The 57,454-nt window shown below is 58.7% G+C and carries 51 protein-coding genes, 1 tRNA gene and 1 pseudogene (2 of these 53 running past the window's edge); 28 read left to right on the top strand and 25 right to left on the bottom strand.

Translation table 11 applies throughout. The annotated features are described in order from the left end of the window. Positions 1 to 64 carry the final stretch of an anhydro-N-acetylmuramic acid kinase gene (locus N1037_13820; GenBank protein ID UWS78349.1) on the top strand. It extends 1,049 nt beyond the left edge of the window, so the window shows 64 of its 1,113 coding nt (coding positions 1,050–1,113); its start codon lies off the left edge, out of view; its stop codon occupies positions 62 to 64. A gap of 462 nt (positions 65 to 526) precedes the next feature. On the opposite strand, the gene N1037_13815 is transcribed toward N1037_13820, so the two are convergent. Continuing rightward, positions 527 to 946, bottom strand: coding sequence for a cupin domain-containing protein (locus N1037_13815; GenBank protein UWS81365.1), 420 nt, complete (start codon positions 944 to 946; stop codon positions 527 to 529). A gap of 53 nt (positions 947 to 999) precedes the next feature. Here N1037_13815 and N1037_13810 point away from each other — a divergent pair, with 53 nt between their 5' ends. Beyond that, a complete protein-coding gene (locus N1037_13810; protein ID UWS78348.1) occupies positions 1,000 to 2,418 on the top strand; it encodes a YdiU family protein in 1,419 nt (472 codons plus the stop codon). A 338-nt stretch (positions 2,419 to 2,756) separates the two neighbouring features. Here N1037_13810 and N1037_13805 read toward each other — a convergent pair whose 3' ends face one another. After that, a complete protein-coding gene (locus N1037_13805) occupies positions 2,757 to 4,082 on the bottom strand; it encodes a DEAD/DEAH box helicase (protein ID UWS78347.1) in 1,326 nt (441 codons plus the stop codon). Positions 4,083 to 4,442: 360 nt separating this feature from the next. Here N1037_13805 and N1037_13800 point away from each other — a divergent pair, with 360 nt between their 5' ends. The 3 genes from N1037_13800 (at position 4,443) to eno (ending at position 7,497) form a co-directional block, all read left to right on the top strand. Next, the gene (locus N1037_13800; GenBank protein UWS78346.1) at positions 4,443 to 4,862 is read left to right on the top strand and encodes a transcriptional repressor; all 420 of its coding nucleotides are present in this window, start codon (positions 4,443 to 4,445) and stop codon (positions 4,860 to 4,862) included. 237 nt (positions 4,863 to 5,099) lie between these two features. Next, entirely contained in the window at positions 5,100 to 6,038 is a 939-nt protein-coding gene (locus N1037_13795; protein ID UWS78345.1) for a DMT family transporter, read from the top strand. Positions 6,039 to 6,219: 181 nt separating this feature from the next. After that, positions 6,220 to 7,497: a phosphopyruvate hydratase gene (eno, locus tag N1037_13790; protein UWS78344.1), complete on the top strand. Its 1,278-nt coding sequence runs from the start codon at positions 6,220 to 6,222 to the stop codon at positions 7,495 to 7,497. A gap of 104 nt (positions 7,498 to 7,601) precedes the next feature. On the opposite strand, the gene N1037_13785 is transcribed toward eno, so the two are convergent. The 4 genes from N1037_13785 to mazG form a co-directional block, all read right to left on the bottom strand. Next, positions 7,602 to 7,865 carry a DUF2798 domain-containing protein gene (locus N1037_13785; protein ID UWS78343.1) on the bottom strand — a complete coding sequence of 88 codons (264 nt, stop codon included), beginning with the start codon at positions 7,863 to 7,865 and terminating at the stop codon, positions 7,602 to 7,604. Between the two features lie 291 nt (positions 7,866 to 8,156). Then, positions 8,157 to 8,606 carry a GNAT family N-acetyltransferase gene (locus tag N1037_13780; GenBank protein ID UWS78342.1) on the bottom strand — a complete coding sequence of 150 codons (450 nt, stop codon included), beginning with the start codon at positions 8,604 to 8,606 and terminating at the stop codon, positions 8,157 to 8,159. Further along, a complete protein-coding gene (locus N1037_13775; GenBank protein UWS78341.1) occupies positions 8,603 to 9,544 on the bottom strand; it encodes a nucleoside hydrolase in 942 nt (313 codons plus the stop codon). The genes N1037_13780 and N1037_13775 overlap by 4 nt, the downstream gene beginning before the upstream one ends. Positions 9,545 to 9,655: 111 nt before the next feature. Beyond that, positions 9,656 to 10,501: a nucleoside triphosphate pyrophosphohydrolase gene (gene mazG / locus N1037_13770; protein UWS78340.1), complete on the bottom strand. Its 846-nt coding sequence runs from the start codon at positions 10,499 to 10,501 to the stop codon at positions 9,656 to 9,658. Between the two features lie 63 nt (positions 10,502 to 10,564). Here mazG and N1037_13765 point away from each other — a divergent pair, with 63 nt between their 5' ends. From N1037_13765 to N1037_13750, 4 genes are all read left to right on the top strand, one after another. Further along, a complete protein-coding gene (locus N1037_13765) occupies positions 10,565 to 11,740 on the top strand; it encodes a M20 family metallopeptidase (protein ID UWS78339.1) in 1,176 nt (391 codons plus the stop codon). A 188-nt stretch (positions 11,741 to 11,928) separates the two neighbouring features. Beyond that, positions 11,929 to 12,897, top strand: a complete 969-nt coding sequence (speB, locus tag N1037_13760; protein UWS78338.1) for an agmatinase — start codon at positions 11,929 to 11,931, stop codon at positions 12,895 to 12,897. Next, positions 12,890 to 13,837 (top strand): agmatinase, encoded by a 948-nt coding sequence (gene speB, locus N1037_13755; GenBank protein UWS78337.1) that lies wholly within the window; start codon positions 12,890 to 12,892, stop codon positions 13,835 to 13,837. Before speB (N1037_13760) ends, speB (N1037_13755) begins: the two co-directional genes overlap by 8 nt. Before the next feature lie 59 nt (positions 13,838 to 13,896). After that, positions 13,897 to 14,319: a DUF1499 domain-containing protein gene (locus N1037_13750; protein ID UWS78336.1), complete on the top strand. Its 423-nt coding sequence runs from the start codon at positions 13,897 to 13,899 to the stop codon at positions 14,317 to 14,319. A gap of 66 nt (positions 14,320 to 14,385) precedes the next feature. On the opposite strand, the gene N1037_13745 is transcribed toward N1037_13750, so the two are convergent. Then, positions 14,386 to 14,706 carry a hypothetical protein gene (locus N1037_13745; GenBank protein UWS78335.1) on the bottom strand — a complete coding sequence of 107 codons (321 nt, stop codon included), beginning with the start codon at positions 14,704 to 14,706 and terminating at the stop codon, positions 14,386 to 14,388. Positions 14,707 to 14,779: 73 nt separating this feature from the next. On the opposite strand from N1037_13745, the gene prfA reads away from it, so the two are divergent. From prfA to N1037_13730, 3 genes are all read left to right on the top strand, one after another. Further along, entirely contained in the window at positions 14,780 to 15,835 is a 1,056-nt protein-coding gene (gene prfA, locus N1037_13740) for a peptide chain release factor 1 (GenBank protein ID UWS78334.1), read from the top strand. A gap of 53 nt (positions 15,836 to 15,888) precedes the next feature. Further along, positions 15,889 to 16,704 carry a peptide chain release factor N(5)-glutamine methyltransferase gene (gene prmC / locus N1037_13735; protein ID UWS81364.1) on the top strand — a complete coding sequence of 272 codons (816 nt, stop codon included), beginning with the start codon at positions 15,889 to 15,891 and terminating at the stop codon, positions 16,702 to 16,704. A 226-nt stretch (positions 16,705 to 16,930) separates the two neighbouring features. After that, the gene (locus N1037_13730; GenBank protein UWS78333.1) at positions 16,931 to 17,731 is read left to right on the top strand and encodes a DUF4167 domain-containing protein; all 801 of its coding nucleotides are present in this window, start codon (positions 16,931 to 16,933) and stop codon (positions 17,729 to 17,731) included. 108 nt (positions 17,732 to 17,839) lie between these two features. On the opposite strand, the gene rsmA is transcribed toward N1037_13730, so the two are convergent. From rsmA to lptF, 6 genes are all read right to left on the bottom strand, one after another. Further along, positions 17,840 to 18,685 (bottom strand): 16S rRNA (adenine(1518)-N(6)/adenine(1519)-N(6))-dimethyltransferase RsmA, encoded by an 846-nt coding sequence (gene rsmA / locus N1037_13725; GenBank protein UWS78332.1) that lies wholly within the window; start codon positions 18,683 to 18,685, stop codon positions 17,840 to 17,842. An 83-nt stretch (positions 18,686 to 18,768) separates the two neighbouring features. Then, positions 18,769 to 19,785 (bottom strand): 4-hydroxythreonine-4-phosphate dehydrogenase PdxA, encoded by a 1,017-nt coding sequence (gene pdxA, locus N1037_13720; GenBank protein UWS78331.1) that lies wholly within the window; start codon positions 19,783 to 19,785, stop codon positions 18,769 to 18,771. Beyond that, complete coding sequence (locus tag N1037_13715) at positions 19,782 to 21,041, bottom strand: peptidylprolyl isomerase (protein UWS78330.1); 1,260 nt, start codon at positions 21,039 to 21,041, stop codon at positions 19,782 to 19,784. The genes pdxA and N1037_13715 overlap by 4 nt, the downstream gene beginning before the upstream one ends. Continuing rightward, a complete protein-coding gene (lptD, locus tag N1037_13710; protein UWS78329.1) occupies positions 21,026 to 23,188 on the bottom strand; it encodes an LPS assembly protein LptD in 2,163 nt (720 codons plus the stop codon). The genes N1037_13715 and lptD overlap by 16 nt, the downstream gene beginning before the upstream one ends. Position 23,189: 1 nt before the next feature. Then, positions 23,190 to 24,293, bottom strand: a complete 1,104-nt coding sequence (gene lptG, locus N1037_13705; protein UWS78328.1) for an LPS export ABC transporter permease LptG — start codon at positions 24,291 to 24,293, stop codon at positions 23,190 to 23,192. After that, positions 24,290 to 25,450, bottom strand: a complete 1,161-nt coding sequence (gene lptF / locus N1037_13700; protein UWS78327.1) for an LPS export ABC transporter permease LptF — start codon at positions 25,448 to 25,450, stop codon at positions 24,290 to 24,292. Before lptF ends, lptG begins: the two co-directional genes overlap by 4 nt. A gap of 246 nt (positions 25,451 to 25,696) precedes the next feature. On the opposite strand from lptF, the gene N1037_13695 reads away from it, so the two are divergent. Beyond that, positions 25,697 to 27,172, top strand: coding sequence for a leucyl aminopeptidase (locus tag N1037_13695; protein UWS78326.1), 1,476 nt, complete (start codon positions 25,697 to 25,699; stop codon positions 27,170 to 27,172). A gap of 7 nt (positions 27,173 to 27,179) precedes the next feature. Then, on the top strand, positions 27,180 to 27,638 hold the full coding sequence (locus N1037_13690) for a DNA polymerase III subunit chi (protein UWS78325.1): 459 nt from the start codon (positions 27,180 to 27,182) through the stop codon (positions 27,636 to 27,638). 30 nt (positions 27,639 to 27,668) lie between these two features. Here the strand turns inward: N1037_13690 and N1037_13685 are convergent, their stop codons facing one another. From N1037_13685 to N1037_13675, 3 genes are read right to left on the bottom strand one after another with little or no spacing between them, the layout of a single operon-like run. After that, positions 27,669 to 28,250 (bottom strand): TIGR02281 family clan AA aspartic protease, encoded by a 582-nt coding sequence (locus N1037_13685; GenBank protein UWS78324.1) that lies wholly within the window; start codon positions 28,248 to 28,250, stop codon positions 27,669 to 27,671. A 39-nt stretch (positions 28,251 to 28,289) separates the two neighbouring features. Further along, on the bottom strand, positions 28,290 to 28,913 hold the full coding sequence (locus N1037_13680) for a MarC family protein (protein UWS78323.1): 624 nt from the start codon (positions 28,911 to 28,913) through the stop codon (positions 28,290 to 28,292). Beyond that, positions 28,910 to 30,772 (bottom strand): ATP-binding cassette domain-containing protein, encoded by a 1,863-nt coding sequence (locus N1037_13675; GenBank protein UWS78322.1) that lies wholly within the window; start codon positions 30,770 to 30,772, stop codon positions 28,910 to 28,912. The genes N1037_13680 and N1037_13675 overlap by 4 nt, the downstream gene beginning before the upstream one ends. A gap of 270 nt (positions 30,773 to 31,042) precedes the next feature. Between N1037_13675 and N1037_13670 the strand changes: the two genes are divergently transcribed. Together N1037_13670 and ndk are read left to right on the top strand one after the other, a co-directional pair. Further along, a complete protein-coding gene (locus N1037_13670; GenBank protein ID UWS78321.1) occupies positions 31,043 to 32,245 on the top strand; it encodes a multidrug effflux MFS transporter in 1,203 nt (400 codons plus the stop codon). 124 nt (positions 32,246 to 32,369) lie between these two features. Continuing rightward, positions 32,370 to 32,792, top strand: coding sequence for a nucleoside-diphosphate kinase (gene ndk, locus N1037_13665; protein UWS78320.1), 423 nt, complete (start codon positions 32,370 to 32,372; stop codon positions 32,790 to 32,792). A 119-nt stretch (positions 32,793 to 32,911) separates the two neighbouring features. On the opposite strand, the gene N1037_13660 is transcribed toward ndk, so the two are convergent. Next, a complete protein-coding gene (locus N1037_13660) occupies positions 32,912 to 33,250 on the bottom strand; it encodes a TfoX/Sxy family protein (GenBank protein ID UWS78319.1) in 339 nt (112 codons plus the stop codon). 161 nt (positions 33,251 to 33,411) lie between these two features. On the opposite strand from N1037_13660, the gene N1037_13655 reads away from it, so the two are divergent. Further along, entirely contained in the window at positions 33,412 to 34,629 is a 1,218-nt protein-coding gene (locus N1037_13655) for a cytochrome P450 (GenBank protein ID UWS78318.1), read from the top strand. Positions 34,630 to 34,705: 76 nt separating this feature from the next. Here the strand turns inward: N1037_13655 and N1037_13650 are convergent, their stop codons facing one another. Then, a complete protein-coding gene (locus N1037_13650) occupies positions 34,706 to 35,320 on the bottom strand; it encodes a response regulator transcription factor (protein ID UWS78317.1) in 615 nt (204 codons plus the stop codon). 434 nt (positions 35,321 to 35,754) lie between these two features. On the opposite strand from N1037_13650, the gene N1037_13645 reads away from it, so the two are divergent. Next, complete coding sequence (locus tag N1037_13645; protein ID UWS78316.1) at positions 35,755 to 36,318, top strand: molybdopterin-dependent oxidoreductase; 564 nt, start codon at positions 35,755 to 35,757, stop codon at positions 36,316 to 36,318. Then, positions 36,315 to 38,915 carry a response regulator gene (locus N1037_13640; protein ID UWS78315.1) on the top strand — a complete coding sequence of 867 codons (2,601 nt, stop codon included), beginning with the start codon at positions 36,315 to 36,317 and terminating at the stop codon, positions 38,913 to 38,915. Before N1037_13645 ends, N1037_13640 begins: the two co-directional genes overlap by 4 nt. A gap of 118 nt (positions 38,916 to 39,033) precedes the next feature. Here the strand turns inward: N1037_13640 and N1037_13635 are convergent, their stop codons facing one another. Further along, the gene (locus N1037_13635) at positions 39,034 to 39,690 is read right to left on the bottom strand and encodes a GntR family transcriptional regulator (protein ID UWS78314.1); all 657 of its coding nucleotides are present in this window, start codon (positions 39,688 to 39,690) and stop codon (positions 39,034 to 39,036) included. A 139-nt stretch (positions 39,691 to 39,829) separates the two neighbouring features. Between N1037_13635 and dctP the strand changes: the two genes are divergently transcribed. The 5 genes from dctP (at position 39,830) to N1037_13610 (ending at position 45,530) form a co-directional block, all read left to right on the top strand. Beyond that, positions 39,830 to 40,816: a TRAP transporter substrate-binding protein DctP gene (gene dctP / locus N1037_13630; protein UWS78313.1), complete on the top strand. Its 987-nt coding sequence runs from the start codon at positions 39,830 to 39,832 to the stop codon at positions 40,814 to 40,816. Between the two features lie 74 nt (positions 40,817 to 40,890). Then, the gene (locus tag N1037_13625; protein UWS78312.1) at positions 40,891 to 41,439 is read left to right on the top strand and encodes a TRAP transporter small permease; all 549 of its coding nucleotides are present in this window, start codon (positions 40,891 to 40,893) and stop codon (positions 41,437 to 41,439) included. Further along, a complete protein-coding gene (locus N1037_13620) occupies positions 41,439 to 42,755 on the top strand; it encodes a TRAP transporter large permease (GenBank protein UWS78311.1) in 1,317 nt (438 codons plus the stop codon). The genes N1037_13625 and N1037_13620 overlap by 1 nt, the downstream gene beginning before the upstream one ends. After that, positions 42,752 to 44,011 (top strand): malonyl-CoA decarboxylase, encoded by a 1,260-nt coding sequence (locus N1037_13615; protein ID UWS78310.1) that lies wholly within the window; start codon positions 42,752 to 42,754, stop codon positions 44,009 to 44,011. The genes N1037_13620 and N1037_13615 overlap by 4 nt, the downstream gene beginning before the upstream one ends. 4 nt (positions 44,012 to 44,015) lie before the next feature. Continuing rightward, positions 44,016 to 45,530, top strand: coding sequence for a malonyl-CoA synthase (locus tag N1037_13610; GenBank protein UWS78309.1), 1,515 nt, complete (start codon positions 44,016 to 44,018; stop codon positions 45,528 to 45,530). Positions 45,531 to 45,734: 204 nt separating this feature from the next. Here N1037_13610 and N1037_13605 read toward each other — a convergent pair whose 3' ends face one another. From N1037_13605 to N1037_13595, 3 genes are all read right to left on the bottom strand, one after another. After that, entirely contained in the window at positions 45,735 to 46,394 is a 660-nt protein-coding gene (locus N1037_13605) for a hypothetical protein (GenBank protein UWS78308.1), read from the bottom strand. A gap of 197 nt (positions 46,395 to 46,591) precedes the next feature. Next, positions 46,592 to 46,666, bottom strand: a tRNA-Asn gene (locus N1037_13600). A gap of 69 nt (positions 46,667 to 46,735) precedes the next feature. Continuing rightward, positions 46,736 to 47,650: an MBL fold metallo-hydrolase gene (locus N1037_13595; GenBank protein UWS78307.1), complete on the bottom strand. Its 915-nt coding sequence runs from the start codon at positions 47,648 to 47,650 to the stop codon at positions 46,736 to 46,738. Positions 47,651 to 47,777: 127 nt separating this feature from the next. On the opposite strand from N1037_13595, the gene N1037_13590 reads away from it, so the two are divergent. Continuing rightward, positions 47,778 to 49,097 carry an ATP-binding protein gene (locus N1037_13590; protein UWS78306.1) on the top strand — a complete coding sequence of 440 codons (1,320 nt, stop codon included), beginning with the start codon at positions 47,778 to 47,780 and terminating at the stop codon, positions 49,095 to 49,097. 38 nt (positions 49,098 to 49,135) lie between these two features. Here the strand turns inward: N1037_13590 and speB (N1037_13585) are convergent, their stop codons facing one another. Next, positions 49,136 to 50,119: an agmatinase gene (gene speB, locus N1037_13585; GenBank protein ID UWS78305.1), complete on the bottom strand. Its 984-nt coding sequence runs from the start codon at positions 50,117 to 50,119 to the stop codon at positions 49,136 to 49,138. A gap of 308 nt (positions 50,120 to 50,427) precedes the next feature. On the opposite strand from speB (N1037_13585), the gene N1037_13580 reads away from it, so the two are divergent. Continuing rightward, positions 50,428 to 50,865, top strand: a complete 438-nt coding sequence (locus N1037_13580) for an ester cyclase (GenBank protein ID UWS78304.1) — start codon at positions 50,428 to 50,430, stop codon at positions 50,863 to 50,865. 220 nt (positions 50,866 to 51,085) lie between these two features. On the opposite strand, the gene N1037_13575 is transcribed toward N1037_13580, so the two are convergent. Further along, positions 51,086 to 51,547: a hypothetical protein gene (locus tag N1037_13575; protein UWS78303.1), complete on the bottom strand. Its 462-nt coding sequence runs from the start codon at positions 51,545 to 51,547 to the stop codon at positions 51,086 to 51,088. Positions 51,548 to 51,999: 452 nt separating this feature from the next. On the opposite strand from N1037_13575, the gene N1037_13570 reads away from it, so the two are divergent. Together N1037_13570 and N1037_13565 are read left to right on the top strand one after the other, a co-directional pair. Then, positions 52,000 to 52,722, top strand: coding sequence for a DNA adenine methylase (locus N1037_13570; GenBank protein UWS78302.1), 723 nt, complete (start codon positions 52,000 to 52,002; stop codon positions 52,720 to 52,722). A 226-nt stretch (positions 52,723 to 52,948) separates the two neighbouring features. Then, positions 52,949 to 54,351, top strand: a pseudogene (locus N1037_13565) (IS1182 family transposase). Between the two features lie 332 nt (positions 54,352 to 54,683). Here N1037_13565 and N1037_13560 read toward each other — a convergent pair. After that, positions 54,684 to 57,454: the 3' portion of an HYR domain-containing protein gene (locus tag N1037_13560; protein UWS78301.1), read on the bottom strand. 1,105 nt of this gene lie beyond the right edge of the window; the window shows 2,771 of its 3,876 coding nt (coding positions 1,106–3,876); its start codon lies off the right edge, out of view; its stop codon occupies positions 54,684 to 54,686.

The following is a 57,454-nucleotide window of genomic DNA, read 5'->3' as shown; positions in this document are numbered from 1 at the left end:
GGGCACCACAGGCGTGCGGGCCTGCGTCGGCGGCGGGGTGATCAGTGTGCCGGGAACTGACTAGGGGTACGGGCTATGACGCCCATTTCAGTGGTTGCGGCTAATGGTTCTGGCTAATGGTTCCGGAAGGTCAAAATCCGCGTGGTCTGCGCGTAACACCCGCCTGCCTTGAGTGCAGGTCGTGGGGACAAAGCGGTGCAGAGTCTGCATGACGGGGATCAAAACATCTGCGGGCTCGGCCAGAGTGAGGTCGTGCTGAAAACAGTTTGCCTGTCGTTTGCCATCCTGTGCCGGGATGGCCTCCAATTGATGGTTGCCGAGGGCAATTACCCGGTCCCGATGCCAGGGGAGACCCCGATCTGATGCCATGGGACACCCCAATTTGACCCTGACGTGTTAAAGGAGAGGAAGCGAACGGGCCGCATCTTTGGCCAATAGGGATCACCCTTTTGTTGCAGGATGAACGCGCGACTGCCTGACACAGGGTTGCGCGCTTGCTCCGGCGGTCCCTTGGGCGCAACTGGCGTTATTTTTTGGGGATGTCAAAGCCAGGTGCGGCCAGCTCAAAACCCTCAAACCGGAAACCCGGCGACACGGTGCAGCTGACCAGAGTGTAGTCGCCAGTGCTGCGGGCGGCCTGCCAGTGGCCTTCGGGGACGATGAGTTGGGGCTGCCCTACAGTGAGATCCGGGGTGAGCAGATGCTCTGTGGCGGGGCCCGCGTCGGTAGCGGAGAGCGACAGGATTAGCGGCGCTCCGGAATGGTAAAGCCAGATTTCACTGGCATCGACCCGGTGCCAGTGGCTTGCTTCATCGCCACGCAGCAGGAAATAGATGCAGGTACCGCTGGGGCGGCCCTCATTTTCGGCCACCCAGGTTTGACGATACCACCCGCCTTCGGGGTGGCGGGAAAGTTGCAGTTTTGTAATGATTTCATCCGCAGTCATCGTGGCAGCACCTTCACACTGGTATTCTTGTATCTGAGACATATCTTGAGGTCATGGTTTTGCACATCCCCTTTGACAATACATATGCCCAGCTGGGGCCCGGCTTCTATAGCAGGCAGCAGCCCACGCCAGTGGCCGCACCGCAGCTGATTGCTTTTAACCAGACCCTGGCTGACCTGTTGCAGGTTCAGGCCGACGATCTTGCGCAGATGGCTGAGGTCTTTGTCGGCAATCAGATGCCTGCAGGGGCGGATCCCCTGGCGCAGGCCTATGCAGGCCACCAGTTTGGCAATTTCAACCCTCAGCTTGGGGATGGTCGTGCGGTGCTGCTGGGCGAAGTGGTTGGCGCGGAGGGCAGGCGCTATGATCTGCAGCTCAAAGGCGCGGGGCGTACACCCTTTTCCCGTCAGGGGGATGGCCGGGCCTGGTTGGGGCCGGTGCTGCGCGAATATGTGGTCTCGGAAGCGATGCATGCCTTGGGCATCCCCACCACCCGCGCCTTGGCGGCTGTCGCCACAGGAGAGACCGTCTGGCGCGAAGGCGGGATGCCCGGCGCGGTACTGACACGCGTTGCCGCCAGCCATTTGCGGGTGGGGACCTTTCAGTTCTTTGCAGCGCGGGGGGAGACCACAGCGCTGCGGCAGCTGACGGAGTATACCATCAAGCGCCACTATCCGCAGGCCGAGGGGCCGCTGGGGCTTTTGCGCGCGGTGCGGGATGCCCAGGCCGAGCTGATTGCCGCCTGGATGTCGGTTGGCTTTATTCACGGGGTGATGAACACCGACAACTGCAGCATTTCAGGTGAGACCATCGACTACGGCCCCTGTGCCTTCATGGATACCTACCGGGCCGATCAAGTGTTTTCCTCGATCGACCGGATGGGGCGCTACGCCTATGCCAACCAGCCAAGTATCGCAGTCTGGAACCTGGCACAGCTGGCCACCGCCCTGATCCAGCAACTGGACGACCCGCAAGAGGCGGTGGAAGAGGCCACAGCGATTATTCACGCCATGCCCTCCTTGATCGAAGTCGCGTGGCTGCGCTTGTTCCGGCGCAAAATTGGTCTTGAGACCGTAGCGCCGCAGGATTTGGAACTGATTTCGGACCTGTTGCAGCTGATGGAAGAAGGTCAAGCGGATTTTGCCAATACCTTCCGTGCTTTGGCTGAGGGAACCGCGGCAGATCACCTTCGTGATCCCAAGGCGTTTGCCCCTTGGCAGGCCCGCTGGATGCAGCGGCGGCAACAGGAACAAGATCCGCAGGCCATAATGCGGGCCAGTAACCCGGTCTATATCCCGCGCAATCACCGGATCGAAGAAATGATCACTGCTGCGGTGGCAGGGGACTTTACCCTGTTTGAGCGCTTGGGGACAGTGCTGCAGCAGCCATTCACCGAGCAATCAGGGGCAGAGGATCTGCGCCGGCCTCCGGCTGCGCATGAGGTGGTCACAGCCACCTTTTGCGGCACCTGATAGCAGCTGCGCCACCTCGCTTGGGAGCTTGGCTGGGCAGAGGTCAGAGTTCAGGTCAAGGTAGCGCTCCCGCCCGTCGTCGAGCTTATGAATAAGCTCTCCTCCCGTTGGGGGTGGGCGGGAGCATTTGGAGTCTGGGGACTTGCGCGGACCTCGCGCTTGCATAAATCGCGCGCTGACATCAAAGGGGCGGAGAAGGGCTCACCATTGCGGGTGCAGAATACTGCCCAAAAGAAATGGCGCCCTGCGGGAAGCAGAGCGCCATTGGCGATATGAAATTGGCTGTGCAGGGCCCTCTTGGGCTTTCGCAACCTGAACTGACCGCAGGATGAAGCTTCTTAGCGGGCCTGACGGCGTCGGTTACCTGCACCACCGCCTGCGCCTGCGCCGGACCCATTGGCGGACCCACCGGGTTTACCACCGCCCTGGGACTGGCCGCGACCACCACCGCCGCGCCGACGGTTGCCGCCGGGCTTGCCGCCTGGTTTGCCACCGGGACGGCCACCACGTGCGGGGCTGGCGCCGGGAACTGGCTCCCATGGGCTACCGGAGGCGGTTGGAATGGTGATTTTCATCACCTTCTGGATCGCTTTCAGCTCTTCCATCTCATCGGGGGCACAGAAAGCAACGGCCTGGCCGTCCTTGCCAGCGCGCGCTGTCCGACCGATCCGGTGCACATAGGCATCCGCTACATTGGGCAGCTCGTAGTTGTAGACATATTTGACATCGGGGATGTCCAGGCCACGGGCCGCAACATCCGTTGCAACCAAGACCTTGATCTGGCCTGATTTAAAGGCTGCCAATGCGCGCTCGCGCTGGCCCTGGCTTTTGTTGCCATGAATGGCAGCTGCGGCAAAGCCGGATTTCTCCAGCACTTTCATCAGCTTTTCCATACCGTGTTTGGTGCGGCCAAAGACCAGCGTGCGCTCATCCTTATGCTCGGTCAGCAATTCCTTCAGCAGGCTCAGCTTTTCCGCCTTGGCGATGAAATGCACCGATTGCGTCACCTTGGCTGCGGGCTTGCCCGGAGGGGAGACTTCGATGCGCACAGGACGGTTGAGATAGGAGTTGGCAATCTCGTTCATCTGCTTGGGCATAGTGGCCGAAAACAACATGGTCTGGCGCTCTTCGGGCAGCAGGGCAGAAATTTTGCGGAGCGCATGGATAAAGCCGAGGTCCAGCATCTGGTCGGCCTCGTCCAGCACCAGGAAATCGCAGGAGCCTAGATCCAGCGCCTTGCGGTCCAGGATATCGAGCAGGCGGCCAGGGGTAGCCACCAGAATGTCGGTGCCGCGGGAGATCCGCTGGATCTGCGGGTTGATCGAAACACCGCCGACCACCAGGCCGATTTTCATCGGGGTGCCTTCGGTCAGGTCTTTCAGGGTGGCGGCAATCTGGTTGGCCAGTTCGCGGGTGGGCGCCAGCACCAGGCCGCGCACGGTATGGGCGGCAGGTTTGCGGCCATAGTCCAGCATGCGGGCGATCAAGGGCACGCCAAAGGCAGCAGTTTTACCGGTGCCGGTCTGGGCCAGACCCAGCACGTCTTCGCCGTTCAGGGCGTGGGGAATGGCGCGGGCCTGGATCGGGGTTGGCTCTTTCAGACCCATATCGGCCAGACGGGCCAGAACAAGATCGGGCAGGCCCATTGTCGAAAATTCAGTCACGTATCGTCCTTTCGCGGCTCAATGCCCATGGCACGAACCGTGTCGACCAGTCGCAGAATGCGCTGGCTTTTGGTGGGGCAAAGCCCTCAAACGGGCGCAGACGAATGCCTGGCCGCTGGGATTTGCAAGTGCCCCACGCGTGATTTTGGGAACCTTGGCACTTCACTAGACACCGGGTTTGTCGCACATGTGTTGCGCGTCCGGGCTGTCTCTGCTCACGCGGCAGGGAAGGATGCCTGTGCATCACATGGGCGGTTATGTGGATAAAGTCAATGGCGCGTTCTGATGGAAATTGGTTTTCGTCGGCGCACGGATTGACTACATAGAGAACCCAGACCAGTGGACGGAAAGCAAAACGTGATGACAATTATCGCTCGATGTGAGGCCAAGGGCCTGCGGATGACCGGCCAGCGTCGGGTGATTGCCCGTGCTTTGCAGGACAGTGCCGACCACCCGGATGTCGAAGCGCTTTATGCCCGGGCCAGCGCGCTGGACAGCGGGATTTCTCTTGCCACGGTTTATCGCACTGTCAAACTGTTCGAAGAAGCCGGGATCCTGGACCGGTTGGAGTTTGGCGATGGTCGTGCCCGCTACGAGGATGCAGACCGGGAGCATCACGACCATCTGATTGATATCAATACCGGTGAAGTGATCGAATTCTGTGATCCCGACATCGAAGCGCTGCAGGAACGCATCGCGGCCAAACTGGGGTATCAACTCAAAGGTCACAAGCTGGAGCTCTATGGCGTGCCTCTGAAGAAAGCCGCACCCTCTGAGTGATCCTCAAGAAGGTGGGCCTTCAAGGGGAGACCTCAAGGGAAGCGGGATCGACTTGGCGGGACGTGATTTTCATTTAACCTATCAACGATTGTGAAGTCTAAACCCACAAACTGTTGTGTTTCATGTCGTAAATTGACTTGCGATGGGGCGGGTTGACCACCATTCCCTGACAAGGTGCTGCATTGGTCCGGTGACAAACGGCAGGCAAAGCAGCGCCTATTTTTCGGAGGGCCTGGCGTGAACAATCTAAACGGAATTCTCTTTATCCTTGCGGCCATGGCCGCATTTACCCTGGAAGATATGTTCATCAAGCGGCTATCGGGGGACGTTCCTGTGGGGCAGATCCTGATGTTGCTGGGCCTTGGTTCCGGTACGGTCTTTGCGGCGGCGGCTGTGTACCGGGGCGACAATCTTTTTGCGCCCGCGGCCTGGCGCGGGGCGGCAATCCTGCGCACCCTTTCAGAGGCCGTGGGTGCCGTGGCCTTTGCCACTGCGCTGTCTTTGGTCGATATTTCCACGGTTGCTGCGGTGTTTCAGGCGCTGCCCCTGGTTATCACCATGGGGGCCGCGTTGTTCCTGGGGGAGCAGGTTGGCTGGCGGCGCTGGAGCGCGATCTGTGTGGGCTTTGTCGGGGTATTGATGATTGTGCGCCCTGGGCTGGCAGGATTTAACCCTTCGGTGATTCTGGTGCTGGTGGCGGTTCTGGCTATTGCTGCAAGGGATCTGCTGACCCGTATGGTCGATAGCTCTGTCTCGTCGGCGGTTGTCAGCTTTCAGGCCTTTGCCTCGGTGATCGTGGCCGGTGGGCTGTTGCTGGTCTCTACCGGCGCAGAGCCAACCGCGCTGGATGGGCGTCAGGTGGGGATGATGCTGGGGGGGGTCGTCTTTGGCGTTGCGGGCTATTACGCCATCGTAACCGCAACCCGCATTGGGGATGCATCCGCGATCACGCCATTTCGCTACAGCAGGCTGTTGTTTTCCATTCTGGTAGGGGTGCTGGTCTTTGGTGAACGTCCTGATGCCATGACCCTGGGCGGGGCTGCGCTGATCATTGTTTCTGGTCTTTATACGTTTGTGCGGGAACGGCGCTTGGCCCGCGAACAGGTCCGGGAGCAGGCGCGCCTGCTCCGTGCGGGCTCTGTGGTGTCTGCAACACCCGGATCAACCGGCGTCTAGTCCTGGCATCAGGCCAAAGACTGCAAGCGCCAGAAACGACATCGATACCGGTGGCGCAAACAGCGATATGTTAGCCCTAACCTCGTGAAATAAACGCCGTTAGCGATAACGACCGCTGTTTACATTTGCCCCCTGGCTGCTATGACGCAGGCATCTTTTGTTGCAGTCAAGGACCGTCCAAATGAGCACAATTATCGACATTCACGCCCGCGAAATCCTCGACAGCCGGGGCAACCCCACGGTTGAGGTCGATGTGATCCTGGAAGACGGCACCATGGGCCGCGCCGCCGTGCCCTCGGGCGCCTCTACCGGTGCTCACGAGGCGGTGGAACGTCGCGACGGCGACAAGGACCGCTACCTTGGCAAAGGCGTGCTGGAAGCGGTTGCCGCCGTCAACGGTGAAATCGCCGAAGAGCTGGTTGGCTTTGACGCCACCGAGCAGGTTGCGGTTGACGGGGCGATGATCGAGCTGGACGGGACACCAAACAAGGCGCGTCTGGGGGCGAATGCGATCCTCGGGGTTTCCATGGCTGTGGCCAAGGCCGCCGCTGATTTCACCACCCAGCCGCTGTTTCGCTATGTGGGGGGCACCTCTGCCCGTGTTCTGCCGGTGCCGATGATGAACATCATCAATGGTGGGGAACATGCCGACAACCCCATCGACATTCAGGAGTTCATGATCATGCCAGTGGCTGCGGACAATATCCGCGAGGCCGTGCGCATGGGCGCCGAGGTGTTCCACACCCTGAAGAAAGAGCTGTCCGCTGCGGGTCTGTCCACCGGGATCGGGGATGAGGGTGGCTTTGCTCCCAACATTGCCTCCACCCGTGAGGCGCTTGATTTTGTTCTGAAATCCATCGAAAAAGCAGGCTACCGCCCCGGCGAGGAAATCTATCTGGCGCTGGATTGCGCCGCCACTGAATACTATAAGGACGGCAAATACGTGTTGTCCGGTGAGGGCAAGGTTCTGTCCTCAGCCGAGAACGTCGACTATCTGGCGGCGCTGGTGAATGACTACCCGATCATCTCGATCGAGGATGGCATGGGCGAAGACGACTGGGACGGCTGGAAGGCGCTGACCGACGCCATCGGCGACAAGGTGCAGCTGGTTGGCGACGATCTTTTTGTCACCAACCCGGCGCGTTTGGCCGAAGGCATCCAGCGCGGTAGTGCCAACTCCATGCTGGTCAAAGTGAACCAGATCGGCACGCTGACCGAGACGCTGAAGGCTGTAGATATGGCCCACCGTGCAGGCTTCACCAATGTGATGTCCCACCGCTCGGGCGAGACCGAGGACGCGACTATTGCGGATCTCGCGGTTGCAACGAACTGTGGCCAGATCAAAACCGGCTCGCTGGCGCGTTCTGACCGGCTGGCGAAATACAACCAGCTGATCCGCATTGAGGAAGTGCTGGGCGAAGTTGCAGAATACGCAGGCCGCTCGATCCTGAAGGGGTGATTAATCTACGATCCGGCTAAAGCTTTCTGCATAGCTCGGCTGAGTTCAACAAAAAAGGCCAAGCCCTGTGTCTCGTGACACAGGGCTTTTTAGTTGAGAAAGCTTCACGAAACTCGCCGCAGGTACTGGTGCGTTATGGCCGACATTTTGAACGCCAGGGGGCCGACGGCTAAGGATAAAACAAAGGCGATAGGCATCGCAGTCATGAATCGGTTCATCCAGAGCTCTATCCATCCAGAGGTAAAGTGCATTGGAAAGGCCGTGAAAATTCCGGTCATTAGGAGCGCCATCATAAAGGCGATAAAGAACTGCGCCAAAACTATGACGGACTTGGATTGGGGAGGCTGGGGTGATTGAAGTTGGCTCATGCTTGGCATTCCTGTTTTCTGTATAAAGCGGGATGCAACGGGATGGCCTTGGCGCAGTTCCGCAGCACCCCGAAGAGGGAGCTGCTGCGGGTTTGGGCCTTTGGCCCAACTAACTCTGACATTGTTGGCCCTGTATAGACCCTATCAATGCAAGGGCTGGGATAACCGAACCAGCCACACGTTTTTCAGCTCGAGCTCGGTAACACTGGTCAAACGTCGGGGTCAACATACAATTCGTTTATGATTACAAGCACTTCCTGAAAGATTTTGCTCTGACAGATTTGCGCAGGGTCATAAGACCTTGGTCATCAACATGTATCTGTCACGGGGCTGGAACCGGGTGCGCTGGTACAGTCTCTGGGCCTGCTCATTCTCCCGGTCCACCTCCAGGTGCAACGCCTTGATCCCGGCCTGGGCCAGGGTCTTGGGCAGTTCTATCAGCACCTCAGAGGCGAGCCCCCGGCCGCGCACCGGCGGGCGGATATAGATCTCATCGACAAATCCATCCATGCCGCCAAACTCCACCGACCAGCCAAAGGTGACTACGATATAGCCGATGGGGGCACGGGTGGGGCCGATGATATAGACCGCACCATAGGGGATGCCCTCGAGCAGCGGTTCAATCCCGGCACGGCGCTGTTCTGGGCTGGTGTCCAGGCCTTCTTCCACATGGAAGGCCTCCACCATGGTGAGCAGCTTTTCCAGATGCTCAGGGCGGGCCAGATGCAGGGCGGCGCTCACAACCGGGCCAGACGGTCAGTGATGAGGGTAAAGAACCCTTCGGCGTCCAGATCACCGATGAACAGCGCATTGGGCGGGCGCGTGGTGACACCCCACCAGTCGGCGACGGTCATACCAAGAGTGAGCTCTGAGTGGGTTTCAATCTCGACGTTGACCTGGCGGCCTGAGAACAGCGCGGGCTGGATCAGATAGGCAATCACGCAGGGGTCATGCAGCGGGCCACCGTCAGAGCCATATTTCTCCATGTCGAACCGCTCAAAGAAATCGAGCATTTCTGCAGTGAAAGACCCGGCACGATTACCCAGGGCCCGCAGTGCCTCGATACGGGGGCGGGTGGTCAGGGCCTTGTGGGTGACATCCAGTGGCATCATGGTGATTTGAACGCCGGATTTCAGCACAATGTCAGCAGCTTCCGGGTCGACATAGATGTTGAACTCAGCCGCGGGCGTGACATTGCCGACCTCAAAATAGGCGCCCCCCATCAGTACTATTTCTTGCACGCGCTCAATGATATCCGGCGCGGCCTGAAAGGCGGCGGCAATATTGCTGAGCGGTCCCAGCGGACAAAGCGTTACGGTGCCAGCCGGTTCACGTCGCAGGGTGTCGATAATGAACGCCACGCCATCCTGATCCTGCAGCGGCAGTGTTGGTTCAAACAGTTCGGGGCCATCCAGCCCTGTTTTGCCGTGCACCTCTTCGGCGGTGACCAGGGGGCGCGACAGCGGCGCCGCACAACCGGCAAAGACCGGGACATCGGTGCGGCCTGCGACCTCGCAGATGATGCGGGCGTTTTTATGGGTCAGCGGCAGCGGCACATTGCCGGCAACGCAGGTAATTCCCAGCACATTAATGTCATCAGGGCTGGCCAGGGCCAGCAGCAGCGCGACGGCATCGTCCTGTCCGGGGTCGGTGTCGATTATTACTTTGCGGGCAGTCATATGCGGGGTCCTGTGGTAAAAGGTGAGCGTTGCAGTGGCGACTGGAAATGTCCAGCCGCGCGCAGGTGAGGCGCGCGGATTTTGATTGTTTTGGGAAAGATGACGCGGCGGTCAGTCTGACGTTTTCTCGTCAGCCTTTACGGCATCCCACAGTGCATCCATTTCCGTCAGGTCGCTGTCTTCGGGGCGTTTTCCCAGTAGGGCCAGTTTGGCCTCGACGCCTTCAAAGCGGCGGATGAATTTGGCATTGGCTTTGCGCAGGGCTGCTTCGGGCTCGACACCCAGGTGGCGGCCAAGATTGGCCATGACAAACATCAGATCGCCAAATTCCTCTTCGACCTCCATCTGGCTCAACTCGGTGCGGGCCTCAGCCAGTTCGCCGCTTTCTTCGGCGATTTTGGCGATGACCTGGTCAACCGCGGGCCAGTCAAAGCCAACGCGGGCGGCGCGCTTTTGCAACTTGTAGGCCCGCAGCAGGGCCGGCAGCCCCACGGCGACACCGTCTAAAGTGCCGGTTTCCTGCTTGCCTGCCCGTTCGGCCGCCTTGATGGCCTCCCAGTCGGCGGTTTGTTGGTCTGCGCTTTTGTCGCGGGTTTCATTGCCAAAAACATGCGGGTGCCGCGAAACCATCTTGTTGGACATGGTGGTGACCACATCCTGGAAGGTGAAATGCCCGGCCTCAGTCGCCATTTGGGCGTGAAAGACGGATTGGAACAACAAATCACCCAATTCGCCCTTCAGTTCATCCCAGGCCTGGCGTTCAATTGCGTCGGCGACCTCGTAGGCTTCTTCGATGGTATAGGGGGCGATGGAGGCAAAATCCTGCTCCAGATCCCAGGGGCAGCCGTGGCTGGGGTCGCGCAGGGCCTGCATGATTGCAAGCAGCCGCTCGATCCCAGCGGTTTTGTTTTGTATCAATGCCATGTCGAAAGGCGGTGGTGGCGGTGTTTCGGGCATTGCAGCCTCTCTTGTTCCTGTGTCAGATGCATCAATCCCGATCCTCGCACAGGAGTCCACCCCATGGCCGTCGTGAACCGCATTGCTGATTTTGCCCCCGAGATGAAGACCTGGCGTCAGCGTCTGCATCAGATCCCCGAATTGGCGTTGGATCTGCCCAAGACAGCCGCCTATGTGGCGGAGCGTCTGCGCGAGATTGGCGTGGATGAGCTGCACGAAGGTATTGCCACCTCTGGCATGGTTGCCATCATCAATGGCCAGGGCAACACGCCGGGGCAGGGGCCGACAATTGGATTGCGCGCCGATATGGACGCGCTGCCCATCCCCGAAGAAACCGGCGTTGACTATGCTTCGCAGCATGCGGGCAACATGCATGCCTGTGGCCATGACGGTCATACAACCATGCTGCTGGGGGCGGCCAAATATCTGGCGGAGACGCGCAACTTCTCTGGCCGGGTGGCGTTGATTTTTCAACCCGCCGAAGAGGCCATTGGCGGCGCCCGGATCATGGTCGAGGAAGGCATCATGGAGCGCTTTGATATTGGCGAAGTCTATGCCCTGCACAATGCGCCGGGATTGCCTGTGGGCAGCTTTGTGACCACGCCCGGTGCGTTGATGGCGGCCGTGGATACGTTTCACATTCATATTCAGGGGGTTGGTGGCCATGGGGCGATGCCGCATGAGACCCGTGATCCGGTGATGGCGGCCTGTGGCATTGCCCAGGCGCTGCAAACCATCATCAGCCGCAACCATCACACGCTTGAGGATCTGGTGGTCTCGGTGACGCAAATTCATACCGGAACCGTGGACAATGTGATCCCGGATACCGCCTATATCAATGGCACGGTGCGCACTTTTAATCCGCAGGTGCAGGCCATGGTCATGCGCCGCATGGAGGAGATCGTTGCGGGGCAAGCGGCGAGCTATGGTGTGACAGCTGAGTTGAACTATGAGGTCGGATATCCGGCGACCATCAATGACGCCGCCAAGGCGGGGTTTGCAGCCGAGGTCGCGGGGGAGGTATCAGGGCCAGAGAATGTCGAGGCTGATGGTGGCCGCGAAATGGGTGCCGAGGATTTCTCATATATGTTGAACGCGCGTCCCGGTGCCTATCTTTTCCTGGGCCAGGGCGAAAGCGCAGGCCTGCATCACCCGAAGTACAATTTCAACGACGATATCGCCCCAATTGGCGCCTCCTTCTTTGCACGTGTGGTGGAGCGGGCGCAGCCCCTGGGATAGGCGCAAGGCCGGTCCGCAGTCGGCTGGAGCCAGGCTTTGCGGCGGTCGGAGCAGGTGCTGAGGTGACAGGAGCTCTAAAAATGGCTATCCCGGCTTTGCAATATGATCAAAATTGACCGTTCTGGTCTTGGCGTCTCGGTTTCACTTGCTTGGCGCCGCGGGGCGGGAAATGCAAAGGGGGTGGGTAAATGGCACTGGAAGATGCAAAAACACAGGTCGATCAGGCCTTCACGCGCGAGGAGCTGACGGGGCTTAGCTTTGAAAATACCTTTGGCGGGGCGCTGTCTTTTGCGCGTCGTCGTTATAGCAAAGACCTGAGCGTCGCGGATATCGCGGTAACCGGTGTGCCCTTTGATCAGGCCGTCACCAACCGCCCGGGCACTCGTTTGGGGCCACGGGCAATCCGCGAGGCGTCGGCATTGCAAAGCCCGGATGCCCCCTATGGCTGGGGCTATGATCCGCTGAGTGAACTGGCCATTGTCGACTATGGCGATCTGGCCTTTGACTATGCGAATGTGGCGGCTTTCCCGGATACGCTGCGCAATCACATGCGCGGTATTCTTGCGAGCGATACCGCCTCGGTGACGCTGGGCGGAGATCACTACATCAGTTTTCCGATCCTCAAGGCCTATGCCGAGAAATACGGTCCGATCTCGCTGTTGCAGTTTGATGCCCATACGGACACCTGGCCGGATGATGATTTTACCCGCGTCGATCATGGCACCATGTTCTACAAGGCGGTGAAATCAGGCATCGTTGATCCGGCCACCTCGGTGCAGGTGGGCATCCGCACCACCAATGAAGACAGTCTGGGGGTCAATATCATTGATGCGGCAACCGTGCATGAAATTGGCCCGGTTGAAACCGCGGCCCGGATCAAAACCATCCTCGGGGATCGGCCCTGCTACCTCAGCTTTGATATCGACGGCTTGGATCCTGCCTATGCACCGGGCACTGGCACCCCTGTCTGGGGCGGTCTTACCTCTGCGCAGGCGGCTCGCATCTTGCGCGAGATCGCCGGGATCAATATCAAAGGCGGTGACGTGGTGGAGGTCTCGCCTCCGTTTGACACCACCGGGGCGACTGCAATTGCCGGGGCCCATGTTGCAATGGAAATTATCTGCCTCCTGGGCTGGAATATGAGAGAAAATGGCTGAGTTTAATCAACCGATTAGTGGCAATGATCTGGCGCGGTTTTCCGGGCCAAGCACCTTTATGCGCCTGCCGCAGGCAACCTCGCTCGAAGGTTTGGACGTGGCCTTTCTGGGGGTGCCGATGGATATCGGAACCTCTTGGCGGTCCGGCACCCGTTTTGGCCCCAAACAAATTCGCAGCGAGAGCGCCATGCTGCGTCCCTATAACATGGCCACAGGAGCGGCACCCTTTGACAGCCTGAATGCGGGGGACATTGGCGATCTGGCGATCAATACCTTTTCTCTGAAAGAATCCCTGCGCATCATCGAGGAAAGCTATCAGGCGATCCTGTCGGGCAGTGTGATTCCGATGGCGATGGGCGGCGATCATTCGATCACCCTGCCAATTTTGCGGGCGATTGCCGCCAAATACGGTCCTGTCGCGCTGGTCCATGTGGATGCTCATGCGGATGTGAACGATGATATGTTTGGCGAACGCGAAACCCACGGCACGGTGTTTCGCCGTGCCTATGAGGAAGGCTTGATCGTCGCAGACAAGACCTACCAGATTGGCATTCGTGGCACCGGCTACGGCGCGAATGACTTCACCGAGGCACAGGGCTGGGGCTTTCAACAGTTTCCCGCCCAGGAGCTGTGGGGGCGGCAACTGCACAATATGGGCGCTGAGATTCGCCGCGATATTGGCGCCCGCCCGGTTTATATCACCTATGATATCGACAGTCTGGACCCAGCCTATGCGCCTGGAACCGGCACACCGGAAATCGGCGGCTTGACCACTCCGCAGGCGCTGGAGTTGATCCGCGCCATGAAGGGGTTGAACATCGTAGGCTGTGATCTGGTGGAGGTTTCGCCGCCCTATGACACCTCGGGCAATACAGCCCTGACTGCGGCTAATTTGCTTTACGAGATGATGTGCGTTCTTCCAGGGGTCAAGTCGCGCTAAGCTCTTCTCTGACGATCTCTCACTTTGGGGGTAGGCGCAAAGAAGAGGGCGGGGCGACCATGGGAAAGATAATGATGTTGATTTGGATTGTGCTGGCAGCTGCCGTGGTGGTTGTCGGCTTTATCCGATTGGCACCGGTTGATCCCTTTGATTGGAACACCCAGCCGGAACTGTCAGAGGACAAGGAGTTTCGGGGCGGCGTCTTTAAGGTTGTGCGCACCGGGCCTGAGGGCCTGCACGACTTTGACCGCATCGCCAGCGCAGCCCCGCGGACAAAACTTTTGACAGGATCTGTCGAAGAAGGGATGGCCACCTATGTGACCCGCACCAAGGTCATTGGATTTCCCGATTACACCACCGCCCGTCAGGACGGTGATTTGCTAAAGGTCTACGCCCGGTTGCGGTTTGGTCGCTCTGATCTTGGCGCCAATAAGTCACGCATTGATGGCTGGTTATCGCTGATGCCCAGACCCCAGGACTAGCCCACCACGACAGCGAGGCCAGGGGCCATCCACACGATCATAGTGGGGCATGTCGCAAGTGCTAGATCAGAGATCAGGCAGCTGGGCCTGTGCCAGGGAATAGGACGTAGGCAAAGGCCTTTGCTGGTCAGGCTGCTGTAGTTTGGCTGACAGGCAATTGGCCTGCACTTCCCGCCACATCGGCACGTTGAGCGACATTTGGCATTGGGCCAGAAACTGCCGCCCATCGACATCCAGGCAGCGCATTTCACCCAGATCGACCCGCGCGCCGCTTTTGTCGGTGCAATAACAGTCGATCACCTTGCCACCGGGACCAACCACATCTGCCAGTCCCGGGCTTGTCGCCAGGATCAGTGCGAATGTGATAAGGGCTCTGGCATGTTGCATGTAGCTAGCATATCACAGAAACAACAGGCTGCCAAAGCGGCAGCACACCACCCCGAATGAGAATGAGGCACGGATGATCCCCGAAGAGCGGCTAGAGCAGATCCTGCAACGGTTTCAGTATCTTGAAGCTGCAATGGCAGAGGGTGTCAGCGGTGCTGAGATCGCAGATCTGGCGCGTGAGTATTCCGAGATCAAACCGGTTGCAGAACAAATTACCGCCTATCGCCAGCTGCTGACAGATCTGGATGATGCTGAGGCCATGCTGTCAGACCCGGATATGAAGGAGCTGGCCGAGGATGAAATCCCCCAGCTCAAGGCGGCTCTGCCCGTTGCGGAGGAGGCCTTGCAACTGGCGCTCCTGCCCAAAGATGCCGCAGATGCGCGCCCTGCGATGCTGGAGATCCGTCCCGGCACAGGCGGCGATGAGGCGGCGCTTTTTGCGGGCGACCTGCTGCGCATGTATCAGCGTTATGCCGAGGCGCGCGGCTGGAAGTTCGAGATCATCGAAGAACAGGCCACCGAGCTGGGCGGCATCAAAGAGGTCGTGGCGCATATCAAGGGCGAAAATGTCTTTGCGCGGATGAAATATGAAAGCGGTGTGCACCGGGTGCAACGTGTCCCGGTGACCGAAAGCGGTGGTCGCATCCACACCTCTGCGGCGACGGTGGCTGTGCTGCCGGAAGCGCAGGAGGTCGATGTGCAGATCGACCCCGGCGATATCCGCATTGATACCATGCGGGCCTCTGGTGCCGGTGGGCAGCACGTCAACACCACCGATTCCGCCGTGCGCATCACCCATATTCCCACCGGGGTCATGGTGGTCAGCGCCGAGAAATCTCAGCACCGAAACCGCGAGATTGCCATGCAGGTGCTGCGGGCGCGGCTTTATGATCTGGAACGTCAGCGCATTGATGGCGAACGCTCTGCGGATCGCGCCAGCCAGGTGGGGTCGGGGGATCGCTCAGAACGGATCCGCACCTATAATTTCCCACAGGGACGCATGTCTGACCACCGCATCAACCTGACGCTTTATAAGCTGGATCAAATCCTGCAGGGCGACTTGGATGAAATCATCGACGCGCTTACCGCTGATAATCAGGCGCGTCTGTTGGCTGAAATGGGACAGTGAATGAACAGGCCAGTTCATTGAGTTCGGTTCAGGTCCTGACGGCGGCTCAGGCCATGGCCTCTGCCGCAGCCCGGTTGCGGGCTGCAGGGGTCGATGATCCGGCCCGGGATGCGCGCCTTCTGCTGGCCCATGCGGCCCGGATCGAAGCCAGCCGGGTGACACTGATTGCCCCTGAAGAACTCGATCCCGATGTGGCAGAGCGCTACGAGCAGCTTATTGCGTTGCGGGCGGTCCGGGTGCCGGTGTCGCATTTACTGGGCGAGCGGGAGTTCTACGGCCGCCGGTTCAAGGTCTCAAAGGATGTGCTGGACCCGCGCCCGGAAACCGAAACCCTGATCGAGGTCGCCCTGGCGCAGCCTTTTGAGCGGGTGCTGGATCTGGGGCTTGGCTCTGGCTGTATTCTGGTGACGCTGCTGGCAGAGACCCCGCAGGCCACCGGGCTGGGGGTAGACCTGAGCGAGGCCGCCTGCCTGCAGGCCAGTGCCAATGCGCTTCTGCACCGGGTCGAGGCCCGTATCGACATCCAGCAATCGGACTGGTTTTCAAATGTCTCGGGCAGCTTTGATTTGATCGTCTCGAACCCGCCCTATATCGCGCTGGATGAGATGGCAGATCTGTCGCCAGAGGTGCGCGAGCATGAGCCGGATCTTGCCCTGACGGATGGCGGTGACGGCTTGGCAGCCTACCGCGCGCTTGCCGCTGGGGTGGGGGCACATCTGCGCCCCGGCGGGCGGTTGTGTTTGGAAATTGGCCCAACACAGGGGCCGGCCGTCGCCGCAATGCTGCAGCAGGCCGGATTGACACATATCGCAATCCTCCCGGATCTTGATGGACGCGACCGGGTTGTTTTTGCCCGAAACGGAGCCTGATCTGGCTTTTTTGCGCGAAAATTTGTGTTTTTGAAAGAAACTTCGCGAAATATGAGGTGCGCCCCTTGTCTGGGGCCATAGAAAGTGGTTACTCAAAGTGTCGCTCAAAAACGGTGAGGTTACTCTACCTCCCAGCGACACCAAGCCCAAAATAGTCGATCATCCGGCGTAATGAAGCGCTGAAGTAGATCCAGGACACATGTAATTTAAGGCTGACGTTAGGCATATGAGATCGTCAAAATCACGTTCGCGTTCCAAGTCGAACCGGAACCGCCCCAATGGGGTCAATGTTGTAAATCGCGTCTTCGACAGCTCCGGCCCAGAGGGCAAGGTGCGCGGGACTCCGCAGCAGATCATTGATAAATACAACCAGCTGACACGCGATGCGCAGCTCAGCAATGACCGGGTCGCCGCTGAGAACTTCCAGCAGCATGCGGAACATTACCTGCGTCTTCTGAACGAAGCGCAGCGCGAAATTGATGCCCGCCGGGAAGATCAGGAACGCCAGAACCGCGAACGGCAAGCCGATCGTGACCGCGAGCGGGCTGAACGGCTTGAGCGTCAGGAGCGGGAAGCAACCGCCAATCAGGCGCAACAGCAGCCCCAATCCCAGCCCCAGTCTGCGCGTCATCAACAGCCGCAATCTGGTCAGCCCAGTGCTGAGAACCAGAGCGATGCCGCTGCACGGCAGGATGCGCCCCGTCAGGATCCGGCCAATGCGCCGCAGCCTGATGTGATTGACCCGCGTGATGCGGGCGCTGGCAGCGGTCAGGACAGCGGCCTGGTGGACACACCAGAAAGCAAAGGGCAGTCGCCCGCTGACGCGCCGAAAAAACCAGCGCCCCGCAAGCCGCGCGGACGCAAACCAGCGGCTGCAAAACCCAGCGGTGATGCAACGGCAGCGCCAGCCGCCGAGGGCGAGGCCCCTGCTGCAGCAGAGACTGACAAGGAAGCCAAACCAAAGCGTGCACCCCGGGCCAGAAAGCCCAAGCCAAAGCCCGAGGATGCACCGGAAGCGGCCGAATAATTCCAGTTAATATTCTTGACCACTGGATCGAAATAAAAAACCGGCCTTCATCTGAAGGCCGGTTTTTTGTGAGCTATAAGAGCAGCTGTGGGGCAGTGGCCGTGCCGGTCAGTCCAGCGGTTTGATGCTGCGGGCCAGGGCGCAGAACTCTTCCAGGCTGACCTGTTCGGCCCGTTCGGTTGGGGCAATACCTGCGGCTTTTAGGTGGTCCTCAATTCCCGGTGCCACGCTTTTGAGGCTGGCGCGCAGCATTTTGCGGCGCTGATTAAAGCCCGCTGCGACTACCCGGGACAGGGTCGCCGCATCCGCAGGAAAGCGCGGCTGCTCCAGCGCGGTGAGATGCACAACCGCGCTATGGACCTTGGGAGGCGGGCTGAAGGCTTCGGGGGGCAGTGAGAGGACAATCTGCGCATCCGCGCGCCACTGCGCCAAAAGCGCCAGACGGCCATAGGCCTTGGTGCCGGGTTGGGCGACGATCCGTTCGGCGACCTCGCGTTGAAACATCAGGGTGAGGCTTTGCCAGAAGGGCGGCCAGTCCTTGGGGGTGAGCCAGCGCACCAGCAGTTCGGTGCCGACATTATAGGGAAGGTTTGCTGCAATCCGAACCGGTGGGGTGAGATGCGCCAGCGGATCCACGTCAAGTGCGTCACCATTGATCAGCTCTAGCCTGCCCGGATAGGCCTCGGCAATTTCTGCCAGGGCGGGCATGCAACGGCTGTCTTTTTCCACCGCAAGAACCCGGCGCGCCCCTTCGGCAAGCAACCCACGGGTCAAGCCACCGGGACCGGGGCCAATCTCCAGCACGTCACATTCGCTGAGATCGCCGGCTTGGCGGGCGATTTTTGAGGTGAGGTTGAGATCCAGCAGAAAGTTCTGCCCCAGCGATTTACGCGCCAGCAGCTGATGGGTGTCGATGACCTCACGCAGGGGAGGCAGGGAGTCGATGGCGCTCATTGCGGTATGTCCAGGGCGCGCGGCCTTGCGGGGCGCCAGTCAAAGAAAGGGTGGGGGAGGGATAGGCAGTCGGCTGAGAGCCGTCAAGGGGATGACGCCTTTGTCACCCCCTGTTGGGTGCTGCGCTGCGCCATGCTCTGAGCTAGTTTCAGCGCCTCGATGAGACTGGACGGATTAGCCTGGCCCGTGCCTGCAATATCAAAGGCGGTGCCATGATCTGGTGAGGTACGGATAAAAGGCAGGCCCAATGTGACATTGACGCCGCGATCAAAATCCAGCGTTTTGATCGGGATCAGCGCCTGATCGTGATACATGCAGATGGCCGCATCATAGTGGGCGCGGGCGCTGGCATGAAACAGGGTATCGGCTGGATGTGGCCCGGTAAGCTTGAGCTGATCCGAGTTCAATTCGCTGACTAGATCATTGATCCACGCCAGCTCTTCCTGGCCCATGGCGCCACCTTCACCCGCATGGGGGTTCAACCCCGCAACCGCAATACGCGGATGGGCAATGCCAAACTGGGTTTGCAGGCCCTGGGCAGTGATGGCGACCACCTCACGCAGCAGCTCTGGGGTGAGGGCGCGTGGGACCGCGCTCAGGGCGATATGGATGGTGGCGGGAACCACCCGCAGGGCCGGGCTGGCCAGCATCATCACCACGCGGCTGCGGCCTGCCAGATGAGCCAGAAACTCGGTATGGCCGGGAAAGGCAAACTGCGCTCCATCAATCAGCGCCTTTTTGTGTATCGGCGCGGTACACAGCGCTGAGGCCGCACCCGATTGAACCAGTTCAACACCGCGTTCAATGGACTGCACCACCCCTGGCGCATTTTTGGGATCAGCTTCGCCCTTGGTGGCGGATCCTGCAAACTGCAAAGGCAAAACCGGTAGCGCCTGTGCGCAGAGGTCCAGGGCCTCATCAGGCGTTTTGATCAGCGCAACAGGGGTGTCCTGTGGCAGGTGGCGTGGGTCCCCAATCCAAAAAAACGGGCAGCTCTTTTTCAAGAGCTGCCAGGCTTTAACGGTGATCTCAGGACCAATCCCGGCGGGCTCCCCGCAACTGAGTGCGATTGGGCGCGGCAGGAGACCGGAACAGATCATTTTTCGATGATCAGGGCGTCCGCCCGAAGCTGTTCCAGAAAGCTGTCCGCCAAAGAGGTCAGCCGTTGGTGCGTCAGGGCGTTGGCGACGGTTTCACGAGATTCGCCTTCGCCCAGCTGTGCAGTGCGACCGCAAAGCATCAACAAAACCAGTGTTTGGCCCTGGTTGCGGGTGAGAGACAGGGAAATCTCATTTGGGTCCAGCTTGGCCAGCTCAATGCCGATATCCTGAGGAATTTCTGCGGGCACCAGGCTTTGGCGGTCCAGAACGCTCGGGTCCTGGTCCTTTGCGACGCCGTAAAGGTCCTCACAGGTGTCGAGGCTATCCGCAATCTTCTGGGCCTGGGCCAAGGTTTCGGCGCTGCGGCCACCGGGGATGTAATAGCTGGCGTAGTCGATCGCAGAGTAGGTCTGACGACTGCCGGTCACTTCGCGGACGCCGCGCATCTGGAACATTGCCACGGCCCCCTGCAACGGCAGGGGCTCAGTGATTTCGCCGGGGTCAAGCGCAAGAACAACGGGTTGCAGCTGCGGTGGCAGTTTGGTCAAGTTCATCCAGGGCAGGCGGCCGCCATTGTTCCGGCTGTCTGAGGCCGAATATTGGGTAGCGGCCGAAGAAAAGGCAGCAAAACTGGTTATTTCCCCAACCTGATCGGTCAGGTTTTGGACCTGCTCCGCATTCTGTTCGTTGATTGGCACGATCAATTCGGACAGCAGAACCTGCACCCCACCTGATCCGGCCTGGCCCATCGCACGGTCAATTTCCACCTCTGTGGGACGTGCCCGGGATAGGAACCGTCCGCTCACATATTCGCGCCAGCCTAGGCCCACCTTGGTAAAATCGCGTACTGTCTCTGGCTCAATCCCGGACTGTTTGAGAACGGTCAGGAATTCATTGAGTGACAAATTAGCCCGCCCGGCAAGTTCCGTCATGCCTGCGGTAATGTCTTCCTCTGATGGAGAAATGCCAACCCGGTCAAGTTCAGCCATCTTGAGCCGGTCTTTGATAAGCTCTTCGCGGGCCATGATCTCTGGGTTGCCAGGCGTCCGCAAAACGCCCATGAACAACGCGCGCTGTTGCAATTCGTACTGCGTAATCACTGCGCTGTCGACGGTCACTGCGGGCGAAAATAGCCCCTGGGCAGCCACTGGGGCCGCTGTTGAAGAGAGCGCCAGGCCTAAAGTAAGAGCCACCGTCGCTTTGGAAAGGCTTCGGATCAAGGACGCCGAGAAGGCCTGGGTCAAGATTGTCTGCATGATCGCCTGTACTGTTTGCTACTGTTATTGACTGAGAATCCGTTCATGGAAATTGAAAACCCAAAATCCGTTGAGGGATCTACGCTTGTTGTCGAGGTATAGCGACGGTTTACCGAAAGGTCGACCGTTACGCACTCGTTGCTGTAGGCTAGGCCAAGTCCTGCCCGCGTGGCCCGCGCATCGGAAATATCATAGCGCAGGCTGGCACTGGCTTTCCAGCTGGTCGAGACCTCATAAGAGCCATCAAACCAGATCTCAGAGGTTTCGGTAATCCGGTTTTCATTTGGGTCGCTGCCAAGCCAGAGATAGCTGCCTGAAATGGCCAGCGCATCGCGGTACCAATCCCCACGCAGCTCCGCTTTGGAAAAGTTCAGGGAATCATTCAGCAGGCCACGCGCCGTGAGGGCGATGCCGTCGTTGAACTTCAATTGCCCCGCCAACAGCAGGTCCGAGGTGGTGCCCCCCAGGCCGGAGGTTTTGGTAAAACGGGTGTCAGCGTCCTGGCGGATTACTTGGCCCACAGTTGCATAGGACTGCCAACCACTGGTGGCAAAGCGCGCCCAGTTGAAGCCATAGGCGAGAGCCAGCCCGTCTTCACGCGCGTCTGAGGCCGGGAACCGCGACAGGGACAACAGATTGGCCTGGTCAAATTCCACATAGTTGCTTTCGTCCTGGGCAACGCTGTCACCGATCACATTGCTCCAGCCCAGTTGCACAATGGGTTCAAAGAACTGGGCAGCGCCGCTGGCGTCCGTTTTGGACATGGGCAGGCGCAGGGTGAGCGCGGATCTGGGGGTAAGGCGCGAACTGTGTTCGGAAAAGTAGGAATCGTCATAGGTGGTAAACCCATCAATTGCCGATCCGATCTCCCATTCCAGCAGAACCCCACCGGCCAATTGCCAACTGCGGCGCCAATCGAGGTCTGCGGTGACACGCCCGTGGTCGCGTCCGTTGGTGGTGGTCAGGTTGCCTTCCTGATCTGAGGTGCGGTTGTGACCGTGGGCTTCGAGTGTGAGCCGGGTTTCACCGCCAATGGAGGTCGGGAAATAGCGCTTTTGAAAATAAACCTCGCCTATGGACGACGGGATGAGATCCTGATCTTCGCTGTCGCGCAGGGTTTTAAAGTTGGTCAGCGCCGCGTGCAGCAGGCGGTCCCGGGTGGATCGCGTCAGGGTGACTTCGGAGCGTAGGCGGTCAAGGTCGGGCAGGCTGTAATCCGCAATATAAGCGTCATCCGAAACCGTCTTGAGGTCAAACTCCAGCTGGAAATCCCGTGGCAGCTCAAACAGGCCCGTCGCAAAAAGATACCCGCGGTCTTCGCCTCGCTGCAGGTCATCGCGGGTATAGGCCCCTTCGAGCTCTATAGTGCCATGTCGAAAGGCCTGGCGATAGCGGGCCTCCAGGGTTCTGGTGCTGCCGGAAAGATAGGGCGACAGGGTCAGATCTCGGCTGTCGCCCAGCGTGAAGAAATAAGGAACTTTGATCCCGGTCCCGAGGTTTGAGGTGGTCCGGGTTGAGGGCACCAGAAAACCGCTGGTGCGCTTTAGGTTGGGATCCGGCAGACGCACGGCGGGGAAGTAAAACACCGGAACATCCAGAATTCTGACCTGGGCGTTTTCAAAATAGAGCTGCTGTTCAACCTGGTCATGGATGACCCGTCCGGCGCGGATCTGCCAAAGCGGCGGCTTGCCATCTTCGCAGACATGGCACGAGGTCACCGAGGTTTTGTAGAGCTGCGTATAGCGACCGCCCACGCGGGTCATTTGCAGGGATGCCAGCTGCAACTGCTGCTTAAAGATCATCCGCGCCCCGGTCAAAAGCCCGTCGCGCAGGCTCCGGTCCAGTTCGGCGGCATTGGCGAGAATGGTCACATCGCCGCCTTGATCGATGCGGATCGGGCCTTCGATTTGCAGGGTGCCAGAGCTTTCTTCAAAGATGACCCGTTGCGCCTGTAGCCGGACATCGCCTTGGAACGCCTCGACATTTCCTTTTGCGATTAATTGCCGATCGGGGGTGATAAACAACTGATCCGCAACCAGTATGGCAGGCTGCGCCGCCGCAGGCGCAGGTCCGTCTTGCTGCGCTGCCGCAGGAGAAGTGATGGCCAGCCAGGGCAAGACCACCGAGAGCAATAGGGCGCGGCGCATATTATCCGTCCTCAGCATGTAATAGTAGTCCCATCGTCAGCAGTATCGAGGCAACCGGTGGAGCCCAGGCGGCCAGGGCCACCGGAATCTGGCCATTCTCACCCAGAATCTGCGCAAAATTTCGTATAAAGTACAGTCCAAAGCCTAATAACACAGCAGTGAGCACGGCAAGGCCGGTTCCGCCAAACCGGGTGTGGCGCATGGTAAAGGCGGCACCAACCAGCACCATGGCAATCAGGAACAGGGGCCGGGCCAGTTCTACCTGGTACCAGACTTGATAGCGTTTGGTGGCAAAGCCAGCTTCGGCGAGATCGCGAATGGTGGTTGGCAGATCATAGACCGAAATGCCATCCGCCGATCCCAGCGTATCGCGAATGCGGTCCTGCGTTAACGAGGTCGGTATCCGCAGGGTGTCATGGGTGGCTGCAGATCTTTCAGGGTTCAGACCTGCCGTCATATGCCAGGCCTTGGCCTTGTGCAGCAGCCATTCATCTCCGTCCAGCCGGGCGGTTTCGGCAATAATTTGCCGGATTGGGCCACCACGGGGCGCATAGGCAAGGATGGTGACATCATAGAGCACAATGTCGTCGCGCCCGCCGCCGTAAGAGCTGGCATGGATTACGGACTGACCGTTGGCACCCCCCTGGCGCAGCCACAGCCCTTCTCCGGAGAGTGACAGGGCCGAGGGGCCGCCGGTGCGATAGGTGTCGGCCAGGCTTTTGGATAGGTTGGTGGTCGCTGCAACAATCGGGTTCAGGGTGCTCACCGCCAGTAGCCCCAGCAACCCGGCCACCAGAACCGGCGCCGCCAGCGCACGAATGCCTGAACGGCCAATCGCCCGTGTCACCACCAACTCGCTGCTGCGGGCAAGACCGACAAACAGCACAATAGTGGTCAGGATCATAATCAGCGGCAGGAACTCGCTGAGCGCTGCAGGGGCATTGAGAAGCGTAAGGCCGACAATTTTGCCAGCGCTCACATCATAGGCATCAAACCGGCGGATTTGTTCATTCAGGTCGATGAGAATAACCAGGGTCATCAACACGCCACAGATCACTGCAAACCATTGCAAGAACCGTCGGGCATAATACAGATCCAGCTTCATGATCCGGTCTCCTGGCGGCCAGTTTGTAGGGGCGCTACGGTCCGGCGCGCCCTGCGACGCGTGGCCAGTGGATGCGCTGCCAGTTGCAGAAAACCAACTGCAATCACCAGGCCAATCAGGGCAGGCAGGTAAATGAGCGGCCACAGATCGGGATTCGTTCGCACCGGCTCCGAGACAACCCCCCGCAGGCCTTCGACGATGATCAACAACAAAAAGGCAAGCAGCGCCTGCCGCCAAACGCCAAACCGGGAGTGTGATCCGATCATCAGCGCAGAGAATCCAATCAGTGCCACCGCAATACAGATCAATGCGCGGGCAAAGCGCAGGTGGAATTCCTCTGCCAGCGCGCCCAGGCTGTAGCCATCAGAGAGGTTGATGTCCTCCCGGTTTCGCAGCAGTTCCCAACTGGAAATCTCGCGGATATTGCGCTGTGTTATTGTGCTTTTGTTGACTAGGGAGCTGATGTCATAAGAGAAGTCAGAAAAATTGGTGGTGGACATCTGCTTTGTTCGATTGTCGAGGCGCTGCGCCATTCCGTTGACCATGATCAGGTGGGTTTTGCCCTCGTCACGCACCAGAAAAGCACGCGCACCGGTATAGGTCATGCTTTGATTCGGATCGCGGCGGTCAGACAGAAAGACGTCATTGAGTGTCCCATTGGAATCGATCTGCCGGATGTAGAAGGTCACGCCCTTGGCCGGGTGCAGAAAATGCCCCTCAGTCAATAGTTTGGCGGTAACATTTCGCGAAATCTCCTGCTCGCGCAGTGCCAGTTGGCCGATCGAGCTGGGCAGCAGGAAATGGGTCAGAACAGACATCATCAGCGCTGTGATCAACCCAAAACCCAGGGCCGGCCGTGCCATTTGCCAGGGGCTTGTGCCGGTGGCCTGCAGGACGGTCAGCTCACTTTCGCTTTGCAGCCGGTTGGTCACCCAGACCGCAGCGGCAAAGACCGCCACAGGCAGCACCATGCGGATCAGGTTGGGCAGGGTGAGGGCGGTGAATTCAAGAAAGACAATTGCCGTCTGGCCGTCACCAATCAGCCGGTCAAACAGCACAACGGCCCGGTTGACCCAGAAGACCGCAACAAGAATGAGCGCAAAAAAGCTGAAAAACAGCAGGTATTGCGACAGGACATATCTGTCAAAGCGTGACATTCGATCCCCCCAGACCCTGCCAGTATCGTTTTGCGGAACCTTAGAGGAATTGTTTCACGGGGAAAACTGCTAACTGCGTAATTTTGCCGGCCTATCATCGGTTGGCGGAGGTTTGCAAAGCCGGGTGGCTGGGGTTCCCCTTTCCGCTGGCCCGGTCGGCCGCTTGGGGGCTGGCTATTGCGCAGAGCCGCGGTTACGTATTGTCTCATCAAAACAAGACCACATTCCGACAGGAGCCTCAAGATTATGCGCACATTGCCCGCTATCCGTTTTGCCGATTATGACCCAAAGGCCCTTTCAGGGATGACCGGCCATGTGGTGGTTCTGGTCACCCCCGAAGGGGTGATGGATCAGGCCGCGCGCAGTGCCAACCGCCTGACCAAAGGCGCCCTTGCACGGCTGGTCGCGGCGCCGGAGTTTGCAGACCACAAGCCGGGCAAGGTGATTTCCCTGGCCTGGCCGACAGGCATGGCGGCAGAAGCGCTGCATGTTCTGGTCTTGCCGCGGCGCATCACCCCAATCGAGGCGCGCCAGGCCGGCGCCAAGCTGATCGTTGCGGCGCCACAGAAAACCATGACGGTGATGGCAGGTTCGATTCCAAAGGCCGCCGAGCTGGCGATGGGGATGGCGCTGCGCAGCTATGGATTTGACCGGCACAAGGCCGCGCAAGAGCCAAAACCCGCCCCCGAGATCACCATTGCGCACAAGGCCCATGACGAGATGGCAGCCGCCTATGCCCCATTGGCCGCAGTCGCGGAGGGCGTTCACATGACCCGCGATCTGGTCAATGAGCCCGCCAATGTGTTGACCACCAGCGAATTCGCCCGCCGGATCGAAGACATGTCTGAGATTGGGCTTGAGGTCGAAATCCTGGATGAATCGCAGCTGCAAGAGCTTGGCATGGGGGCACTGCTGTGTGTCGGGCAGGGCTCGGACAGCCCCTCCAAGGTTGCAATCATGAACTGGAAAGGCGGGGCCAAAGGCGAGGCACCACTGGCCTTGGTCGGGAAGGGCGTGGTGTTTGACACTGGTGGCATCTCGCTCAAGCCCGCCGCAGGCATGGAAGACATGACCATGGACATGGGCGGCGCCGGTGTGGTTGTCGGCACCATGAAGGCGCTGGCCCTGCGCAAGGCCCGCGCCAATGTGGTGGGGCTGGTTGGTCTGGTGGAAAACATGCCCTCGGGCAATGCCACCCGTCCCGGCGATGTGGTGAAATCCATGAAGGGCGACACGGTAGAGGTGATCAATACCGATGCCGAGGGGCGCTTGGTGCTCTGTGATGTGCTGTGGTACGCGCAGGAGCGGTTCAAACCCTGTGGCGTCATCGACCTGGCCACCCTGACCGGCGCGGTGATCATTGGCTTGGGCCATGAAAACGCGGGTGTTTTTTCAAATGACGATCCCCTGTGCAACGGCTTCCTCAAGGCGGCCAAAGCCAGTGATGAAGGCGCCTGGCGCCTGCCGCTTGGGCAGGGCTATGACGATCAGCTGAAATCGCGGATTGCCGATATGAAAAACGTGGGTGGCCGCCCTGCAGGCTCGATCACTGCGGCGCAGTTCCTCAAACGCTTTATCAAGGACGATATGCCCTGGATTCACTTGGATATTGCCGGTGTTGCCTCGGTGACATCTGCGACAAGCTACGCGCCCAAAGGTGCCACCGGTTGGGGGGTCATGGCCTTGGACCGTTTGGTGCATGATAAGTTCGAAGCGGAATAGGCCGACCATGGGCGCTGCCTATTTCTATCACCTGACCCGCCGCCCCTTGCAGGAGACCCTTCCGGTTTTGCTGCAAAAGGCGCGCGGTGCAGGCTGGCGCATCGCGGTACGGGGCCAGCAGTCAGACCGGATGAGCTGGCTGGATGACACCCTCTGGCAGGGCAGTGCCGACAGCTTTTTGGCGCACGGCCTGGCGGGCGGCCCCCATGATGCGCTGCAGCCCATTTTGCTGACCACCACAACCGAGAGCGCCAATGCGCCGGACTGTTTGATGACCGTCGATGGCGCGGCGGTGACCCCTGAGGAGGTTCAGGCGCTGGAGCGTGTCTGCATTCTGTTTGACGGCACCGACCCGGATGCGGTTCAGCAGGCGCGCGGACAATGGAAGAGCCTGACAGGCGCGGGCTGTTCTGCCCAATATTGGTCTGAAGAATCAGGGCGTTGGGAAAAGAAAGCAGAGGCTTGAGGCGGCAAGTGTCACCAGCCCTGCGGCGGATCAGCGGGTAAGCACCAGCGCCCCATTGCGGATCTCAATGCTGGACCATCGCTGTAAATAGGTCATACCCAGCAGGGATTTATCCATTTCCCCCCGGGTAACAGAGACCCGCAGATTGCGATCTCGGATCTCGCCCAGGGCCAGTTCATCAACCCGTACAGATGCGGTCTGCACAATTCCATTTGCCGTACTGGCGCGCCCCAAATAGGCCAGCTTTTCTGGATCAAACCCTGCCCGGCGCGCGTCCTGGGTGCTGAGCACGACTTCGCTTGCGCCGGTATCCACAAGAAACTCCACCCTGGCCCCGTTTACCATCAGCGTGAGATAGTAATGACCATCCTGAGAGCGCGGCACGGTGACACGTCCGGCCTCGCTCATCACCGATTGTTGCGGCCGTACGGTTTGGCGAATGTCGTCCCACAGCCCGTAACCGGCGATAACCCCCAGAAAGATAAAGACCCAAATCGCCATCTGTTGCAGCGTTGTACTGAGGTTTTGCCGCGTTTGCACAAAGACCCAGGAGCCAACCGCACAGAGCAGTAACAAAAGATAGAGCAGGCGCCCATAATCTAGGTCTTCCATGGATCTCGCGTGCCTTTCTTTTGTGGTGCAAACGTCGGTCTAGCTGGCAAAGCCAAAATCACGCAGACCATCGAGCACAAACTGCACCGACAGGGCGGCGAGCAGCATCCCCAGCAGACGGGTCACCACATTGATGCCAGTCTTGCCAAGGGCACGCTCAAACAGGCCAGAGGCCAGAAACATGGTCAACATCACGGTCAGCACTGCAAAGACCACAGCCATCACCAGGGCAAAGCCTTCAAGCCCCGGTTTTTGCCCGGCCAGCAGGATCACCGTTGCGATGGATCCAGGGCCCGCGATCAGCGGGATCGACAGGGGGAAAACGGAGGGATCATCGGCCTCAACAGCCTCTTCACCCTGATTTTCCCGCCGTTTGGTGCGGCGCTCGAACAACATGTCCAACGCGGTAAGAAACAGCAAAACGCCGCCAGCCACCCGGAATGCAGCCATGGAAATGCCTGCAAACCCCAAGACCGCCTCGCCAAAGGCGGTAAAGAGCGCCAGCAGGCACATCGCCGTCAGGGCGGCGCGCAGCGCAATGGAGCGCCGCTCGTGCGGGGTTGCCCCCTGGGTAAGTGCCAAAAAGATCGGGGTGAGCCCAATAGGATCAATGATCACAAAGAGCGTCACAAAAGAGGTGATCAAAAAGGCAGTGTCGATCATAGAGCCTCAGCTTTTTCCAGTTTTTCCAGGGCGCGCATCCATAGCAGCTCCGCCCGTTCCAGCGCGGTGATGACCTCGGCATGTTTACCCTGCCAAACCCGAGCCTCGTCTTTTTTCTCGGGTTCGTAAAGCTCTGGGTCTGCCAGCTTGGTATCCAGCTTGTCTTTCATCTGGGTCAGCTTGGTGACACGCTCTTCGGATTTGCGCGCCTCCTTGCGCAGCGCCAGGATTGCATCCCGCGAAGGGCGTGCTGGCTTTGGCTTTTCCTTCTTGACCGGCTTGTCCTTTGGGGCTGGCTTGTCTTTTTCCAGCAACAAGGACCGATAAGAGGCGAGATCGCCCTCATAGGGTTTCACTGTACCCTTTGACACCAGCCACAGCCGGTCTGCTACCAGGCTGAGCAGGTGCATGTCGTGGCTGACCAGGATCACCGCACCGGTATAGGCGGTCAGGGCTTCTACCAGGGCTTCGCGGCTTTCGATGTCCAGGTGGTTGGTCGGCTCATCGAGGATCAACAGATGTGGGGCATCCAGTGTCGCCAACAGCAAGGACAGACGCGCCTTTTGCCCCCCAGACAGGCGGCCCACGGCGGTGTCAGCCTGATCGGCGCCCAGCCCGAATCCGGCCAGCCGCGCCCGCAGACGTGGTTGGCCCTCAGTGGGGCGCTCGCGGATCAGGTGCTGCAACGGTGTCTCATCAATATAGAGCTCATCCACCTGATGCTGAGCAAAAAAGCCGATGCGCAATTTGCTCGATTGCGCCATCTTGCCGCCCATAGGGGCCAGCCGCGCCGAGAGCATTTTGGACAGGGTGGATTTGCCCTCACCGTTCTTGCCCAGCAGGGCAATGCGGTCGTCCTGATCGATGCGCAGGTCCAGCTTGCTCAGGATTGCCTTGCCGTCATAGCCAACCGATACGCCTTCGGTGGCAATAATGGGCGGCGACAGTTCTTCTGGCGTCGGGAAGGTGAAAACGGTGCGGGCGGCATCTTCGGGCGCGCGGATGGTTTCCATCTTTTCCAGCATTTTCACCCGGCTCTGCGCCTGTTTGGCCTTGCTGGCCTTGGCCTTGAAGCGATCAACAAAGCTTTGCAGGTGGGCGCGCCGTGCGTCTTGTTTTTTGGCCTGGGCGGCCTGATTGGCCCGGTTGGCGGCGCGCTGGCGGGCGAACTGGTCGTAGTTGCCGCCGTAATAGGTCAGTTGGCGATCCTCCAGATGCAGAATGCCACCCACCGAGCGGTTCAGCAGCTCACGGTCGTGGCTGATGATGATCACGGTATGGGGATATTTGACCAGATAGGCCTCAAGCCACAGCGCCCCCTCAAGGTCAAGGTAGTTGGTGGGCTCATCCAGCAGCAACAGATCAGGCTCGGAAAACAGCACCGCCGCCAGGGCGACCCGCATCCGCCAGCCGCCCGAAAAATCAGAGCAGGGCCGCTGCTGCGCCTCTTCGTCAAAACCCAGACCTTTGAGGATCGAGGCGGCGCGGGCCTCGGCGGACCAGGCGTCGATATCGGCCAGCCGGGTCTGCACCTCGGCAATGCGTGTCGGATCGGTGGCCGTCTCGGCCTCGGCCATCAGTGCGGCGCGTTCGGTCGCGGCTGCCAGCACGGTGTCGATCAGCGACACATTGGAAGAGGGCGCCTCTTGGGCGATGCCGCCAATCTGCGCCTTTGACGGCAGGGTTATGGCACCGGTTTCAAGCGCCAACTCGCCGCGAATAAGGCGAAACAGGGTTGTTTTGCCGGTGCCGTTGCGCCCCACAAGACCAACTTTATGGCCATTGGGAATGGTGGCACTGGCCTCTTCGAACAGAGGGCGGCCTTCAACCGAATAGGTGATATCGCGAATACTTAGCATGGGCTCATCCACTGTCGCAGTCACCGCGCCTTGTCAATGCGTATCCGTGCTGTTGTGGGCCATCTCAGCGGCGGCGATCCGGCGCCCACAGCAGATCAGAGCTCTAAGCGCCCCGCGTCTCAAACACTCGTCGCCGGTATATGGGAGTGGGCAAGTGCGCTTTGTATCTGGTCTTTTACCCAGGAATGCTGGAAGTTTCGATGCAGACCATTTGCGCAGAAGCCGTTATTGGCTATTTCTCAGTCTAAACTACAGTATTTAGGTGATTTTATGCGGGCCGCAGAGAAAGATCCCCATCTCATAACATTGATTTTTGCCACCGCCCTGGCGGTATTGTCACTGAACATGTTTCTGCCCTCGCTGGCGCGGATCACTGAGGATTTTGACAGCAGCTACGGCGTGGTGAACCTGGCCCTGGCAGGTTATCTGGGCATCTCCGCGGTTCTGCAGCTGCTCATGGGACCGCTGTCTGACCGTTTTGGGCGACGTCCCATTTTGCTGGGCTCGATGTTGATTTTTACGCTGGCCTCGATTGGCTGCGTGCTAGCACAATCTGTTTGGGTGTTCCTTGGGTTTCGCATGATACAGGGCGCGGTGGTTGCAGGGCAGGTTTTGTCCCGGGCCGCTATTCGCGATATGCATTCGACATCCGAGGCCGCCAGCAAGCTTGGCTATGTCACCATGGCCATGGCCTTGGCGCCGATGCTGGGGCCGATGCTGGGCGGGGCATTGGACATGCTGTTTGGCTGGCGCTCCAGTTTTGTGCTTTATGCTATTTTGGGGTTTGGCGTGTTGGCGCTCAGCTGGGGCGATTGGGGGGAGACCAACCATCAGCGCTCCACCACCTTTGGCGCGCAGATGCGCAGCTACCCAGAGCTTTTGGCCTCGCGCCGCTTTTGGGGATATAGCTTCTGCCTCGCCTTCTCCATCGGTGGTTTTTACGCCTTTATCACCGGCGCCCCCCTGGTGGCAGCGGCCTGGTTTGACCTGAACCCGGCACAGTTGGGGCTGGGTATCGGTATCATCACCGGGGGCTTCATGGTCGGGAATTTTGTCACCGGCGCGTTGGCCAACCGGGTGCCGTTGATCACATTGGTGCTGGCGGGGCGGTTTGCGGCCGTAATCGGACCACTGATTGGCCTGGCCCTGTTTCTGACGGGGCTGGGGACGATCCCGGTGTTTTTTGGCGCCGCCATTTCGGTTGGATTTGGCAACGGGCTGACAGTGGCCAATGCCAGTGCCGGATTGATGTCGGTGCGACCTCACCTGGCGGGCAGTGCCTCTGGCCTGTCGGGGGCCATTACGGTGGGGCTGGGGGCGGTGATGACAACCGTGACAGGCGTTCTGGTGACGCCGTCGAACGCGCCCTTCATGGTGCTGTCGATCATTTTACTGTCGAGTATCTGCGCTTTGGCCGCAGGGCTTTATGTGCGGCGGCTCGATATTCACGAGCCACTGGCCGAGGCCCCCTGAAATCCGTCTGCAATTTTGTGTTCGGCGTAACTCACCTCTTCCCATAGGTCCGCTGGCGTGTTAGGCGGCGCGCAATAATACGGCGCATATTTTTGCCGCCAATCTTTCAAATGGAGAACGCCCAATGGCTCTGCAACGCACTTTCTCGATCATCAAACCCGATGCCACTCGTCGCAACCTGACCGGTGCGATCAACGCCAAATTCGAAGAAGCTGGCCTGCGCATCGTTGCACAAAAGCGCATCCACCTGACCAAAGCTCAGGCTGGCAAGTTCTATGAAGTGCACGCTGAGCGTCCCTTCTACGACGAGCTGTGTGAATTCATGTCCTCCGAGCCAATCGTTTGCCAGGTTCTGGAAGGCGAAAACGCTATCGCGAAAAACCGCGAAATCATGGGCGCAACCAACCCAGCCGACGCCGCCGCCGGCACCATCCGCGCTGAGTTTGCTGAATCGGTTGGCGAAAACTCGGTTCACGGTTCCGACGCTCCTGAAACAGCAGCTGTTGAAATCGCTTACTTCTTCTCCGGTCTTGAGCTGGTTGGCTAAGCCACCTCTCTGATCAGAGAATGAGATTTTGGGGCCGCTGCGGAGAAATCCACGGCGGCCTTTTTCTATGAGAGTTGCGGCTGAGGGGGCTCCAGCGGCTGTGGCAGGGGGAGGCGGCGCTACCGGCGCGCGGATCTGTCGATAACGCCAATCTGGTCGAGAATCCTCTCAAACTCACCAAGATCTTTGTCATAGCTCTGGGTCTTGATGGCGTCGAACCGCTTGCGAAGGGCCTTCTTTTCCGCGCCTTTGCAATCATTCCAGGGGCGTCCCTGCAGGGCCATGACCAGGACGTAATACGCGATGAAATGGGGTTTGCTGCCACTGGCCAGCAGGCGCCCATAGGCAGCATCCGCCCCGAGGGCGCGCAACTCTTCTGCACTGTGAATACCCGCGCGTTTACAGGAGTCTTCGTAGGCGGGGCCAAGGTTGCGAATGGTGGAAATAGCGGTGGACATATGGCGAACATAGGCAGAATTTTTGCCCCTGTCACCCGTCCTTTTGCACCAAAAGGCAGGCGGCGCGCATGATCCCATGTTATTGACAGCATGGCGCTTTCATCGGATCCTGAGAGCAAATTTCAGGAGTAAATCATTTGTCAGCCCCCGCTGCATCGCCGATGGCAGATATTCAACATTTTGATTTGACCAACCCGCCCGCTGGGTTTGTTGAAGATCCCTTTCCCATTTATGACGCGCTGCTGTCGCAGGCCCCCGTATTGCCGCAGCCGGATGGGTCCTTTCTCATCAGTCGGTATGGGGATCTGGATCGTATCTACCGGGACACCGCGTTGTATTCTTCCGACAAAAAGGCGGTCTTTTCCCCTAAATTTGGCCCGGATTCGCCGCTGTTTGAACATCACACCACCTCGCTGGTGTTTTCGGATCCGCCGCTGCACACGCGGGTGCGCCGGATTATGAGTTCGGCGCTGACGCCGCGGGCGATTGCCCGCATGGAACCAGGATTGATCGCCACCGTTGATGATCTGCTGGACGGGCTTCAGGGGAAGTCTTCGGTGGATCTGATCGCGGATTTTGCCTCCTGTATTCCCATTCAGGTCATCGGCAACCTGCTGGATGTCCCGCCGGAGGAGCGCGGCCCCTTGCGGGACTGGTCGCTGGCAATCTTGGGGGCGCTGGAGCCGTCTTTGACCGAGGCGGAGCTGGCCTTGGGGCATCGGGCGGTCGAAGAGTTCAAGGCCTATCTGCAGGATCTTATTGCCCGGCGCAGGGCAGCGCCGGGGGATCCGGAAACGGATGTCCTGACCCGGCTTATTGGCGATGAAAAAAGCGAGGCCTCGGGCGAGCGGTTAAGCGAGATCGAGCTGATCCAAAACTGTATTTTCATTTTGAATGCGGGGCATGAGACCACAACAAACTTGATTGGCAACGCCCTGGCGCTGCTGCATGATTTCCCGGAACAACGCACCCGGCTTCTGGCGCAGCCGGATCTGATCAAGACGACCATAGAGGAGGTGTTGCGCTTTCGCTCGCCCAATCAGCTGGGTAACCGCGAAACCACGGCCATGGTTGAAATCGGTGGTGTCGTCATTCCACGTGGCAGCAATCTGCATCTTCTGATTGGTGCGGCCAATCGCGACCCAGAGATCTTTGCCGATCCGCAGGTGTTTGACATTGGGCGTAAACCCAACCGTCACCTTGCCTTTGCTGGCGGTCCACATGTTTGTGTGGGGCTGACCCTGGCGCGGCTGGAAGGAAAAATTGCCCTCGAGCGGTTTTTGGCGCGCTTTCCCACCTATCAGATCCTAGCGGGGCGACGGGATGGTGGGCGTATGCGTTTTCGCGGCTACGCGGCCTTGCCTGCCAAGGTGTCGTAGGGCACCGGCAGAGGGGCCGTAAAACGGTCGCGACTGGTTTGGCTTCTTTGGGCCTGCGCGGGCTTTGGAAATGCGTTTAGTACAGGCCTGCTTCTTTTGCGATCATTGCAGCCTGGGTGCGGTTTTTTGCGTCCAGCTTGCGGCACAGCGTCCGGACATGCAGCTTGATCGTGACTTCCTGCAGATCAAGGTCACGGGCGATCTCCTTGTTGGATTGGCCTTTGCACAGCCCGGAGAGGACCTCATTTTCGCGCGGGCTGAGCTTTTCCGCCAGAGGATGTGCAGGGGCTGCGGGTTCTGGGCGCATTAGGTCTACGGGAACGTAGATCTCTCCGGCGGCCATAAAGCGGACCGCATTGAGCAGCGACTGGGCGCCCATGGTTTTGGGAATAAAGCCAATCGCCCCCAGTTTGAGCGCGTCCTGGGCGGTTTGCGCTGGGGCATTGCCGGACAGAATTGCAACGCCCTTGCCGCCATTGGCAGCGATCGCCTGGGTCAGCCCCGCAAGCCCATGCATGCCGGGCATTTGGTAATCCAACAAGACAAGATCAAAGGGGCCATCCCTGTTGATTTGGTCCAGAGCACCAGCCAGATCTGTCGCCAAAAACACGGCGGCATCGCCTTTGCTTTCGAGGTAGGCAGAGATGGTTTCACGGACCATATCGTGATCGTCTGCTAACAAAATACGCATGAAAACCTTAACCAAGTTCAAGTTGTCTTAGGTAAGCTTACAATTGGAAGTGTTTCAAATCCATCAAGATTTTGGATCAATTTGAGAGAAGAATTTCCAGCGCGTCGGCGCCGGCGCCGATGTTGCGAATGAGCCTATTTTGCTGGCTGGCGCCCCAAGGCCCAGAAGGAACGGTTCTTATAGATGAAAAGGGCTCAATAATGCGGCGTTTACCGGCTGCTCTTTTGCCCTGAATAGGGCCCTCAATGGTCGGGATTCTAGACCCTTGGATATCCCACCTATACGGAAGGATAGGGCACTATCCGCAGGCGTAGATAGTCCCAAGGCGGAGATATGTTAGGCTTTTTTCAATCGCAGATAGCGTAGACAGCACAGAGGGTGCTGACTGTTGGGCAAACCCCAGAACGCATTTTGTACCGGTATTGGAGAGATAGATGATGATAGGCGGTAAGAAGTTGTTGTCCCTGGCCTTTAGTGGGGCGCTTGCAGCACTTGTGGGCCTGTTTGGGGCTGGTACAGCCTTGGCAGGTACGGCAACCGAAGATGCGGCCCCAGCGCATCAGGGTGAGGTTTTGCTCACCGTTTCGATCGAAGGCGACGGGGCGCGGGAAGAGCACCTGACACTGCAAGACTTGCAGGCCTTTACCGCAGAGCACTTTGAAACCTCCACCATCTGGACAACTGGAACCCAAAGCTTCACCGGTGTGCCGCTGGCGGATCTGCTGGCGCATTTCGATGTGACGGCGCAGACAGCGGGTGTCACCATCGAGGCGCGCGCCGTCAATGATTATATGGTTGAGGTGCCGCTTTCTGATGCAGTCTCTGGCGGGCCAATTGTTGCCTATCTGCGCAATGGCAAAACCATGTCGCTGCGGGGCAAGGGGCCGCTGTGGCTGATTTACCCCTATGACCAGAACCTGTCCTACCGCACCGAGGCGGTCTATTCGCGCAGTATTTGGCAACTGAGCCACCTGACCCTGGGGCAAAAATCTGAATGACACAGACAGCCGGGCAGATCCGAAACCAAAAGAACGCACGTCCCAAGGCCGCCTTCCCGAGGAAGGCGGCTGGAGCGTTCTCTTGGGGCAGGCTTGGCCCCGGAAACTGGCCGCGGGTGACAAAGATCCTGCTCCTCATGGCGCTGATGGTGCTGCCGCTGCTGACCCTGCAGTCGATGCGTCTTGGCCATGAGGTTGTGCAGCGCCTGGAGGGGCTGTCGACGGCGGCAACCGACAATATGCAGTGGGTCCTGTCCCAGGCCGAAGTCGACCATCTGAAGCTGCAAGCGGCGCTTGACGCGGCGGCAGAGCCCGGAGGTATCACCGCTCTGCGGCGTCAATTTGACGTCTATTACAGTCGCATAGCTACCTTTGTTGAAGGTCCGCTTTTTGCTGATCTGCGCAATTCGCCAGCAGGTGGTAAGCTGCTCGGCAGGTTGCAGGGACGCCTGGAGTCCCTTGTCGAGTTGATTGACGTGCCAGATCAGCAGCTGATGCAGAACCGCCATCTAATCGCGATGCACCTGCTACACAATGGCGATGACGTGCGCGAACTGGCGCTTTTTGGCGTGGTCATCCAGGTCGAAGATACCGAAAGCAAGCGTTTGCAGTTGTTTGCGATCATGTGGCGTCTGGCCGTGGTGCTTTTGGCCCTGATCATAGCGTTGGCGGTCACTGCCTTGCTGTCTGGGTGGATGTATCGCCGGGGGCGCAGACTGGCGGAAGAGCGCAGTAAGGCCTCGTCTCGTATGGAGGCGATGATTTCGTCTTCGCTTGATGCCATTTTGATGATTGACCAAGAGAGCCGCATCCTTGCCTTTAACGGTGCCGCCGAAGCGATTTTTGGCTACCGGCGCGAGGAGGTCATGGGGGCGAAAATGGATGAGTTGATCATTCCTCCACATCTGCGCGAGGTCCATCGCGTGGGAATGAAACGTTTGGAAAAAAAACTCAGTCCCCGGGTGGCGGGTCGGGGGCGGGTCCAGCTGCAGGCGCAAAGAAAGTCAGGCGAGATCTTCCCGATGGAGATGTCGCTTTCCGTCAGTCGCAGTGAAACCGACCAAGCCTATGTTGGCTATATTCGTGATATTTCCGATCGCATTGCCGTAGAGGAAGAGCTGCGCCGGGCCCGTGATGATGCCTTGGCGGGAGAGCGTGCCAAGGCCAATTTGCTGACGGTGATGAGCCATGAAATGCGCACGCCCCTGACCGGGATCCTGAGTTCCATTGAATTGCTGAAGCAAATGGAGCCAGACAGCGAGCAACGCCGCTACCTGGATGCGATGTTGGTGTCCGGTGAGTTGCTGCTTCATCACGTCAATGATGTCTTGCAGTTGTCGAGCCTGGAAGCCGGTATCGAAACGGAGACTGAAAGCGTCTTTAATCTGCGCGAATTGGTGGAAGGTCTGGTGGAAAGCCAAAAGGCCCCAGCGCGTTCAAATGGCAATGATTTGACCCTGAGCTATGGCATCGACGACGGGGCGGAAATGGTTACGGGGCGGCCGCGGGCGCTGCAACAGGCTCTGCTTAATCTGATTGGCAATGCGATCAAATTCACGCGTGATGGTGGGGTTATGATTGATGTCCATCCCAACGCCACAGCAGGCCAGATCGAGTTTCACGTTGCTGATACCGGCGAGGGCATTGCCAAGAATAACCTCAACCGGATTTTTGAAGACTTTATCACCTTGGATTCCAGTTATCAGCGTAGCAGCGAAGGCACTGGCCTGGGCTTGGCAATCACCCGCCGTATCGTCGAGGCAATGGGGGGGACCATCACCTGTGAAAGCGAATTGGGCGAGGGCAGTTTGTTCTCTCTCGTCCTGCCGCTGCCCCCAGCCCAGTCGCTGCCCGTCGCCGATCCCGCCATCGAACAGGCCCAGGAGCATTCTGCCAAGATTTTGGTGGTGGAGGACAATGACATCAATCGCGAGCTGTTTCAGCGGATGCTTGAGAAACAGGGGCATCAGGTTACGGTCGCGTCAGGCGGGGCTGCTGCGGTAGAAACATGTCGGCAGCAGCGGTTTGACCTTGTTTTGATGGATATCAGCATGCCCGAGGTGGATGGCATCGAAGCAATCCGCCGGATACGCGGTGAAAACCTTGCTCAGGATGTGGAGATTGTCGCCCTGACCGCCCATACGGCCCCGGAAGACCATGCGCGCATTCTCAAGGCGGGCTTTGCCGAAGTGGCGACAAAACCGGTCAGCAATAAGGATCTCTCAGTTCTGGTTGCGCGATATACAGCCCCGGCCCAAGCTGGCGAAGCCGATCAAGACCAATCCGATATCGCGCAATTCTTTGACGCCCTTGGGGCTGAGCGGGCAACGGGTTTTCTGAATACCTTTATCGCCGAGGTCGACAGCTTTTTGGATGTGCTGGCTGGCGTGTCTCAACTGCTTGATGCCCATCGCAAAGAGGCCCATCGCCTGGCTGGATCTGCAGCGGTTCTAGGTCAGCTGGATCTGCGTGGTGCTTTGATTGAAATTGAGGTGCAGCAAACCGATGAAAAACCGCCGCTGGCCAAGCTGCAGGAGACCTGGGGCAGGGTGAAAACCGCCCTGCAAGGCCATCTTACCCAATTTGAACAGGTTTGAGCCGCTGCGATGCAGCGTGAAAACCTGTTCTTTGCTGTTGGTCTGATCGGTAGGGAAAAAATGTTGCTGTAAAGAATGAAGGAGGGCCGGGCACCAGGATGGGGCGCTCCCCAAGCCGTCATGGGGCGGCGTTTTTGAGGGTTGCCATCAGACTGTGAAATTTCTCTCCCTGGATCGCCACATGACCACGCAGCGCGTCAGCTGCTGCCTCAGAGTCGCCCTGTTCCAAGGCTTCCAGGATGATCTTATGCTCGCTCATGGATTGCACCATGCGGCCGCGTAGTCTCAGCTGTTGACGCCGGAATGGCTGGAGGCGTCGGTGCAGAAGTCCAGTCTCGGATTCCAGGAAGCCGTTGCCTGACTCCCGGTATATAATTTTATGGAATCGCTCGTTCTCGCTGTAGTAGGTGTCGGGGTCTTGTGCCTCAACGGCCGCTTGGCACCTGTCATTTGCATCATGTAAATCTGCCAGAGCTTCGTCAGAAATGCGCTTTGCAGCAAGGCGCCCACAAACAGCTTCGACTTCCGCCATGACTTCAAACATTTCCAAGAGTTCAACCGGGCCAGGCTGACGAACGAAAGCGCCGCGCCGGGGAACCAATTCTACCAACCCAGAGCGTGCAAGCCGTTGTAATGCTTCCCTCAAAGGTGTTCTGGACACGCCGAACTGTTCGGCAATACGAACTTCGTCCAGCCGATCTCCGTCCGTATAGGTTCCATCAAAAATGCGCTCTTCGAGCTGCTCTGCGATGATATCGGAACGACGTTTTTCCATATAATTGCATTACCAAACATGAAATTGAAGCTCAAGATTGTTGTTATTGTATACAAGATGCTTGACTTAAAAAACACACCCCACCTATCGTTAGGGCCAACCTGGTGTATTCCGGGTTGGATTCTTGGAGGAGGAAAACATGAAACCCATTCTGAAGACCGCTGTCGCCGCTCTGGCGCTTGCTTCCATGGGCACATTGGCAGGAGCAACTGAGCTTCGCCTGTCGCACCAATGGTCAAGCAAAGACATTCGCCATCAGGTCGCGCAGATCGTCGCCGACGAAGTCGCGGCAGCCGGGGTCGATCTCGAAATCAAAATCTTCGGGTCTAAGTCGCTGTTCAAGCCGCGCGAGCAGTACAAGCCGCTCAGCCGAGGCCAGTTGGACATGACAGTTCTGCCGCTGTCCTACGCCGGTGGTCAACAGCCCGCCTACAACTTGACCCTGATGCCCGGCCTGGTGAAAAACCATGATCACGCAGCGCGTCTGTCGCATTCTCCCTTTATGGAAGCGCTGGAAGCCAAGATGGCGGAAGATGACGTGATGGTTTTGGTTCACGGCTATCTGGCAGGTGGCTTTGCCGGCAAGGACAAGTGCATCACCAAACCCGAAGACGTCAAAGGGTTGCAGACCCGCGCGGCTGGCAAGTCGTTTGAACAAATGTTAGCCGGTGCCGATGCATCCATCGCGTCGATGGCGTCCTCTGAGATCTACAATGCGATGCAGACGGGTGTTCTGCAGGCTGCAAACACCTCTTCGTCGTCTTTCGTCAGCTACCGCATCTACGAGCAGGTCAGCTGTTACACGCCGGCGGGCGATGTGGCGCTTTGGTTCATGTATCAGCCACTCTTGATGAACAAGCGCACGTTTGATGGCCTGAGCGAAGCGCAACAAAACGCGCTTGTCGCCGCCGCCGAAAAGGCTGAGGCATTCTATATGGAAGAGGCCAAGAGCCAAGATGCTGCCTCGGCCAAGGTCTTCCGTGAGGCCGGCGTCGAGATTGCCGAGATGAGTGTCGAGGATTTTGATGCCTGGCGTGCGCTGGCGATGGAAACCTCCTACGCAAAATTTGTCGAAGAAGTCGCGGATGGGCAGGCATTGCTCGACCTGGCACTGGCTGTCGAATGACCGCCACTCGGGGTGGATGAAAATCCGCCCCGCTTTTCATTTATTTACCGTTCCAATAACATCAGGAGGTGCACATGGCTGGTCATGGCTCCGCCGTTGCTTCCCATACGGGGAACAATCTTTTCCTTCGCGTCGTCGCGGCGCTTTCAACATTGGCTGGCTGGTGTTCGGCGGGCATGATTGTCTCTGCCGTCGCCATCACCTGTCAAATGATCATCGTGCGCTTTGTTCTGAACGGGTCGACCATATGGCAAACCGAAGCCGTTATTTATCTGGTCATCGCCGCAACATTGGTCGGTCTGCCCTATGTGCAGCGTTTGCGCGGACACGTGAATGTCGACCTTATTCCGCTCGCGCTGCCGCCGCGCCCACGGTTTTTCATGGCCATTCTCACGTCGGTCCTGTCGATCAGCATCGTCTCGATCATGCTGTTTTATGGCTATGATTACTGGCACTTCGCCTGGGATCGCGGCTGGCGTTCCGACACTGTCTGGGGGGTGCGCCTGTGGATCCCCTACCTGGCGCTGCCAGTGGGCTTTGGCCTGCTGCTTTTGCAATTGATCGCTGACCTGGTGGCGGTTTTGACCGGCGTCGACAAACCCTTTGGACTGGAGGACACCTAATGGATCCGCTTTTGCTTGGGGCAATCGTGGCGATTGTCACCATCCTCGTACTTTTCTCTGGCGTTTCCGTTGCCATTGGCCTGCTGATCGTCTCCGCTGGTTTCTTGCTGGTTTTTGATGGCGCGCGCTCACTCGAACTGATGCCCGAACTGTTGTTTGGCAAACTTGACAACTTTGCGCTCCTGTCGATCCCCATGTTCATCATCATGGGGGCGTCCATCGCATCGACCCGGGCCGGGGCTGATCTGTACGAAGCACTGGAGCGCTGGCTGACCCGTGTCCCCGGCGGCCTGGTTGTATCGAACCTGGGGGCCTGTGCATTGTTTGCTGCCATGTCCGGCTCTTCGCCTGCGACCTGTGCCGCTATCGGCAAGATGGGCATCCCGGAAATGCGCAAGCGCGGCTATCCTGATGGCGTCGCGGCGGGCTCGATCGCAGCGGGTGGCACGCTGGGCATTCTCATTCCTCCGTCGGTCACGATGATCGTCTACGGCATTGCCACCGAAACCTCGATTGGCCGCCTGTTCCTGGCCGGTGTGATCCCCGGTCTGTTGCTGGTGACATTGTTCATGGCCTGGTCGCTTTACTCCACCTGGAAATCCGGCGAGGCATCGCGCCTGGGCGCAGGCAGCTACACTTGGGCCGAACGGTTCGAGATCCTGCCCCGTGTTCTGCCGTTCCTCGGAATTATTATCGGCGTGCTCTATGCCATGTATGGCGGCATCGCCACGCCATCGGAAACAGCGGCGGTTGGCGCGCTGCTTTGCCTGCTGATCGCCATGATCATCTATAAGCTCTGGAACCCCAAAGATCTTTGGGTTGTGCTGCGGGACAGCACCAAGGAAAGCGTGATGATCCTCTTTATCATCGCGGCTGCCGGTGTGTTCTCCTACATGCTCAGCTCACTTTTCATCACCCAGTCGATCGCCGAATGGATCGGCACACTGGATGTGAACCGTTGGGTTCTGATGGGGGTTGTGAATGTATTCCTGCTGATTGCTGGCTTCTTCTTGCCCCCGGTTGCTGTCATTCTGATGGCTGCCCCAATCCTGTTGCCGATTATTGACACCGCAGGTTTTGACCCGATCTGGTTTGCGGTTGTGCTGACGATCAACATGGAAATCGGCCTGATTTCGCCGCCGGTTGGTCTGAACCTTTATGTGATCAACGGCATCGCACCTGATATCTCGCTTAAGACCATCCTGACCGGTTCGCTGCCTTTTGTGGCCTGTATGGTCCTGGCAATCATCCTGCTGTGCCTGTTCCCGGGTCTCGCGACCTGGCTGCCGAACGTGGTCATGGGGGTTGCGCTATGAGCCTTCTTGCCGATCTTCTGTCCACGGTCTTTGAGCGGCGCTATCGCCGCGAAGCGCCGGGGGCAACCGAGGACGGTCGTCCGCTGACCGAAATGGCCACTGCGCTGGTCGGATCTGCGGGCGAGACCTCGGGGCTGGCACTGGCCCGGGAAATTCTGTTGCGGTTTGCCGAGCTGGAGGACGCGGACAAGCTCGCGTTTTTTCAGGATATCGCATCCACGATGAATATTGACCCGGAAGCGGTCCGCACCACGCTCGACGACTACGAGCGAAGCCCATCGAAGGCCAGCTATCATGCCTTTGCCGACGCTGCCGAACCTGCCCGCCAGGAATTCGTCCGCCGCCTGAACCGGGTGCCGGGGGCCACTGGGGCCCTGGTGAAGATGCGCGCCGATCTGTTGCGGCTGGGGGGCAAACAGCCGGAACTGCAGGCGCTGGATCTGGATTTTCGCCATCTCTTTGCCTCCTGGTTCAATCGCGGGTTCCTTGTCTTGCGCCCGATCAGCTGGGAAAGCCCTGCCCATATCCTGCAAAAGATCATTGCCTATGAGGCGGTGCACGCCATCCACAGCTGGGACGATCTGCGCCGCCGGCTGGAACCAACGGACCGTCGCTGTTTTGCGTTCTTCCACCCGTCGATGCCCGATGAGCCGCTGATTTTTGTCGAGGTCGCCCTGACCAAGGGCACTCCCGGGTCGGTGCAGGCACTTCTGGTTGAAGACCGAACTGCATTGCCTGCGGAAGAGGCGGACACAGCCGTGTTCTACTCGATCTCCAACTGCCAGGCCGGGCTCGCCAGCATTTCCTTTGGAAATTCGCTGATCAAACAGGTCGCAGCAGACTTGTCGGCGGAGCTGTCCGGTCTTGACACCTTTGTCACCCTGTCGCCCATTCCCGGCCTGACCAAATGGCTGACACAGGTGGGGCTGACCTGGACCACCGACGATCCGGAAAACATGCAGGCGTTGGCCGCGCACTACCTGTTGAACGCAAAATCCAGTAGAGGGCTGCCGTTTGATCCGGTGGCTCGGTTCCATCTTGGCAACGGGGCGATTGTTCACGCGGTGCATGCCGATGGCGATATTTCGGACAAAGGCCGGGCTCAGTCGGGCGGCACAATGGTGAACTATCTCTACGACCTGGCTCGGGTCGCGCAGAACCATGAAAACTTTGCCAACACACGCGAAGTCGTAGCAACGGCCGAGGTCCAAGCTTTGGCCGGACCAGTAGCACTTCCCAAGACCGAAGAAAGGTAACCCCATGGCAAATCCTCTCTATGACGGTCTTTTCGGTATCCACGCCGGAAAGACCACGCCCTTCCTGCGTCTGCTCGACGGTCAGGTGATCACCCACCAGGACTTCCTTGCGACCAGCGCTCAGATTGCCAATGTGATGGCTCAAATTGGGCTGAAGCCCGGAGACCGAGTCGCCGTTCAGGTCGAGAAATCCCCGCAAGCACTGGCGCTATATGCCGCTTGTGCACAGGCCGGGCTGGTCTTTCTGCCACTCAACACGGCGTATACGGTCGATGAACTCAGCTACTTCATCGAAAACAGCGGTGCGGCGCTGATTGTCTGCGACGGTAGAAACGAAGACCAGTTGGGTGTGGTGGCCGAGCGGCTCAGTGCGCAGATCGAAACCCTCAATGCCGATGGCGGCGGAACCCTGATGGCGCAGGCGCAGGTCATGCCGATGAGTTTTGCCCCCGTTGAGCGTACCGGGGATGACTTGGCAGCCTTCCTCTACACCTCCGGTACGACCGGTCGTTCCAAGGGCGCAATGCTGACACAGGACAATCTGCTTTCGAATGCCCGCACCCTGGTCAGCGAGTGGCGTTTCACCTCGGATGATGTCCTCTTGCATGCTCTACCGATTTTTCACACGCACGGGCTGTTTGTGGCCACCAATGTCACTCTCGCTGCGGGCAGCAGTATGGTTTTCATGCCAAAGTTCGATCTGGACCAGATCATTGCAAGCATGCCTGAGGCCACCACCATGATGGGGGTTCCTACCTTCTACACGCGTCTGTTGGACGATGAGCGCTTCACAAAAGACCTGGCAGCGCATATGCGCCTGTTTGTGTCCGGCTCGGCGCCGCTTTTGGCCGAAACCCATTCCCAATTCGAAGAGCGCACAGGCCACCGGATCCTAGAGCGCTACGGCATGACCGAAACAAACATGAATACCTCCAACCCCTATGACGGCGAACGCCGCGCGGGGACAGTGGGCTTTCCCTTGCCTGGGGTTGAGCTCAAGATTACCAACCCTGATACTGGTGCCTCCCTTGCAACAGGCGAGGTGGGCCAGATCGAAGTGCGCGGGCCGAATATCTTTAAAGGCTACTGGCAGATGCCGGAAAAGACGGCTGCGGAACTGCGCCAAGACGGCTTCTTCCTCACCGGGGACTTGGGCAAGATCGACGACGATGGCTATGTCCACATTGTTGGTCGCAACAAGGATCTGATCATCTCGGGGGGCTACAACATCTACCCCAAGGAAATTGAACTGGTTCTGGACGACCAGCCTGGCGTTCTCGAAAGCGCGGTGGTGGGCGTGCCCCATCCTGATTTTGGCGAAACGGTGTTGGGGGTGATCGTCCCAGAAAAAGGCGCCACGCCGGATACGGATGCAATAATGGAGGCCGTGCATCATTCTCTGGCCCGGTTCAAACACCCCCGCAAACTGGTCGTTCTTGCAGAATTGCCGCGCAACACGATGGGCAAGGTTCAAAAGAACATCCTGCGGGAGCAGTTCCAGGATATGTTCGCTTTCTGACGACCTTCGCTGGCGGGCGCGTGTCTCCCCTGACGCCCGTCCGCAACCCCGTGGCCATTGACGTTATGCGCCCTTTGCAAGCCTTTGACGCGGGTGGACGGGCGCGCGCTGCCGCGTGCATCATTCAAGCGCTAGCAATGGCAAAAGAAGCGGGCGTGGACCCGTCGCAAGCATTGGCGCTGGTTGATTGGGATGGGTGAGCGTCTAACGCCGACTTTTGTGCACCGCTACCCAATCAACAGATGCATGGTACATCATCCCGCAAGCTGCATTGGGACACTCTGCCGGTGGGAAAGGCGATGCCGTGAATGGGTCAATATATGAATCGTAGTTTTCGGTGCAGAAAGCGCAGCCGTCACGGTGAGCGCCAAGTTGGCTGATACTCCCGAACTCGTGGCCAGAGGCAGTCAGAATGCGCTTGGCACGATCTATCGTAAAATCTGCGCGCCATAGTGTTAGAAAATGTGCCTCTAGCGGTTTCAGCTTGCCCTTCTCGGACAACTCACTTGCGGCCCGCTTGGACATGAAGGCGTTCGACCTGATCCCAAGCGCTTTCTTTGCCTCTTTGCTCAGTTGCTTCCCGTCTTTTCTATGTGACAGAGCCACAGCTTTGAACCCTTCAGCCATGCAGCGATGGATAGCGGCTTCAATAGAGGGCTTCGCAGACGGTTTTAGCAAGCCTAAGTGCTCGAATGCTTCATCAATAGTGTCGCTGGTGATCGTATCAGGGTTGAAAGTAAGCTTTTGCTTTGCGGAGGCAGGTGCTTGCACACTTCGGGTATTAGTTTGCACGGTAGCCGGTGAACTCGATTCTTCAACCTTACTCGGTGTTCCGAACAGACCTTCTAAAAGTGCCTTAAACATAACAATGCCCTTCGAAGCGCAAATCAGAACCAAGCGTAGCATCAACCTGCCCGCAAATCAGACTTGGGCAAGCAGATGAATCACGTCGGGCGCAAACAGTTGTTGGGAACAAACCTAACACATAGTGGTTTGTTCCCCCGGCGTTCCCCAATAGAAAAAGGGCCTAGAGGATCAAACCTCTAAGCCCTTGAAATCTTTGGCTCCGGCGGTAGGGATCGAACCTACGACCAATTGATTAACAGTCAACTGCTCTACCGCTGAGCTACGCCGGAACGGTCCGTGCGATATAGCGGGGGCTCTGGGGGAGGTCCAGAGGGGAAATTCGTTTTCTTGAAAAAAACTCAAGCCAGAATTTGAAAGCTGCCCGTTTCCGTAAAGGCGCCGCAGGGTTCAACTATTGACCGGCCCGCCAGATCGACAAGATGGGCAAAGACATTGCGCTCCGCTGCTGGCAACAGGGCGGCGGGTGTTTCCTGGTAGATCGCCCGCGCCAGTTCGGCCGGGGTGGCCGGGGCCTGGGCGAGACAGGCCAGGATTTCGGCTTCGCGGCCCTTGCGATGGTGGATCAGCCAGTCCAGCCGCTCTTGCGGGGCTGTCACTGCAGCGCCGTGGCCCGGGTAGAACACCCGCCAGTCGCGGGCACGCAGGCGGGAGCAGGAGGCCATAAAGTCGGTCAAATCCCCGTCGGGCGGCGAGACCAGCGAACTGGCCCAACCCATCACGTGATCTGCGGTGAAACAGGCGTCCCCCAGGGCAAGGGCAATGTGGTTGCCCAGATGGCCGGGGGTGTGGATGACCTCAAGCTGCCAGCCTGCAGCGGACAGAATATCACCGTCCGCAACGGTGATATCTGGCCTGAAATCACTGTCGATGCCTTCGCCGCCGCTTGTCATCCCTGCGCGGACAAGGTCTTGCATGATCGCGCTGCGCCCGGCCTCGGGGCCGCCAAAGCCATAGACCGGGGCGCCACAGCTGGCAGAGAGCGCGCGGGCCAGGGGCGAGTGATCCAGGTGGCTGTGAGTGACAATGATATGGCTGATCCGCTGGCCGGGCAGGACGCAGGCCAGAATCGCCTCCAAATGAACCGGCATATCCGGGCCAGGGTCGATGACAGCCAGTTCGGTGGTTCCAACCAGATAGGTATTCGTGCCCCGGTAAGTCATCGGTGAGGGGTTCGGGGCCAACAGGCGCCGCACACCGGGTTGCAGCTCTTCGGGATGGCCAGGGGCCGGGTTGAAATCGTCAGGAGCTTGCATGCGTTTTGCCTCGTCTCAGGGCTGCGTTTGGCGCGGCCTTTGGTATCTTTGTCGGTAGAGGTCCGGCCAAAACGTAGCGGGGCCAATCTGTCTTCACACTTGTGGCTTGCGCCGTTAGTATTAGCCTATGTTCTTCCAATGGCTCAAACAATATCTGCCGCGCAGTCTTTATGCCCGTGCGGCATTGATCCTGATCATGCCTGTCGTTGCCCTGCAACTGCTGGTCACAATTGTCTTTATCAAACGCGATCTTGAAGATGTGACAACGCAGATGACCACAACGGTTCTGCGCGAAGTTTCCCTGCTGCGGCAACAGGCGGGCGAGACTGCGGACCGGGATCTCTATCTGCACCGGCTTGAGCCCTTTCTGGCTCCTTTGACTATGACAGCCCGGTTTGTGGAACAGGATGCGCCACGGCCACAGGATGAGCTTGGCTGGGATGAATTTTCTGGCCGGGTGGTGCGGGATAAATTGCGGCATGAACTGGAGGGGTTTGTTGCGGTCAAATTTCCCGTAACTCGTGAGTTCCTGCTGTATCTTGACACCCCGGCAGGGATCCTGGAGCTGGGGGTGGATCGGCGTCGCCTAACCGCTGCTGCACCGCATCAGTTGATCGTTACCATGGTGTTCTTTGGGTTCTTGATGACGGTGATCTCCTTTGTTTACATGCGTAATCAGTTGCGCCCTATCAAGAAACTGGCCGATGTCGCCCAGGCCTTTGGCCGCGGGCGCAACCTGCCGTATTCGCCGCGCGGGGCCACCGAAGTCCGGGTGGCGGGCAGTGCCTTTCTGGATATGCGGGGGCGTATTGAGCGCCAGATCGAACAGCGCACGCTGATGCTGTCCGGGGTGAGCCATGATCTGCGCACGCCGTTGACGCGGCTCAAGCTCAGCCTGGCGATGATTGACGAGGATGAGGCAGAACCCATGCTGCGTGATGTCAGCGAAATGCAGGCGCTGCTCGATGCTTTTCTGGATTTCTCGCGGGGCGCCTCCACCGGGGAGCCAGAGCCGGTGGATCCGCAAAAACTGGCGGCTTCTGTGGTGGAAGATTGGCGGCGTCAGAACAAGGACGTGATGCTGGGAGAGTTGAGCGGAACGGGTACGGTGCCGCTGCGGGCGCAGTCGATGCGCCGCGCCTTGGAAAATCTGATCTCAAATGCGGTACGCTATGGCACCCGGGCGCGGGTTTCTGTCACCCTGACAGAGAAATCCATGCGCCTGCGGGTCGAGGACGACGGCCCCGGCATTCCGGCGGCTCAGCGGGGCGATGCGGTGCGCCCCTTTGCCAGGCTGGATCCGGCGCGCAACCAGGATCTGGGCTCGGGGGTTGGGCTGGGCCTTGCCATTGTTGCCGATATTGCCCGCGCCCATGGCGGCATGCTGCGGCTGGGCAAAAGCAAAGAGCTTGGTGGTTTGCAGGCCGATATTGTCATTGGGCGCTAGCTAGCCGTTGATCACGACGCCGCAGCTGGCGAGGAGTGTCAGCTTGGCTCGCTGTGGTCCTTGCGAGCATGGAAAATGAAACCGATGAAGTTGAGCAGCAGCTGCGCCGCCAGTATCTGAGTGCTTTCGCTGGGGTCATAGGCGGGGGCCACCTCGACCAGATCAATGCCCACCACATCGCCGCGTTGGGCCAGGCCCTGCAGGATCTCCAGCACATCGTAATAGAGAAAGCCGCCGTGGCTGGGGGTGCCCGTGCCAGGCGCGATGGAGGGGCAGAAGGCATCAATGTCGATGGTCACATAGTAACGCGCGCCCTTTGGCAGGCGCTCCAGCACGGCTTGGGTGCCCAGTTTGCGGACTTGGCGCACCGACAGGATATCAGAGCCACGCGCCCGTGCATCGTCATAGCCGTCCTTGGCGGTCGACGAGACATTGCGGATGCCAAGCTGGGTCATGCCCGCGACGTAGTCTTTCTCGATGGCGCGGCGCATTGGGTTGCCATGGCCATTGGTGACGCCGTGCCTGGTATCAACAAAATCCAGATGTGCATCAATCTGCACCACATGAATCGGGCCATGTGCCGCGCAGTCCTCGGCAAAGGCATTGATACAGGGGATATTGATCGAGTGGTCGCCACCGATGGTAACGGGCAGGGCGCCCGCGTTGAGGATGTTGCGGACGCCAAGTTCGATATTGGCGTGGCTTTCTTCGGTTTTGGTATGGATGATATCTGCGTCGCCAATATCGACCATCCTGACATCTGCGCCCAGATAGGTGGCGTCATCTTCGTGGTCATAGGCACCGGCATGGCCAAAGCTGAACAGGGTCGACGCCTCGCGTACTGCCCGGGGACCAAAACGTGCGCCGGGGCGCCATTGGGTGCCAAAATCAAAGGGGGCGCCCAGAATGGCGACATCCGCATCAATCGCGGTCCAGTCGGCAACATAGGGGGATTTCCCAAAGGTGGAGATCCCCACAAAGGGAAGGTTCAACCGGCCTGCCTCATATCCATGGTCTGACACGCGTATCTCCTGTTGTTTTGTCCAATGTCACCAAGGATCATGGTAGACTTTATGTCCCGCGACCAGCCATCTTAAAACAGATGTGTTTACCCTGTGTCAGGCCGCAAAAAGAGTGTTGGTCGCGCCACAGTCCAGACGGGAATGCTGGCGTGTTACCCGTTCTTATTTATGAGGAAAATTGTTGTCTCTTAAGGTTTCAGTCATTGCTATTTAGCAAAACTGACTTCGCAGGTTTGTGCTTGGAGGCGTTGTCAATTACGTGTCCTTCTGCGAACGGTGCGAGAATGAGACTGGAATGCGATTACACTATGACTATGACCAAACGGGATGTCGTTGGACGGTGGTTTTCAGAGATTTGGGACGCTGGAAACCTATCCGCTTTGGACAAGCTGCTTGCACCCTCCTTGGGAGAGGATGATCCGATTTATTGCGGCCTGGCGCTCCGCAAAGATCTGCCATTTCTGGCAGAGATGTTTGGTCGCCTGATGGGGCCGATGAAAACCGAAATTCTTGTTTATCTGGAAGACGGGGACTGGGTCAGTGTCTATTACAGAACCGTTGCTTCCGGCCCGGATGGCGACACCCCGATCAAGATTGAGAGCCTGTTGATGTTTCGCTTTGAGCAGGGGCTGATCGCTGAGTTGATCTCCAAAATTGACAGTCTAGCCCTATTTGAGCAACTGGGGCAGATGCCGCCCGATACCTTGTTGGGGTGTTTTTCCGGGCAGCGGCTGACCTGGAAATAACCATATGGCCGCAAGGCCCCCAAGAATGAGCGCCCTCAACATGATCGGCAGTATAACACCTGACAGAATGCTCAGGCTTTCTATACGATGGCGCAGGCCGCTTTGGGGGGGGGGCTGAGATGGGGAGCCCGAGGTTGCTGCCTTCAGCGGATGGCGCCGGTGTCGCGTAAAGTGAGCCGTGGTCGTGACCCGTTGGCGCAGAGGTGGCCCTGGCCTTCGCTCAGATTTCTATCGTGTGGCTTTTGATTTCATTGATCCGGTCTCTGAAAAAGTAGTCGAACCGAATACGAACGCTTCTCCCCTTTCTTCCCTGAAGATTGAAGTTGAATAAGGCGTTGGTCGCCCCTGGTCTGACCGGGCGAGGGCTATCGAAATAGAGAGTTCTTTCGCCTTGCGGTGGAGAGGATGGTTTGGCGTGGCGCAGCCTTGCTTTCCAAGAGCTGGCGGAGGCGGATTTTACTTCAAGCACGACGTTGCTGGCGCTGGTCACACGAATGCGTACCGTGCGCCAATTGTCAGAGCTGCTGATCTCTTCGCCCCTTCTCACTACTTCAAAAATGGGCTCCGGGCGTCGTGCTTGTTGGTTGAGGAGGCGGGTTTGTTTGAAGCTGCTATAGGCGGCAAGGCAGGCGGCGAAAGCGGAAATTGCGGCGGCAATGAAGGTCGCGTGTTGCAGGTCCAAGATAGAGTCCCATTCGAATATCATTGGCGTGTGACGAAAGGTGCAAGCAATCGGGGTGTTAAACAATCCCAGGTTGTGTGCGAAAACACTGCAGGACGCGGATCGCCATGCGACGCCTTCGCTGACTGGGGGCAGGCGCGCCTGCAAGTGGCCCCATATCCCCTTCGCTTGCCGCTACTGCTGGCCAGTTGTTCCGATCGGGCCAGTGAGCTGGTGATACCACCACCCCGCGTGCCCGCCGATCTGCAGCGGCCCTGCGCCGGATACACCGGCCCGCTGCCGCAATCTGAGGGCCAGATCTCGGATCCCTCATCGCCGAGGCGGGGGGGATCGGGTGCGCTAACACCCGTTCCCACGCAGCCTACCGTTCAAAGCGGCTGCGCCGACATCACCAATCAGAAAATGTCGCCCGACTCTCGCGAGAGTGGGCACCCCATATTCTGGAATCAGCAATGACAACAATGACAAAGGTGCGCCCTGCCGCGCCCGTCGCCCCCTGGCTTGGGGGCAAAAAGGCCCTGAGTGCCCGTATCATCACGCGCATCGAGGCCGTCGACCATGCAACCTATGCCGAGCCTTTTGTCGGCATGGGCGGTGTTTTTCTGCGCCGCAGCTGGAAGCCGCAGTGCGAGGTCGCCAATGACTTCAATGGTGAAATCACCAATCTGTTCCGCATCCTGCAGCAGCATTTGCCGCAGCTGATGGAGGTCATGCGCTATCAGATCGCCTCGCGCCGGGAGTTTGAGCGGCTGCGCAAAACTGATCCCGCCACCCTGACCGATCTGCAACGCGCGGCCCGGTTTTTGTATCTGCAGCGCCAAGCCTTTGGCGGCAAGCTCGCTGGTGTCTTTGGCGTGGCCACCGATCGGCCATCCAGGTTCAGCCTGTCGCGCCTGGGACCAATTCTTGAAGCAGCCCATGAACGGCTGGAAAGCGTCATCTTTGAGAACCTCGACTGGTCTGATTTGATCCGTCGCTATGATGGCAGCAAGACGCTGTTCTATCTAGATCCGCCCTATTGGGGCGGTGAAAGTGACTATGGAAAAGGCTTGTTTGAGCGCAGCGCCTTCCAGGCAATGGCGGAGCAACTGGGTGCGATCCGTGGTAAGTTCATTCTGTCAATCAACGTCTGCCCCGAGATTCGCGAGCTGTTCGCCGGGTTTGAGTTTGAATAGGTGCGGTTGAAATATACCGTTGCCGCAGGTGGCGCGACAGATGCGGCCGAGCTGATCATATCCAACTTTGAACCGCGTATCGGGCTGATCTGATAAGGGGGGCATTGGCTGGCGGGGCGCAGTGGTCCCGCCAGGTTGAAAGGGCTTATTTTGTTGAAAAACTCATGTTGATTTGGGGGGCGAGTACTGATTCAATTTACCTGTGAATGCGGGGGGGGGATTGACGATGTTAGGACCGAAGCAAGAAGCCCAAGGCGCACTGTTCTATGATTTTTCCTTCGACGATCATGTGCCGCAAGATCATCTGTTACGTTCGATTGATCGCTTCGTAGATTGGTCGAGCATCCGCCCACATCTTGCAGAATTTTTCAGCCATACAGTTTTTCAGCCATACAGGCCGTCCCTCGATTGACCCCGAGCTTTTGATCCGCATGTTGCTGGTCGGGTATTGCCTTGGCATTCGATCTGAACGCAGGCTATGCGAAGAGGTGCATTTGAACCTTTGCCTATCGCTGGTTCTGCCGTCTTGATCTGAGCGCCCCAGTTCCTGATCATTCCACTTTTTCCAAGAACAGGCATGGTCGGTTTCGTGATAGTGGCCTGCTGCGCCATCTATTTGAAACCACGGTCGCACGCTGTATTTCGGATGGTCTAGTGAGTGGCCAACGCTTCGCTGCCGATGCCAGCTTGATCGAGGCAGATGCGAATAAACAGAATTCCGCGCCGAAGGAAGATTGGAATGTATCTGCGATAAATCCCGAAGATGCGCCGCGTGCAGTGCGGGAATATCTTGATGTGTTAGATCATGAGGCCTTTGGTGCCGCGTCAAAGGTCGAGCCTAAGTTCACATCGCATTCTGATCCTTCCAGCCAGTGGACTGCAGCCCGCAAAGGCCCTGCTTTCTTTAGCTATTCCACCAATTATCTTATCGACACTGATTACAGTGTCATCATCGAGGTTGAAGCCACAAGATCGATCCGACAAGCTGAAGTTGGGTCTGTACGCTCGATGTTGGATCGGGTCAAAGACACCTTCAACCTGCATCCGGAACGCATCATCGCAGATACGGCCTATGGTTCAGGCCCAATGCTCGGTTGGCTTGTCGACCGCAAGATAGCACCGCACATTCCGGTGATTGATAAGGCCGGGCGCACTGACGGTACATGGTCACGTGCGGACTTCGAATGGGACGCCGAGAACAACCGATATGTCTGTCCAGAAGGCGAACCATTGAAACAGTTTCGTCGAAATTTTTCCGACCCAAGCCGTTGCCCGACCGGCAAAGGCGTCGCCAAGTATCAGGCCTTGAAACATACCTGCCAAGCCTGCCCATCTAAGATGAAGTGCTGCCCAAAAGCAGATGCGCGCAAGATCACCCGCGAAGAACATGAAGATGCCCGACAGGTCGCCCGCGATATCGCAAAAACTAAGCAATATGCGATCTCAATGCGGCTGCGAAAGAAGGTCGAGATGCTCTTCGCACACTTCAAACGCATCCTGGGGCTGGGACGGCTCCGAATACGAGGACCATGCGGAGCAAATGACGAATTCCTGCTTGCCGCCACCGCCCAAAATCTCCGCAAACTAGCCAAGATCTTTCCTGCATCGCAGCAAGCGCGCAAGGCCTGACAGGAAAGGCGCTCGGGTCGCCCTGAGAACCAATCTTTCTGCATCAGCAACACGTTGTTTTTCCACAAAATCCGCGAAAGCCAGGCCTTAGCTGCGTCTGCGATGGTTCCGTGTCAGACAGGCAAAAGCGGGCATTAAAACCCTAATGGATCGGATCCTAATGCTGTGCTGCGCATCAGGGTTCGCTGTGCCCAGGGTCGCGCAAGTTGGAGGGTCGCGGCTTTACTTTTGCCAACAGTATATCCGGCGTTGATGTGTGCTGGCGTAGCCCACCCCTAGGAGCGAACAAAAGGGGCGGCCTGTTTTGGGCCGCCCTTTTTGATTTGTGAGCCTCAGAACCGGAAGCTGTACTGGAGGTTGAGCCCGAAGCTTTCATAGCCCGCAGCGCCGAGCCCGTCGTAATCGGCAGCGCCTGTGAGCAAACCGCCATTGGGCCAGGTATAGGCGAGACCAAATCGCAGTGCGGCGCGCCAGCCGGAGTAGGATGGAATGACCGATTGTGCCACTGCGGTGCCGCTGGTTGAGGACCAGATCCCCGAGATGCCTCCAGTCAAGTCCAGCTTGCCTTTTGCCACGGTCACCGGATGCGCGACATCAAGACCAAAAGCGGCTTGGCGCAGGTGGATCTTCTGGGCACCGATCCGATTGCCGAGGCTGTCGGTATAGGCCTTTTGCTCTTCATTGGCATAAGAGACGTCAAAGAAGGGCGTCAACAGGCTGCGACCGTAGTCGACTGTGCCCGAGAGCTTAGCCTGGGCCAGTACCCGTGTGGTGGTGAAATCATCCTCATAGGTGCCAAAGGGCGAGATCCGGTTTGAGGTTTCACCGTATAGCAGGCGGCCTTCCAGATAGAGGTTCGGCGCGGGCAGCTGGGCCACCACATAGGGGCCGGCCATCCAACCGGTGCCACTGACAGAGGCTGCCCCGTCGTCTTGTGACTGGTGATCAAACTGCAGCATGGCACCGATCAGCAGTTGTCGATTCACCGTGATATGTCCGCCCAATACGCCAAAGGCATATCGGGTCTCAGTGCTGTCGTTCTCGCTCCAGTTACCTTTCAGGTTGAACCAGATCGGCTGACCCGAGCGCGAGGCGATATTGAAGGTGCCGACGGCGCGGGTGACCGAAACATCGACGCTGCCCTGCGGGGAACCGGCGCCAGAGAGGAAGCCGCTCAGGCCGGGCTGATTGGCGATCAGCTGATTGGCGCGCGACTGCATAAAGCCCGCGATCTGTTTCTGGGTCTCGATCACGGTGGTGTCAGTTATCACCAGGGTATTGGATGCGGTGGTGTCGTTGCCTGCCGCATCTTCGGCGGAGGCCGCAGGCACCTGCAGGCTGATATCGCCATTTCCAGTGCCGGTGATGCGGGCGGTATAGACCGCTCCAGCCCCAGTCAGGCTTGCCACAGTGGCATTGGTCGCGGTGATATCTGTGGCGTCAAAACCAATGACGGTTTCGCTGAAGGTCACGGTCACATCAAAGCCAAGAGCGACGGATTGACCATTGGCGGGGCCACCGCTGATTACCACATCCGGCGCAGTTGTGTCGGCATTGGCAATGGTCGCCAGCGAGGTGTTGCCGCTGTTGTCTGTTGCGGTAACCTGCACATTTCCGCTGGGCTGGGCCGCTGCCGATGTGACCGAATAGCTGCCCGGTGCTGCGGCGCTGATGTTTGCACTGCTTGCGGCGCGGGCAAAGGCGCGGTTGGTGGTGCCGCCCGAGGCGGTTGTCTGCTGTTGCGATTGATCGGGGAAGGTGATGGTCAACAGCGCACCGGGTTCGGTGGTGCCGGACACCATCAGGCGCTGATCAGGGAGAACGTCAATATTGGCGACTGTTGGTGCGGAGGGCGGCGAGACATCGGGTTCAGAAATGGTGACGCTAAAGCTGACCTGAGCGGCGGTATTGTCGTCTGTATCCTGAGCGTCCATGGTCACGATTGTGGTGCCAATAGGGAAGTCATAGGCGCCGCTGAGCACCGTATCGCCGACCCTGTAGGTGATCACCAGATCTCTGTCGGCGTCATCGCTGACCGCGCCAAGGCCGGTCACATCCAGCGAGGCGCTGGTGGCATTGAGCTCTGCAATCACCGTCTGGGTGTCTGGAGCTGTCAGCACCGGCGCGGCATTGCCAAAGACGGTAACGGTAAAGCTGGCCTGGCTGGCGGCATTACCGGTGGCATCTGCCGCATGCATGGTGACGGTGGTGACGCCAATGGGGAAGTCATAGGCGCCGCTGAGGACAGTCTCGCCGACCCGATAGGTGATCTCCAGATCGCTGCCGAGATCATTGTCAGCCACCGATCCAAGGCCAGTGACATCCAGTGACACGGTGTTGCCATCCAGCGCAGTCTGGGCTGTCTGATTGTCCGGCGCGGTCAGCAGTGGGGCCTCGGCATCCAACACGGTGACAGTAAAGCTGGCCTGTGCGGCTGCGTTATGATCCCTGTCTGTGGCATCCATGGTGACGGTGGTGACCCCGATGGGGAAGTCATAAGACCCGATGACTGGCTTGTCCTCGATGCTGTAGGTGATGGAAAGACCAGTATCGGCATCATCACTAACTGCGCCAAGCGTGGTGATATCCAGCGCGACAGAGGCAACCCCTGTTGGGGCGGTCACGCTCTGGTTGTCCGGCGCGGTGATCACCGGTGCGGCATTACCAACAACAGTCACAAGGAAACTGGCCATATCGGCTTCATTTCGGGCCGCATCCTCCGCTGTCATAGTGACGGTGGTCTCACCAATGGGGAATTCATAGGCACCGTCCAGAAGGGTACCATTCACCCGGTACGTAATGGCGATAACACTGTCGACGTTATCGGAAACCGAACCAAGGCCGGTGATATCCAGGGATACGGTGCTGCTATCCAGCGCCGTTTGGGCGCTTTGATTGGCGGGCGCGGTAATTACCGGGGCCTCGGCGTCACTGACCCGAATGCCAAAGCTTTGCTGCGCGGCGGGATTATGATCCGTGTCCGTGGCATCCATGGTGACGGTGGTGACGCCGACAGGAAAGGCATAGGCGCCGCTCAGGACCGTATCGCCCACCCGGTAGGTGATGGCGAGAGAGCTATCGGCATCATCACTAACCGAGCCAA

It is taken from the genome of Phaeobacter sp. G2 (genome assembly GCA_025163595.1).
Classification (GTDB): Bacteria; Pseudomonadota; Alphaproteobacteria; order Rhodobacterales; family Rhodobacteraceae; genus Pseudophaeobacter.
Note: the sequence above shows the minus strand (reverse complement) of the source record. Positions and strands in the feature narration are given on the sequence as shown.

Excerpts from the sequence above, each read along its gene's own strand:
- N1037_13815 (UWS81365.1), bottom strand. The coding sequence starts at position 946 with ATGACTGCGGATGAAATCATTACAAAACTGCAACTTTCCCGCCACCCC.
- N1037_13810 (UWS78348.1), top strand. The coding sequence starts at position 1,000 with ATGGTTTTGCACATCCCCTTTGACAATACATATGCCCAGCTGGGGCCC.
- N1037_13800 (UWS78346.1), top strand. The coding sequence starts at position 4,443 with ATGACAATTATCGCTCGATGTGAGGCCAAGGGCCTGCGGATGACCGGC.
- eno (UWS78344.1), top strand. The coding sequence starts at position 6,220 with ATGAGCACAATTATCGACATTCACGCCCGCGAAATCCTCGACAGCCGG.
- N1037_13785 (UWS78343.1), bottom strand. The coding sequence starts at position 7,865 with ATGAGCCAACTTCAATCACCCCAGCCTCCCCAATCCAAGTCCGTCATA.
- N1037_13775 (UWS78341.1), bottom strand. The coding sequence starts at position 9,544 with ATGACTGCCCGCAAAGTAATAATCGACACCGACCCCGGACAGGACGAT.
- mazG (UWS78340.1), bottom strand. The coding sequence starts at position 10,501 with ATGCCCGAAACACCGCCACCACCGCCTTTCGACATGGCATTGATACAA.
- N1037_13765 (UWS78339.1), top strand. The coding sequence starts at position 10,565 with ATGGCCGTCGTGAACCGCATTGCTGATTTTGCCCCCGAGATGAAGACC.
- speB (UWS78338.1), top strand. The coding sequence starts at position 11,929 with ATGGCACTGGAAGATGCAAAAACACAGGTCGATCAGGCCTTCACGCGC.
- speB (UWS78337.1), top strand. The coding sequence starts at position 12,890 with ATGGCTGAGTTTAATCAACCGATTAGTGGCAATGATCTGGCGCGGTTT.
- N1037_13750 (UWS78336.1), top strand. The coding sequence starts at position 13,897 with ATGGGAAAGATAATGATGTTGATTTGGATTGTGCTGGCAGCTGCCGTG.
- N1037_13745 (UWS78335.1), bottom strand. The coding sequence starts at position 14,706 with ATGCAACATGCCAGAGCCCTTATCACATTCGCACTGATCCTGGCGACA.
- prfA (UWS78334.1), top strand. The coding sequence starts at position 14,780 with ATGATCCCCGAAGAGCGGCTAGAGCAGATCCTGCAACGGTTTCAGTAT.
- prmC (UWS81364.1), top strand. The coding sequence starts at position 15,889 with ATGGCCTCTGCCGCAGCCCGGTTGCGGGCTGCAGGGGTCGATGATCCG.
- N1037_13730 (UWS78333.1), top strand. The coding sequence starts at position 16,931 with ATGAGATCGTCAAAATCACGTTCGCGTTCCAAGTCGAACCGGAACCGC.
- rsmA (UWS78332.1), bottom strand. The coding sequence starts at position 18,685 with ATGAGCGCCATCGACTCCCTGCCTCCCCTGCGTGAGGTCATCGACACC.
- pdxA (UWS78331.1), bottom strand. The coding sequence starts at position 19,785 with ATGATCTGTTCCGGTCTCCTGCCGCGCCCAATCGCACTCAGTTGCGGG.
- N1037_13715 (UWS78330.1), bottom strand. The coding sequence starts at position 21,041 with ATGCAGACAATCTTGACCCAGGCCTTCTCGGCGTCCTTGATCCGAAGC.
- lptD (UWS78329.1), bottom strand. The coding sequence starts at position 23,188 with ATGCGCCGCGCCCTATTGCTCTCGGTGGTCTTGCCCTGGCTGGCCATC.
- lptG (UWS78328.1), bottom strand. The coding sequence starts at position 24,293 with ATGAAGCTGGATCTGTATTATGCCCGACGGTTCTTGCAATGGTTTGCA.
- lptF (UWS78327.1), bottom strand. The coding sequence starts at position 25,450 with ATGTCACGCTTTGACAGATATGTCCTGTCGCAATACCTGCTGTTTTTC.
- N1037_13695 (UWS78326.1), top strand. The coding sequence starts at position 25,697 with ATGCGCACATTGCCCGCTATCCGTTTTGCCGATTATGACCCAAAGGCC.
- N1037_13690 (UWS78325.1), top strand. The coding sequence starts at position 27,180 with ATGGGCGCTGCCTATTTCTATCACCTGACCCGCCGCCCCTTGCAGGAG.
- N1037_13685 (UWS78324.1), bottom strand. The coding sequence starts at position 28,250 with ATGGAAGACCTAGATTATGGGCGCCTGCTCTATCTTTTGTTACTGCTC.
- N1037_13680 (UWS78323.1), bottom strand. The coding sequence starts at position 28,913 with ATGATCGACACTGCCTTTTTGATCACCTCTTTTGTGACGCTCTTTGTG.
- N1037_13675 (UWS78322.1), bottom strand. The coding sequence starts at position 30,772 with ATGCTAAGTATTCGCGATATCACCTATTCGGTTGAAGGCCGCCCTCTG.
- N1037_13670 (UWS78321.1), top strand. The coding sequence starts at position 31,043 with ATGCGGGCCGCAGAGAAAGATCCCCATCTCATAACATTGATTTTTGCC.
- ndk (UWS78320.1), top strand. The coding sequence starts at position 32,370 with ATGGCTCTGCAACGCACTTTCTCGATCATCAAACCCGATGCCACTCGT.
- N1037_13660 (UWS78319.1), bottom strand. The coding sequence starts at position 33,250 with ATGTCCACCGCTATTTCCACCATTCGCAACCTTGGCCCCGCCTACGAA.
- N1037_13655 (UWS78318.1), top strand. The coding sequence starts at position 33,412 with ATGGCAGATATTCAACATTTTGATTTGACCAACCCGCCCGCTGGGTTT.
- N1037_13650 (UWS78317.1), bottom strand. The coding sequence starts at position 35,320 with ATGCGTATTTTGTTAGCAGACGATCACGATATGGTCCGTGAAACCATC.
- N1037_13645 (UWS78316.1), top strand. The coding sequence starts at position 35,755 with ATGATGATAGGCGGTAAGAAGTTGTTGTCCCTGGCCTTTAGTGGGGCG.
- N1037_13640 (UWS78315.1), top strand. The coding sequence starts at position 36,315 with ATGACACAGACAGCCGGGCAGATCCGAAACCAAAAGAACGCACGTCCC.
- N1037_13635 (UWS78314.1), bottom strand. The coding sequence starts at position 39,690 with ATGGAAAAACGTCGTTCCGATATCATCGCAGAGCAGCTCGAAGAGCGC.
- dctP (UWS78313.1), top strand. The coding sequence starts at position 39,830 with ATGAAACCCATTCTGAAGACCGCTGTCGCCGCTCTGGCGCTTGCTTCC.
- N1037_13625 (UWS78312.1), top strand. The coding sequence starts at position 40,891 with ATGGCTGGTCATGGCTCCGCCGTTGCTTCCCATACGGGGAACAATCTT.
- N1037_13620 (UWS78311.1), top strand. The coding sequence starts at position 41,439 with ATGGATCCGCTTTTGCTTGGGGCAATCGTGGCGATTGTCACCATCCTC.
- N1037_13615 (UWS78310.1), top strand. The coding sequence starts at position 42,752 with ATGAGCCTTCTTGCCGATCTTCTGTCCACGGTCTTTGAGCGGCGCTAT.
- N1037_13610 (UWS78309.1), top strand. The coding sequence starts at position 44,016 with ATGGCAAATCCTCTCTATGACGGTCTTTTCGGTATCCACGCCGGAAAG.
- N1037_13605 (UWS78308.1), bottom strand. The coding sequence starts at position 46,394 with ATGTTTAAGGCACTTTTAGAAGGTCTGTTCGGAACACCGAGTAAGGTT.
- N1037_13595 (UWS78307.1), bottom strand. The coding sequence starts at position 47,650 with ATGCAAGCTCCTGACGATTTCAACCCGGCCCCTGGCCATCCCGAAGAG.
- N1037_13590 (UWS78306.1), top strand. The coding sequence starts at position 47,778 with ATGTTCTTCCAATGGCTCAAACAATATCTGCCGCGCAGTCTTTATGCC.
- N1037_13580 (UWS78304.1), top strand. The coding sequence starts at position 50,428 with ATGACTATGACCAAACGGGATGTCGTTGGACGGTGGTTTTCAGAGATT.
- N1037_13570 (UWS78302.1), top strand. The coding sequence starts at position 52,000 with ATGACAACAATGACAAAGGTGCGCCCTGCCGCGCCCGTCGCCCCCTGG.